55 protein-coding genes, 1 other RNA gene and 1 pseudogene (2 of these 57 only partly in view) are annotated in these 57,671 nt (G+C 45.4%); 43 read left to right on the top strand and 14 right to left on the bottom strand.

Annotated elements, in window-relative coordinates:
* The 3 genes from FD973_RS03620 to trxA all read right to left on the bottom strand — a co-directional run.
* Nucleotides 1-118, bottom strand: partial view of a type B 50S ribosomal protein L31 gene (locus FD973_RS03620; protein WP_215324269.1) — the 5' portion only. The gene continues 230 nt to the left of window position 1, outside the view; 118 of the gene's 348 nt are visible here — the first part of the coding sequence; the start codon lies at nt 116-118; the stop codon falls past the left edge of the window.
* A 188-nt stretch (nt 119-306) separates the two neighbouring features.
* Nucleotides 307-1,569, bottom strand: a complete 1,263-nt coding sequence (gene rho, locus FD973_RS03625) for a transcription termination factor Rho (protein ID WP_215324270.1) — start codon at nt 1,567-1,569, stop codon at nt 307-309.
* A 278-nt stretch (nt 1,570-1,847) separates the two neighbouring features.
* Nucleotides 1,848-2,174 carry a thioredoxin TrxA gene (trxA, locus tag FD973_RS03630; RefSeq protein ID WP_215324271.1) on the bottom strand — a complete coding sequence of 109 codons (327 nt, stop codon included), beginning with the start codon at nt 2,172-2,174 and terminating at the stop codon, nt 1,848-1,850.
* A 129-nt stretch (nt 2,175-2,303) separates the two neighbouring features.
* Here trxA and FD973_RS03635 point away from each other — a divergent pair, with 129 nt between their 5' ends.
* The 4 genes from FD973_RS03635 to FD973_RS03650 all read left to right on the top strand — a co-directional run bounded on the left by FD973_RS03635 (nt 2,304) and on the right by FD973_RS03650 (nt 10,354).
* A complete protein-coding gene (locus tag FD973_RS03635) occupies nt 2,304-5,294 on the top strand; it encodes a PD-(D/E)XK nuclease family protein (RefSeq protein ID WP_215324272.1) in 2,991 nt (996 codons plus the stop codon).
* A complete protein-coding gene (locus FD973_RS03640) occupies nt 5,294-8,821 on the top strand; it encodes an exodeoxyribonuclease V subunit beta (RefSeq protein WP_215324273.1) in 3,528 nt (1,175 codons plus the stop codon). The genes FD973_RS03635 and FD973_RS03640 overlap by 1 nt, the downstream gene beginning before the upstream one ends.
* 138 nt (nt 8,822-8,959) lie before the next feature.
* Nucleotides 8,960-9,790: a tetratricopeptide repeat protein gene (locus FD973_RS03645; protein ID WP_251368830.1), complete on the top strand. Its 831-nt coding sequence runs from the start codon at nt 8,960-8,962 to the stop codon at nt 9,788-9,790.
* A 60-nt stretch (nt 9,791-9,850) separates the two neighbouring features.
* Nucleotides 9,851-10,354 carry a DUF1993 family protein gene (locus FD973_RS03650; RefSeq protein WP_215324274.1) on the top strand — a complete coding sequence of 168 codons (504 nt, stop codon included), beginning with the start codon at nt 9,851-9,853 and terminating at the stop codon, nt 10,352-10,354.
* 141 nt (nt 10,355-10,495) lie between these two features.
* Here FD973_RS03650 and FD973_RS03655 read toward each other — a convergent pair whose 3' ends face one another.
* Nucleotides 10,496-11,458, bottom strand: a complete 963-nt coding sequence (locus FD973_RS03655) for a tripartite tricarboxylate transporter substrate binding protein (protein WP_215324275.1) — start codon at nt 11,456-11,458, stop codon at nt 10,496-10,498.
* A complete protein-coding gene (locus FD973_RS03660; protein WP_215324276.1) occupies nt 11,455-12,522 on the bottom strand; it encodes a tartrate dehydrogenase in 1,068 nt (355 codons plus the stop codon). The genes FD973_RS03655 and FD973_RS03660 overlap by 4 nt, the downstream gene beginning before the upstream one ends.
* A 193-nt stretch (nt 12,523-12,715) precedes the next feature.
* Here FD973_RS03660 and FD973_RS03665 point away from each other — a divergent pair, with 193 nt between their 5' ends.
* The 5 genes from FD973_RS03665 to FD973_RS03685 all read left to right on the top strand — a co-directional run bounded on the left by FD973_RS03665 (nt 12,716) and on the right by FD973_RS03685 (nt 15,902).
* Nucleotides 12,716-13,198 carry a LexA family transcriptional regulator gene (locus FD973_RS03665; RefSeq protein ID WP_251368831.1) on the top strand — a complete coding sequence of 161 codons (483 nt, stop codon included), beginning with the start codon at nt 12,716-12,718 and terminating at the stop codon, nt 13,196-13,198.
* Between the two features lies 1 nt (nt 13,199).
* Nucleotides 13,200-14,534, top strand: a complete 1,335-nt coding sequence (locus FD973_RS03670) for a Y-family DNA polymerase (RefSeq protein ID WP_215324277.1) — start codon at nt 13,200-13,202, stop codon at nt 14,532-14,534.
* 124 nt (nt 14,535-14,658) lie between these two features.
* Nucleotides 14,659-14,802: a hypothetical protein gene (locus FD973_RS03675; protein ID WP_215324278.1), complete on the top strand. Its 144-nt coding sequence runs from the start codon at nt 14,659-14,661 to the stop codon at nt 14,800-14,802.
* A gap of 173 nt (nt 14,803-14,975) precedes the next feature.
* The gene (locus tag FD973_RS03680) at nt 14,976-15,518 is read left to right on the top strand and encodes a TIGR00645 family protein (protein ID WP_215324279.1); all 543 of its coding nucleotides are present in this window, start codon (nt 14,976-14,978) and stop codon (nt 15,516-15,518) included.
* 30 nt (nt 15,519-15,548) lie between these two features.
* Entirely contained in the window at nt 15,549-15,902 is a 354-nt protein-coding gene (locus FD973_RS03685) for a YkgJ family cysteine cluster protein (protein ID WP_215324280.1), read from the top strand.
* A 13-nt stretch (nt 15,903-15,915) separates the two neighbouring features.
* On the opposite strand, the gene FD973_RS03690 is transcribed toward FD973_RS03685, so the two are convergent.
* The 3 genes from FD973_RS03690 to FD973_RS03700 form a co-directional block, all read right to left on the bottom strand.
* Nucleotides 15,916-16,575, bottom strand: a complete 660-nt coding sequence (locus FD973_RS03690; protein ID WP_215324281.1) for a 3'-5' exonuclease — start codon at nt 16,573-16,575, stop codon at nt 15,916-15,918.
* Nucleotides 16,576-16,675: 100 nt separating this feature from the next.
* Nucleotides 16,676-17,026, bottom strand: coding sequence for a hypothetical protein (locus FD973_RS03695; RefSeq protein WP_215324282.1), 351 nt, complete (start codon nt 17,024-17,026; stop codon nt 16,676-16,678).
* Between the two features lie 3 nt (nt 17,027-17,029).
* Nucleotides 17,030-17,227: a hypothetical protein gene (locus tag FD973_RS03700; RefSeq protein WP_215324283.1), complete on the bottom strand. Its 198-nt coding sequence runs from the start codon at nt 17,225-17,227 to the stop codon at nt 17,030-17,032.
* 65 nt (nt 17,228-17,292) lie between these two features.
* Between FD973_RS03700 and FD973_RS11095 the strand changes: the two genes are divergently transcribed.
* A complete protein-coding gene (locus FD973_RS11095; protein WP_256442838.1) occupies nt 17,293-17,415 on the top strand; it encodes a hypothetical protein in 123 nt (40 codons plus the stop codon).
* A 434-nt stretch (nt 17,416-17,849) separates the two neighbouring features.
* The gene (locus FD973_RS03705) at nt 17,850-18,257 is read left to right on the top strand and encodes a surface-adhesin E family protein (protein WP_215324284.1); all 408 of its coding nucleotides are present in this window, start codon (nt 17,850-17,852) and stop codon (nt 18,255-18,257) included.
* A gap of 44 nt (nt 18,258-18,301) precedes the next feature.
* On the opposite strand, the gene ffs is transcribed toward FD973_RS03705, so the two are convergent.
* Nucleotides 18,302-18,400: signal recognition particle sRNA small type (ffs, locus tag FD973_RS03710), an RNA gene on the bottom strand.
* A gap of 32 nt (nt 18,401-18,432) precedes the next feature.
* Here ffs and dnaX point away from each other — a divergent pair.
* From dnaX to FD973_RS03730, 4 genes are all read left to right on the top strand, one after another.
* Nucleotides 18,433-20,157 carry a DNA polymerase III subunit gamma/tau gene (gene dnaX / locus FD973_RS03715; RefSeq protein ID WP_215324698.1) on the top strand — a complete coding sequence of 575 codons (1,725 nt, stop codon included), beginning with the start codon at nt 18,433-18,435 and terminating at the stop codon, nt 20,155-20,157.
* Between the two features lie 132 nt (nt 20,158-20,289).
* The gene (locus FD973_RS03720; RefSeq protein WP_215324285.1) at nt 20,290-20,613 is read left to right on the top strand and encodes a YbaB/EbfC family nucleoid-associated protein; all 324 of its coding nucleotides are present in this window, start codon (nt 20,290-20,292) and stop codon (nt 20,611-20,613) included.
* A 30-nt stretch (nt 20,614-20,643) separates the two neighbouring features.
* Nucleotides 20,644-21,258, top strand: coding sequence for a recombination mediator RecR (gene recR / locus FD973_RS03725; RefSeq protein ID WP_215324286.1), 615 nt, complete (start codon nt 20,644-20,646; stop codon nt 21,256-21,258).
* 1 nt (nt 21,259) lies between these two features.
* Nucleotides 21,260-21,481, top strand: coding sequence for a ParD-like family protein (locus FD973_RS03730; RefSeq protein WP_215324287.1), 222 nt, complete (start codon nt 21,260-21,262; stop codon nt 21,479-21,481).
* A 54-nt stretch (nt 21,482-21,535) separates the two neighbouring features.
* Here the strand turns inward: FD973_RS03730 and FD973_RS03735 are convergent, their stop codons facing one another.
* Both FD973_RS03735 and FD973_RS03740 read right to left on the bottom strand, forming a co-directional pair.
* Nucleotides 21,536-21,817, bottom strand: a complete 282-nt coding sequence (locus FD973_RS03735; RefSeq protein ID WP_215324288.1) for a type II toxin-antitoxin system YafQ family toxin — start codon at nt 21,815-21,817, stop codon at nt 21,536-21,538.
* Nucleotides 21,804-22,067 carry a type II toxin-antitoxin system RelB/DinJ family antitoxin gene (locus tag FD973_RS03740; RefSeq protein WP_215324289.1) on the bottom strand — a complete coding sequence of 88 codons (264 nt, stop codon included), beginning with the start codon at nt 22,065-22,067 and terminating at the stop codon, nt 21,804-21,806. The genes FD973_RS03735 and FD973_RS03740 overlap by 14 nt, the downstream gene beginning before the upstream one ends.
* Nucleotides 22,068-22,411: 344 nt before the next feature.
* Here FD973_RS03740 and FD973_RS03745 point away from each other — a divergent pair, with 344 nt between their 5' ends.
* The 9 genes and pseudogenes from FD973_RS03745 (at nt 22,412) to rlmD (ending at nt 34,456) form a co-directional block, all read left to right on the top strand.
* Nucleotides 22,412-23,827: a carbohydrate porin gene (locus FD973_RS03745; protein WP_215324290.1), complete on the top strand. Its 1,416-nt coding sequence runs from the start codon at nt 22,412-22,414 to the stop codon at nt 23,825-23,827.
* 235 nt (nt 23,828-24,062) lie between these two features.
* Complete coding sequence (locus tag FD973_RS03750; RefSeq protein ID WP_251368832.1) at nt 24,063-25,556, top strand: TolC family protein; 1,494 nt, start codon at nt 24,063-24,065, stop codon at nt 25,554-25,556.
* Nucleotides 25,557-25,565: 9 nt separating this feature from the next.
* On the top strand, nt 25,566-26,837 hold the full coding sequence (locus tag FD973_RS03755) for an efflux RND transporter periplasmic adaptor subunit (protein ID WP_251368833.1): 1,272 nt from the start codon (nt 25,566-25,568) through the stop codon (nt 26,835-26,837).
* Nucleotides 26,838-29,915 carry an efflux RND transporter permease subunit gene (locus FD973_RS03760; protein WP_371816870.1) on the top strand — a complete coding sequence of 1,026 codons (3,078 nt, stop codon included), beginning with the start codon at nt 26,838-26,840 and terminating at the stop codon, nt 29,913-29,915.
* A 29-nt stretch (nt 29,916-29,944) separates the two neighbouring features.
* On the top strand, nt 29,945-30,733 hold the full coding sequence (gene surE / locus FD973_RS03765) for a 5'/3'-nucleotidase SurE (protein WP_215324292.1): 789 nt from the start codon (nt 29,945-29,947) through the stop codon (nt 30,731-30,733).
* A gap of 29 nt (nt 30,734-30,762) precedes the next feature.
* Nucleotides 30,763-31,386, top strand: a pseudogene (locus FD973_RS03770) (protein-L-isoaspartate(D-aspartate) O-methyltransferase); the annotation flags it as partial.
* Nucleotides 31,387-31,423: 37 nt separating this feature from the next.
* A complete protein-coding gene (locus tag FD973_RS03775) occupies nt 31,424-32,188 on the top strand; it encodes a peptidoglycan DD-metalloendopeptidase family protein (protein ID WP_215324294.1) in 765 nt (254 codons plus the stop codon).
* Between the two features lie 17 nt (nt 32,189-32,205).
* A complete protein-coding gene (locus FD973_RS03780; RefSeq protein ID WP_215324295.1) occupies nt 32,206-33,027 on the top strand; it encodes a 3'-5' exonuclease in 822 nt (273 codons plus the stop codon).
* Complete coding sequence (gene rlmD, locus FD973_RS03785) at nt 33,020-34,456, top strand: 23S rRNA (uracil(1939)-C(5))-methyltransferase RlmD (RefSeq protein WP_215324701.1); 1,437 nt, start codon at nt 33,020-33,022, stop codon at nt 34,454-34,456. Before FD973_RS03780 ends, rlmD begins: the two co-directional genes overlap by 8 nt.
* A gap of 351 nt (nt 34,457-34,807) precedes the next feature.
* On the opposite strand, the gene FD973_RS03790 is transcribed toward rlmD, so the two are convergent.
* Complete coding sequence (locus FD973_RS03790; RefSeq protein ID WP_215324296.1) at nt 34,808-35,509, bottom strand: Bax inhibitor-1 family protein; 702 nt, start codon at nt 35,507-35,509, stop codon at nt 34,808-34,810.
* 272 nt (nt 35,510-35,781) lie between these two features.
* Here FD973_RS03790 and ndk point away from each other — a divergent pair, with 272 nt between their 5' ends.
* The 15 genes from ndk (at nt 35,782) to FD973_RS03865 (ending at nt 52,879) form a co-directional block, all read left to right on the top strand.
* The gene (gene ndk / locus FD973_RS03795) at nt 35,782-36,207 is read left to right on the top strand and encodes a nucleoside-diphosphate kinase (protein ID WP_215324297.1); all 426 of its coding nucleotides are present in this window, start codon (nt 35,782-35,784) and stop codon (nt 36,205-36,207) included.
* Nucleotides 36,208-36,293: 86 nt separating this feature from the next.
* Entirely contained in the window at nt 36,294-37,457 is a 1,164-nt protein-coding gene (rlmN, locus tag FD973_RS03800; protein ID WP_251368864.1) for a 23S rRNA (adenine(2503)-C(2))-methyltransferase RlmN, read from the top strand.
* Nucleotides 37,458-37,484: 27 nt separating this feature from the next.
* Nucleotides 37,485-38,753, top strand: coding sequence for a flavodoxin-dependent (E)-4-hydroxy-3-methylbut-2-enyl-diphosphate synthase (ispG, locus tag FD973_RS03805; protein ID WP_215324299.1), 1,269 nt, complete (start codon nt 37,485-37,487; stop codon nt 38,751-38,753).
* Between the two features lie 32 nt (nt 38,754-38,785).
* The gene (gene hisS / locus FD973_RS03810) at nt 38,786-40,132 is read left to right on the top strand and encodes a histidine--tRNA ligase (protein ID WP_371816878.1); all 1,347 of its coding nucleotides are present in this window, start codon (nt 38,786-38,788) and stop codon (nt 40,130-40,132) included.
* Between the two features lie 48 nt (nt 40,133-40,180).
* Nucleotides 40,181-40,840, top strand: a complete 660-nt coding sequence (locus FD973_RS03815; RefSeq protein WP_215324301.1) for a tetratricopeptide repeat protein — start codon at nt 40,181-40,183, stop codon at nt 40,838-40,840.
* Entirely contained in the window at nt 40,840-41,985 is a 1,146-nt protein-coding gene (gene bamB, locus FD973_RS03820; protein ID WP_215324302.1) for an outer membrane protein assembly factor BamB, read from the top strand. The genes FD973_RS03815 and bamB overlap by 1 nt, the downstream gene beginning before the upstream one ends.
* Nucleotides 41,982-43,346, top strand: a complete 1,365-nt coding sequence (der, locus tag FD973_RS03825; protein ID WP_215324303.1) for a ribosome biogenesis GTPase Der — start codon at nt 41,982-41,984, stop codon at nt 43,344-43,346. Before bamB ends, der begins: the two co-directional genes overlap by 4 nt.
* A 202-nt stretch (nt 43,347-43,548) precedes the next feature.
* The gene (hfq, locus tag FD973_RS03830) at nt 43,549-43,791 is read left to right on the top strand and encodes an RNA chaperone Hfq (protein ID WP_215324304.1); all 243 of its coding nucleotides are present in this window, start codon (nt 43,549-43,551) and stop codon (nt 43,789-43,791) included.
* A complete protein-coding gene (gene hflX / locus FD973_RS03835; RefSeq protein WP_256442849.1) occupies nt 43,778-45,025 on the top strand; it encodes a GTPase HflX in 1,248 nt (415 codons plus the stop codon). Before hfq ends, hflX begins: the two co-directional genes overlap by 14 nt.
* A complete protein-coding gene (gene hflK / locus FD973_RS03840; protein ID WP_215324305.1) occupies nt 45,015-46,547 on the top strand; it encodes an FtsH protease activity modulator HflK in 1,533 nt (510 codons plus the stop codon). Before hflX ends, hflK begins: the two co-directional genes overlap by 11 nt.
* On the top strand, nt 46,547-47,416 hold the full coding sequence (gene hflC / locus FD973_RS03845) for a protease modulator HflC (protein WP_215324306.1): 870 nt from the start codon (nt 46,547-46,549) through the stop codon (nt 47,414-47,416). Before hflK ends, hflC begins: the two co-directional genes overlap by 1 nt.
* 20 nt (nt 47,417-47,436) lie before the next feature.
* Nucleotides 47,437-48,600 carry an ATP phosphoribosyltransferase regulatory subunit gene (locus tag FD973_RS03850; protein ID WP_215324307.1) on the top strand — a complete coding sequence of 388 codons (1,164 nt, stop codon included), beginning with the start codon at nt 47,437-47,439 and terminating at the stop codon, nt 48,598-48,600.
* 60 nt (nt 48,601-48,660) lie between these two features.
* Nucleotides 48,661-50,001: an adenylosuccinate synthase gene (locus tag FD973_RS03855; RefSeq protein WP_215324308.1), complete on the top strand. Its 1,341-nt coding sequence runs from the start codon at nt 48,661-48,663 to the stop codon at nt 49,999-50,001.
* A 68-nt stretch (nt 50,002-50,069) separates the two neighbouring features.
* Nucleotides 50,070-52,283 (top strand): malate synthase G, encoded by a 2,214-nt coding sequence (locus tag FD973_RS03860; protein ID WP_215324309.1) that lies wholly within the window; start codon nt 50,070-50,072, stop codon nt 52,281-52,283.
* Between the two features lie 98 nt (nt 52,284-52,381).
* A complete protein-coding gene (locus tag FD973_RS03865) occupies nt 52,382-52,879 on the top strand; it encodes a hypothetical protein (protein WP_215324310.1) in 498 nt (165 codons plus the stop codon).
* Here FD973_RS03865 and FD973_RS03870 read toward each other — a convergent pair.
* Complete coding sequence (locus FD973_RS03870; protein ID WP_215324311.1) at nt 52,863-53,381, bottom strand: hypothetical protein; 519 nt, start codon at nt 53,379-53,381, stop codon at nt 52,863-52,865. The two genes, FD973_RS03865 and FD973_RS03870, sit on opposite strands and share 17 nt — an antisense overlap.
* Nucleotides 53,382-53,483: 102 nt before the next feature.
* Here FD973_RS03870 and FD973_RS03875 point away from each other — a divergent pair, with 102 nt between their 5' ends.
* From FD973_RS03875 to FD973_RS03890, 4 genes are read left to right on the top strand one after another with little or no spacing between them, the layout of a single operon-like run.
* Nucleotides 53,484-54,704, top strand: coding sequence for an MFS transporter (locus FD973_RS03875; RefSeq protein ID WP_251368835.1), 1,221 nt, complete (start codon nt 53,484-53,486; stop codon nt 54,702-54,704).
* Nucleotides 54,705-54,713: 9 nt separating this feature from the next.
* Complete coding sequence (locus FD973_RS03880) at nt 54,714-55,400, top strand: dienelactone hydrolase family protein (RefSeq protein ID WP_215324312.1); 687 nt, start codon at nt 54,714-54,716, stop codon at nt 55,398-55,400.
* A 16-nt stretch (nt 55,401-55,416) separates the two neighbouring features.
* On the top strand, nt 55,417-56,226 hold the full coding sequence (locus FD973_RS03885) for a DUF4239 domain-containing protein (protein ID WP_215324313.1): 810 nt from the start codon (nt 55,417-55,419) through the stop codon (nt 56,224-56,226).
* 17 nt (nt 56,227-56,243) lie between these two features.
* The gene (locus FD973_RS03890) at nt 56,244-56,744 is read left to right on the top strand and encodes a hypothetical protein (RefSeq protein WP_215324314.1); all 501 of its coding nucleotides are present in this window, start codon (nt 56,244-56,246) and stop codon (nt 56,742-56,744) included.
* Here the strand turns inward: FD973_RS03890 and FD973_RS03895 are convergent.
* On the bottom strand, nt 56,741-57,671 hold the 3' portion of the coding sequence (locus FD973_RS03895; RefSeq protein ID WP_215324315.1) for an APC family permease. 380 nt of this gene lie beyond the right edge of the window; the window shows 931 of its 1,311 coding nt (coding positions 381-1,311); its start codon lies beyond the right edge, outside the window; its stop codon occupies nt 56,741-56,743. The genes FD973_RS03890 and FD973_RS03895 overlap by 4 nt on opposite strands.

Here is a 57,671-nt window from a genome sequence, read left to right on the forward strand (position 1 = left end):
CATCTTCCCACTTAATGGTCTCTTTAGTGGGCATAGTTGAGCGAGTTTTGAAGCTGAAGTTATTGGAAACGTCTAAAAAAACGATTTCACGATATTCGGGGTGAATGCCAGGTTTCATGTTGAGTCCTATTAGCGGGTAGCCGTTTAAGTTAATTAACCTAAATACTTTCCCAGGTTTTAAAAGCAGCTACAGAAGTAGCAAAAGCGAAATTATGCCATGAAATCAATAACAAAGCGCTGTTTTGGTGGGCAAAAGGGGCTAAAAAGCCCCTTTTATGTCCTAGATTGGCCCATGTCGGTCCAAAATTAGCCTCCGCGACGCATTAAGTCGAAGAATTCACTGTTGTTTTTGGTGGATTTGAGCTTGTCGACAATGAAGTTCATCGCCTCGATATCGTCCATATCTGCCAACAATTTACGCAATACCCAGATCTTCTGTAGGTTCTCAGCTTTCACTAGGAGTTCCTCGCGACGGGTGCCTGACTTGTTCAGATTAATCGATGGGTACACACGACGTTCAGCCAAGCGACGCTCAAGATGGACTTCCATATTGCCAGTACCTTTAAATTCCTCATAAATGAGGTCATCCATACGGCTACCGGTCTCAATCAGGGCAGTAGCGATGATGGTTAATGAGCCACCTTCTTCAATATTACGTGCCGCACCAAAGAAACGTTTTGGACGTTGTAGTGCATTCGCATCCACACCGCCAGAGAGTACTTTTCCTGATGAAGGAACTACAGTGTTGTATGCGCGCGCAAGACGAGTAATCGAGTCGAGCAAGATGATCACATCTTTACCCATCTCCACCAAACGTTTTGCTTTTTCAATCACCATCTCAGCGACTTGAACGTGACGAACTGCTGGCTCATCAAAAGTAGAAGCGACCACTTCACCGCGAACAGAGCGTTGCATCTCTGTAACCTCTTCAGGGCGCTCATCAACGAGTAGCACGATCAAAATGGCATCGGGATTGTTTGCGGAGATCGCATGTGCGATGTGCTGCATCATGACGGTCTTACCGGATTTGGGTGATGCCACGATCAAGCCACGCTGGCCATAACCAATCGGGGAGATCATGTCGATGATTCGGCCGGTTAAATTTTCTTCAGCCTTGATATCGCGCTCTAAGCCAATCACACGATTTGGGTGCAAAGGCGTTAAGTTTTCAAACATGATGCGGTTTTTCAAGGCTTCTGGGGCCAAACCGTTGATCTTGTCTACCTTAACTAATGCAAAGTAACGTTCACCATCTTTAGGGGTGCGCACTTCTCCTTCAACGCTATCGCCTGTGTGTAAATTAAAGCGGCGGATCTGCGCAGGAGAAATATAAATATCATCTGGTGAAGCCATGTAAGAGGCTTCAGGTGAACGTAAGAAGCCAAAGCCATCTGGCAGTACTTCTAAAGTGCCATCACCATAAACCGTTTCACCAGCCTTCGCGCGTTTTTTCAGAATGGCAAACATCAATTCTTGTTTGCGCATCCGTTGAGTATTTTCAATCTCCAGGCTTGCTGCCATTTCAAGCAAAGCAGATACGTGAAGGCCTTTGAGTTCAGTTAATTGCATGTGGTTCTCGGGTGTAAATGAAAGAAAAAATCAGAATGGTTTGAATTGGTTTGAGGTGTCGCTGTCTAGTAATCAGACGAACCGATGTGAAAAACAGAAATTTGGAAGTTTGCTAAAAGAAGGGGGAGATAAATTGCTGGAAAGGGCGCATTTCTTAAACAACCTGAAAGCGCTGAACTGCTGTTGGGTGTAATACTACACTAAAAATGGGGTCTGACAAGCGGGATGTATCAGTAAAAACCACAGGCTCACCCAGTGAACCCATGGTCTGAGACTATTTACAGATGACTATCAATAAATGCAGTCAACTGAGATTTGGCCAATGCGCCTACTTTTTGAGCAGCAACGGTGCCGTTCTTGAATAGGATCAGGGTAGGAATGCCACGAATGTTGAACTGGGCAGGAATGCCTTGGTTCTCATCCACATTCATTTTTGCAATTTGCAATTTGTCGCCGTATTCACCAGAGAGTTCTTCTAGGATTGGGCCAATCATTTTGCAAGGACCGCACCATTCTGCCCAGAAGTCGAGCAGAACAGGTTTATCAGACTTGAGGACGTCTTGTTCAAAAGAGGCGTCAGTTACATATTTAATGCCGGCACTCATGAAAATTCCTTATTTAGGCTTATTTAGTTTATTTAGTTATAGCGTTACAGCGCTTATATTAGCAATAAGCGGAATGTTCTGCTCAAAATTGATAATTCGCCATAAAAACCAAACAAAAGACTTTGCTTAATGCAGCACCCATTTCCTAATAATTCTGATCAAAAACAAGTGCAGTCATGGGCTATTACGCCTGATGCCACAGCCTTGGAGCAATTGGCAAAGGGGATTTGGAATTGTGCACTGCAAACCCAGCAACGCCCCTTAGTGGTGCTCAGTACAGCAGGGCCATTAATCGGGGTCAGAGCAGTGCTTGAGAAACATCGCCCCCCAAATCTTGATCCCAAGATTGCCTTCTTGCCGCAAGTGATCAGTTTTGCCGATTGGTTGGAGGCTGCTCCTGGGGCATGGAAGTTCCCAAAAAAGCAAAGTGACTTAGAGCGTTGGATTTCTGTATACGTTAATTTGCGTAAGCATCCCAAATTAAAAGCATGGTTTAAGGCGGAGAGTGAATTAGGCGCGTGGGGCCTGGCTAAATCTGTAATCGCAGCGTGCGACATTCTGTCTGAGGCCATCATTCCACAACTGCACGATCAGTTAGATCATGTAATGAAGTGCGGCTCGATGGATATTGAGGTGTGGGGTAAAAAATTAGAAGAAGTTCTGGAGCAAACGATTGCGCATGCTTATCCAGAGCTATCAAGAAAAGTCGTCGATCAAGAATCAGAAGTCTTGCTGGCCTTCTGGCGTTATTTGAGTAGTGCAGGCGATGCTGTTTTTCGTAAGCAATTTGCCATGGCATCACATTTAGAAGCGGCTAAGGCCAATCAGCAAAACGCAAGACCGTTGATATGGGTGCAGACTGCCGACCCCAAGCCAATCGATCGTGAAGTGATGGCTAAGTATTTTGCTGACTACGTCCAATATGCTCGCGTAGTCGAAGTCACCCTTGATTGGCAATCGGTTGCGCTTTGGTCAGAAGCACTCGCTGGGGAGAATGATGCAGGTGAGTTAGTTGAGTTAAACGAACAACAAGCACAACAACTGATTGCTAATATTAAAGTGGCGCCTTATCAAAATTGGCACTTGATTGCGGCAAGACGATTTGAAGAGTTGGCTTGGGCTGCTACAAAAGCCATTGAAAAGCATTTAATCGATGGCAAGAAAAATATCGCACTCGTGGCACAAGATCGCCTTGCTGCAAGAAGAGCTCGAGCCTTATTGGCACGCTTAGGCCCTGCACTAAAGATCCGTGATGAAACTGGCTGGAAGCTGGATACCACGCGTGCAGCGGCGGCACTCAATAGTTGGTTAGAACTGATTCGTGCGCCAAAAGAAGGGCCGAGCGCCAGTGTTTTGCTGGAGTTTTTGCAAAACCCGTTCTTAGATATCTCGCGTTGTATACAGAAGCCACCTGAAGTTTGTATCGGGCTGGTAGCTCAGCTCGAAGATATCTTGATTGCTAGTCAAGCAAAGTCTGGTTGGGAAACGTTTTATATGGCGATTGAACGCGCTAATGCGTATGCCGCTAATCGCGATACTGTGCCAAATGAGGCTTTATTGAGCTTGCTGCAATTTGTGAGAGCGCGTCATCATGCTTGGCAAGAGCTGAACTTAGATTGTTCTAATGCATATGCACTCTTGCAAAAGAATTTACAAGACACTGGTATGGCCCAAGCTTTGGAGGGAGATGCGGCGGGCAAACAACTATTAGAGGTTATTGATACTTTTGATCTTGGGGCAACGCAGTATCAGAAAGTAGCGATGCATCTCCCAGAGTGGCTAAGCCTAATTAAATCCGTTATGGAAGAGGCTTCATATGAAGAAGCGGGCAAAGAGGCTCAAGCTACCTTAAGCATCTTGCCTTTGAGCTCAACACGATTGAGAACGTTTGATGCGGTTGTCGTGGTGGGTTGCGATGAACAGCAATTACCAGCATTTTCTGAGCCACCTTTATTTTTTTCAGACACGCTTAATCGTTTGCTCAAAGCCTCTACGATGACAGCGCAGTATGTACAGCAAGCGCGTGATTTTTCACAGCTCTTGATTTCATGTGCAAGCGTAGATTTACTCTGGCAGAGCAAAAGTAAGAGCGGTGAACCATTGCGACCATCGGCATGGATTCAGCGATTACAGGCGGATTTACCAGCGTGGAAGGTGGATGTTGCACAGCCAGATGTCAGTCATGGTTTAGCACAACCTCTACAAAAAGCAGTGACTACCTTGGATCGGGATTTGCCACTGCCGCTTTCAATGAGTCCGAGTGCTTATAAAGCTTTGAGAGATTGTCCCTATAAATACTATGTGCGTAGTTTGTTAGGACTGCGCGAAGCCAAAGAATTTGAGGATGGCTTTGATGCTTCATTGGCTGGTCAGTCATTGCACGCATTATTGGGTAAGTTTTATCAGGCACTAAAGACTGAAGAGCTAAAGGCCGATAGTCAAATTAATCACAGTACAGAGGCTCGCCGCGTTTGGATGGAAGAGCAACTTTTCATCATCTCTGAAAAAGAATTCAAGCGCCTCATCGAGGGGGATGGCAGAGTCTTAGGCACATTACGAGACTGGCAAAAACAAATCCCGAGTTTTGTTGATTGGCAACTGCAAAGAGAGGCGCAGGGATGGCGTTATCACAATGCCGAACACAAGGTTGGATTTGATCTGCGATTTACAGGCCCTCATGGTGAGGGCAAGATTATTCGTATTGAGGGGCGCGCCGATCGCTTTGATATCAATATTCAATCTCAACATCAAGCCGAAGTGATCGATTACAAAAATCAGTCGATGACGAAGATGAAAAAGCGTGCCGAGCACTTATTGGATGACCCGCAATTACTGATTTATGCGCGCGCTGCCAATGACGACCCGGCCGCCGCTCATCTACAAGGCTATCAAGTAGAGCGCGCGCAATGGGTGTCTTTAAAGCTGGATATAAAACGAGACAAAAAGCTGCAACGATCTTTAGAAGTTGAGGATATAGCCGAGTTGATGCCAGTATTTTCAGAGCAATTAACTGAAGACATTCAAAAGCTATGGTCAGGCAAGGAGCTCACTGCTTTTGCGCCAGATGGAGTTTGTAAATACTGCGAGGCAAGAGGCATTTGCAGAAAGGGGATGTGGTGATGAAGAAGTTTGACAATGCCATCGCTTGCGATCCCCAAAAATCCATCATCGTTTCCGCTTGCGCAGGCAGTGGCAAGACTTGGCTATTAGTTGCTCGCATGATTAGGCTCTTGTTAGCGGGCGCTAAGCCTCATGAAATCCTTGCTTTGACCTTTACCCGCAAGGCTGCGCAAGAGATGCGCGATCGTCTTTACGGCTTATTGCAAGAATTTTCTACCGCAGATGATCCAACACTAATCCAAGAATTAGAAAAACGCGGTTTGACGAATGCACAAGCCCTTCAGTTACTCCCGCAAGCGCGAGCGCTGTATCTCAAAGTTTTAGCAAGCCCACAGGGCATAGTGATAGACACCTTTCATGGTTGGTTTGGAAGATTGCTAAATGCAGCGCCAATTTCTGCAGAAGTGCAGCCTGGTTTTAGCCTGCGAGAGGACAGCAAAAGACTCTTGGACGAATGCCTTGATGATTGGTGGGGTGATCTACCGGCAGATTTGAGAGGCCACTACGATGTGCTCTTAAAACAATTGGGTGCAAGCAATACGCAACAGTTTTTGATGGGCAATTATGGCTTGATGAAACAACGTGGTGCATGGACTTTTTTTGCGCAAGCTTGTAATGAAATGGGAATTACGCCCATTGAACACCTCAAGCAGTTCTTGCCAAGACTCAATATTGAGAATCCTTTGCTACGCATGTGGACCGCTCCTAAGGCACGCGCCGATTTAGAGTTTCTGATTCGTTGTTTTGCGCATAGCAGTACTCAAGAAAAAGATCTATTACCGCGATTAGTATCTGCATTGGGGTGTATGCAGCGCGGTGGCGATGTGCTGGAGATTGCGCCTATTTTGCAGCTTGTTTTCTTAAATGGGGATGGTGAACCGCGCTCTAATAACAATAGAGCGCTTGGCGCGGTAAAAACGTATTTGAAAAACGAGGGCTTGGCTCACTTAGAGCCAGAGCATATTGCCTATAAGCAAGACTGGGCTCAAGCATTCGTTGAGTATTTAGATTGGCAGTCTGAAAGAATGGTGCTCGAACTCAATCAGGCTTGGTTTGCCATGAGCGAGCGCATGATGAATCACGTTGCCGCCACAAAAGAGGCGATGCGTGTTCGAGATTTTGATGATTTAGAAATTGGTGTGAGTAAGTTGATGGCTGACTCAGCGAACGCCGCTTATTTGCAAGCGCGCTTAGATGCCAAGTACAAACATATTCTCATTGATGAGTTTCAGGATACCAATCCTTTGCAATGGCAAATTCTGCGTTCATGGTTTGAGGGTTATGGCGAAGATCAAAGTAAACCAAGTGTGTTTATTGTGGGTGACCCCAAGCAATCGATTTATCGTTTTCGCAGAGCTGATCCTCGTTTATTTGACAGCGCCAAAGATTTTTTAGAAAAGCAGATGGGGGCAGTTGCACTTGATCAAGACACAACTCGTCGTAATGCGCCCAACATTAACAAAGCCGTCAATCAGACATTTGCACACTCGCAATTGCCACCGACGTATAAATTTAATCAGCAAGAAACTCTTTGGGAGCCTTTGCAAGAAGGCTTGCCAGAGCATCCTTATGCCAAAGAAGGTGAGGCAGCACTTTTGCCTCTCATTCCTTATATCAAGGAAGAATTAGCTCCACGTGTTGGCAATGCATTTGATCAGCCGATTACCGATGTCAATCAAACGATTGGTGACACCCAGCGCTATATTGAAGGTCAGCAAATCAGTAAGCTGATTCATGAAGTGATGGCCACCCATCAAGTGATGGATGAGCAAGATGGGCGAATGGTTTGGCGACCTGCCAGAGAGAGTGATTTCTTATTACTAGTCAAGCGCCGTAAATATTTGCCTCAGTTCGAAAGAGCTTTACGTGAGGCTGACTTAGCTTATGACAGCACTAGGTTGGGGGGTTTACTCAATACTCTTGAGATCGATGACATGGTGGCATTACTCACTGTATTGCTATCACCACGCCATGACCTGCCCTTAGCGCAAGTGTTGAGAAGCCCCATTTTTGGCTTTACCGATCAGCAAATGCAAAGTCTAGCGATTGCCAAGGCAAATGGTCCTTATCGTTCATGGTGGGATACCTTACAAGATAGTGACGATGCCGCAATTCAAAAGGTAGCGCGCTATTTAGAGCATTGGCGCGTATTAGCTGAACGACTGCCAGTCCATGACTTGCTCGATCAAATCTATCAAGAGAGTCATTTGCGTTTTCGGTATGCAAGCAGTGCTCAGCCTTTAGCACGCGCACAGGTTGTTGCTAATTTAGATGCTTTTTTGGAGCTATCGCTTAATCAAGATGGCGGTCGTTACCCAAGCTTGAGCCGCTTTATTGAAAAAATTAATGCCATGCGCAAAGGCGATGATGATGAAACGCCAGATGAGGGTGATGTAGAGCTCGAAACTGAAGTGGAATTGGCCGAGATTGATGAAGATAGCGAGATGTCAGAGGAAGATAAACACAAACGTGTACGCCTGATGACCATTCATGGGGCTAAAGGTTTGGAGTCACCTTTTGTGATTATTTTGGATGCTAACCATACAGTTGGCGCCTCCGATCATTCTGGGGTGCTCTTAGATTGGTCGCCTAATGATCGCAGTCCTTCTCATCTGTCGATGTATACCAAGGCTAGTCTTACTTCTCCTCGCAGCAAGATTCGTGAAGAGGAGGAGCTAATTAGTCAAAATGAAAACTGGAACTTGCTCTATGTTGCCATGACTAGGGCTAAGCAGGGTCTTTGGATTAGCGGTGTAGCAAAAGAGCCTACAACTAATAATCCAACAGGCATTGATCAAAAATCTTGGTATGCACGTGCTCAGTTTGGCCAACTACCTACTGTAGAGATTGCAGATGAAACCACAAGCGAACCAAGCAACACAATTAGCGCTAAACGAGCAGGTGCAAAAACAAGTCTAGAGGTTGATGAGACTTTTAGCATTGATGATTTTCAGATTCGTTGGGATCAAGCCATACAAGATCACCAGCAACAACTACGCAATATCGAAAGTGGCGAAACAACAAAGGTAGCCGCTCCTGAAAACGAGTCATCGCCTGACCCAGAAATTTTGGAAGAGGGTACACATTTTCATAAACTGCTTGAGTTCCTTACTCCAGATTCGAGTCAGGCAATCAAACCTGCTATGCCCAGTGAGCAAGAGGTAATGGCTTGGCTTGGCATAGATCAAGCCCATGCCAAAAAAGTCATTGAGCGTACGAAGACAGTATTGGCATCACCAGCGCTTGGTCAATACCTCACTGCGGGTCAATGGATTGCCGCCTGGAACGAACTCGATATTGTTAGCAAAGAGGGTAAGAGTTTCCGAATGGACCGCTTGGTGGAATTAGATGATCACCTAGCTATCATCGATTACAAACTAACCATTCCGGAAGTGGGTAGCGAAAAGTATGAAAAATACCGTGAGCAACTCCAAAATTACCAAGCTGAGTTAAGTCGTATTCGTAGCGATAAGCCTAATAAGGCCTATTTGATCTCTTCTGAGGGCCAGATTCACGAGCTTAAGTAGTTTTAACCCTTCCAATGCCCTTGAATTTGCCGTTTAAACCCCAACATATCTAGGAAATGGCAAACCTATTTAACAAACATGCCCAAACTAGCGATAATCAATCGCAATGAAACATCCTTACAAGGAGTCATGATGAAAATGCATTCATTACAAAAATTATTGCTTGGCATATTTGCCAGCGCACTATTGCTCACTAGCAATTTGGCTTTGGCTGAAGCCACTTTGCCAGAGGTTTCTCAAGCCATTCAATCTGGGCAGTTGGCAAAGGCCGATGCCATGATGAAAGAGGTATTGCAAAACCATCCTAACAGCGCCAAGGCGCATTACATTGCATCTGAGTTGTACCTCAGAGAAGGTAAGTTAGATGCTGCGCGCCAAGCGTTTGTGCAAGCAGAAAATCTAGCTCCTGGTTTGCCATTTGCACAACCTGAGTCAGTGCAAAAATTACAAGCAGAGTTACGTGCAGGTACGGTACCAGCGCAAGTGGGCACGAGCGCGGGCGCTGGCTCTATCTTTGGCAGCCCCGTGTTTTGGATTCTGATCGCTATTTTGGTTGCTGGAGTTATGTTCTTTATGAGAAAGCGTCAGCAACCAGTACAGGTATACAACGCACCTACTGCAAATGGTCCTTATTCTGGTATGCCAGGGGCTCCTGGCAACTATCCTCCTGGTTACCCAGGTGCTCCTGCAACTGGTATGGGCGGTGGGTTGATGGGTAGCTTGGCTACTGGTGCAGCGCTCGGTGCTGGCATGGTGGCAGGTGAAGCATTGGCTAGTCATTTGATGGGCGGTGGTCAACACCCTAATCCCGGTAATGCGGGTAATGTAAATAACGACTTTAATCAGGTGGGTGGCTTTGCACCAGATGCGCCAAACTTTGGCGTGAACGACACTAGTTCTTGGGATGATGGTGGCTCGTCTAGTTCTTGGGACGATAACGGTGGCGGTGATTTCATGAGCGATGTCTAATTGCATCAATTAATCAACTGATCACTTTATCCTGAACCTATTTATAAAGTCGGAGTACTTATGGCATTAACTATGTATCAAGCATCCATTCCGCAACTCACGAGGATGCTCAATAATCTTGCGAACATTTTGCAAAAGGCGGAGGCATTTGCTAAGGCTAAAAATATCGATGAGGGTATATTGGTTAATGCCCGCCTAGCACCTGACATGTTTCCGCTTACTAAACAGGTGCAAATTGCTTGTGATCAAGTAAAAAATGGGATGGCCCGTTTAGCTGGTATTGAGCTGCCTAAATTTGACGATAACGAGACAACGTTTGCACAGTTGCAAGAGCGGATCACTAAAACGATTGCTTTTGCCAATAGCATTACGCCAGCTCAATTGGATGGTGCTGAAGCGAAAGAGATTAAGTTTTCGATTAAAGAATGGAATTTTGAGTTTGTGGGCGAGCAGTATTTACTGACTTGGATCATTCCAAACTTTTATTTTCATGTGACTACGGCCTATGACATCTTGCGTCACAATGGGCTAGAGATTGGTAAGTCCGATTTTCTAGGGGGTTAAAATACCCGCATGGACTATTTTGCGGAAATCATAGAGACAGTAAACCCTTGGATTTTTCGAGCAAGTGTTTACTTGTCTGATGTATTTCTAGACGACCCTGCCATTTTGGCTTTTGTATTTTGCTAAGAAATTAGCAAACCCTTATTTAATCATTCCCGCATTCTTCGCATCATCCATGGCTTGAGCGGTTTTCTCTTTCATAAAGGCAGGCATTTTTGCCAAGGGAATATCCACCAAAATAAATCCAGCGTCTTCTAATTTTTTCTTGGTTTCTGGATCTGCGTTCAGCTGCGCAAAATAATCTGACATTTTTTGTTGCAACACGAGTGGGGTGCTCTTCGGTACAGCTACACCACGATATGCGCCATCGACCCAGTTCAGGCCGAGCTCTTTAAAGGTGGGCACATCGGGCAGGGCGGGATTGCGTTTCTCGGTGGCGATCGCTAGCGTGCGCACCTTGCCTTTTTGTTGAATCGCTAGTGGCAGATAACCCATTGCGCCATCCACGTGCATCCCAATTAAAGCCGTAATTAAATCGCCTGTGCCTTTAAAGGGAACGTAATTGATTTTGACGCCCGCTAATTTATTGAGGCGCTCCACTGCCATGTGATTAGCGGAGAACTGCGCTGAACCCGCTAAAGACATCTTGCCTGGTTCCTTTTTGGCGGCGGCAATAAATTCTTGGTAGGTCTTATAGGGACTATCAGCAGAGACCATCAAGGCATCAGGGGTGAAGTGATAGTAGTAGATAGCATTAATGTCATCCGTCTTGTATTGAATGCCTTCTTGTAAGGGTTGCAAGATTGTGTGCGGAATATTCACGCCAACTACAGTCGTGCCATCAGCGGGGTAGGTATTGAGTGCACTCCACACTAAAGCGCCACCTGCGCCAGCGCGATTGATGACAACCATCGGTTGCTTAAATTTCTTTGCAGAAATATCCGCTTGGTAGCGCGCCACTAAATCTGATTCACCAGCAGCAGGAAAGGGGATGATGTACTGAATGGTTTTATCAGGAAAAGGTTGAGCATGTGCTGTGCAGAGCGCACCTAAGCAAATCAAACCAGCACTTAGCCAGATCTTCAATAATGTGTATCGGTTCATTTGGAGATCTCCTCGATTACTGCATTGGTGACATCACTCATCATGGCTGTTCCGCCTAAATCACGGGTGTGCAACTGAGGATTAGCAGTCACTGTTTCAATGGCTGCCATTAACTTGGCTCCTAGGGTTTTTTCACCTAAGAAGTCGAGCATCATCACGGCCGACCAAAAGGTGCCAATCGGATTGGCAAGACCTTTACCCATAATGTCAAAGGCAGAACCATGGATGGGTTCAAACATCGAGGGGTAGCGACGCTCTGGATCAAGATTGGCTGTAGGCGCGATACCTAAGCTACCAGCAAGAGCTGCTGCTAAGTCGCTCAGTACATCCGCATGCAAGTTGGTAGCCACAATGGTGTCTAAGGATTCTGGGCGATTGACCATCCGTGCGGTAGCAGCATCTACTAATTCTTTGTCCCAAGTGACATCCGGAAAGTCTTTGGCAACGATGTTGGCAATTTCATCCCACATCACCATGCCGTGACGCTGTGCATTCGACTTGGTAATGACGGTAAGGTGCTTGCGAGGGCGCGACTGCGCTAACTGAAAAGCAAAGCGTTGCACTCGTTCTACACCAACGCGAGTCATAATGCTCATATCAGATGCCACTTCAATCGGGTGACCTTGATGCGCTCTACCACCTACGCCAGAGTATTCGCCTTCAGAGTTTTCGCGCACAATGACCCAATCGAGTTGATCGGGTTTGCAATTGCGTAGTGGCGTTTCAATGCCGGGAAGAATGCGCGTAGGGCGCACGTTTGCGTACTGATCAAAACCTTGGCAGATTTTGAGACGCAAGCCCCACAGAGTAATGTGATCCGGAATATTGGGGTCGCCAGCAGAACCAAACAAGATAGCGTCTTTGGAGCGCAAAGAGTCCAGGCCATTCTCGGGCATCATGATGCCGTGTTTGCGGTAGTAGTCACCACCCCAATCAAAGTGCTCAAACTCAAAAGCGACTTCAGGATATTTTTTGCTCAAGGCATTTAAGACCTTTTCGCATTCTGGAATCACTTCTTTGCCAATGCCGTCCCCTGGAACGGACGCAATCTGATACGTCTTCATATGTCTCCTACTGTTCTTGTTATCTGAGTTACTGCATAGGTAACTTCTAGAGCCATTATGCAATTGCTTGGGATGTAATGCGAGTAGAGGGGGTTCGGGTTTATAGCCCCAAAACAACAAAAAGATCCTCATTTTTGCGGTTTTTATATATACTGTATAAACATACAGTATATTAATCACTATGACACAGGTAATGAACTCCGCAAAAACCACCTTAAGCCAAGCGCCACAAGCCTTAGCAGGCCATTTTGCTAGCTATGAGCTCAAGCTACTCAGTCACCGGATTTCAGCTGGATTTCCCAGTCCAGCGGCAGATTACGCTGAAGACGGGCTCGATCTAAACCACTACTTAGTCCAGAACAAGCCAGCCACTTTCATGTTTACCGTCAAAGGGGATTCGATGTTAGGTGCCGGAATTTGTGACGGAGATAAGGTGGTGGTCGACAAGGCGCTCAAACCCAAACATAAAGACATCGTAGTAGCTGTTGTCAATGACGAGTACACCATTAAGCGTCTGTATCAATCGCGCGGCCGCATTGAGCTCCAACCAGAAAACCCGAACTACCAACCGATTACTTTTAACGAAGGTAGCGAGCTACAAATCTGGGGTGTGGTGGTTGGAGTGGTGCGTAAGTACAGCACAGCTAGCACCCGCTATAGCAAGGAAGGGAAGTGAGATGAGTGCGTCGATTGCAAAACTCGCCAACCCTGAAAACTCTACAAACTCGCTTTTTGCATTAGTAGATGTCAACAACTTCTATGTCTCTTGTGAGCGTGTCTTTCAGCCGAAGCTAGAAGATGTGCCGATGGTGGTGTTATCGAATAATGACGGTTGCGCCGTAGCGCGTAGTGCTGAAGTCAAAGCCCTAGGTGTGAAGATGGGAACACCTTGGTTTCAGATGCAAGACTTGGCTAAAAAGCACGGTATTGAGGCGTATTCATCGAACTACACCTTGTATGGCGATATGAGTAGTCGCGTAGTGCAGGTGCTCAGAACTTTTACCCCCAATTTAGAGGTCTACAGTATTGATGAGAGCTTTTTGCAAATCGAAACCGTCTTAAAGCAATATCAAAACACGATTGAACTGGGGCAACAGATCAAGCAGCAAGTCAAAGACACGACTGGTCTGCCAGTGTGCGTTGGTATTGGTGCGAGTAAGACCTTAGCCAAGCTAGCCAATCATTTGGCCAAGAAGCACAAGCAGTTTGGGGGCGTGTGTGATGTTAATGCCATGGCAAAAGCAGAGCTATATCAGTGGATGAGTGAAACAGATGTGGGTGAGGTGTGGGGTGTTGGTAAGCAAATTGCCAAAAAGCTCAAAGCCCAGAACATCCATAGTGTGTTTGATCTATTGCAGGCCTCGCCACAAGCAATGCGTCAGCAATTTGGCGTGGTGATGGAGCGCCTTTGCTATGAGTTACGCGGCACCTCTTGTTTGCAGTTAGAAGAAGTAGCGCCAGCTAAGCAACAAATCATTGCCTCTCGTAGTTTTGGCAAGCTCGTGACTAATCAAGTGGAGCTTGCCCAGTCTGTCGCAACGCATGTGGCTAGAGCCGCAGAGAAGCTAAGAAGCCAGAACAGTACTACGGGCGCGCTCACCGTATTTATTCAAACTAATCCGTTTAAGCAAAACGAGCCACAGCATCATCAAAGCGTCACGATTCCGTTGGCAGATCCCACTGATAACACGTTGACGTTGACTAACGCAGCGCTCGCAGGTCTCAAGCAAATTTATCAGGCCAACTTTCGTTATAAAAAAGCGGGCGTCATTCTAAACTTAATTAGCGATAAACCAACAGCGCAGCAATCCTTGTTTGAGGACATGGAGACCAAGGGCAAGTCAGCGCACCTTATGAAGGCGGTAGACGAGATTAATACGCGCTTTGGTAACGCAGTGATTCGGTCGGCAGCTGCTGGTACCAACAGCACCAAACAAGAGTGGCAGATGAGATCAAGTAATCGCTCGCCAAACTACACCACCCAATGGGATGAGCTGCCAGTAGCAAGATAAAACACATGAAATGAATCAATCAAAAACAACATTTTTTACTAGCTCATTTCGTGAGCTTTTGACCCCGTAATCTGAATACATCGCAGCAAATAAATAGTGAAATTAGTCAAAGAGGAGAAGACAAATGAACACATTAAATAACTTGATGAACAACTTCAACGGCATCTCATTGGCAGCCATCATGATCCTGTCCTACTGCGCCGTGCTGAAAAACACTAAGCGTCATGAAAGCGAAACAAAGCGTGTGTTTAATCGCAAGTATCGGTAATAACAAGCTTTGGCAAATCATCGCAGCAAAAGATTAGCAATACCAAAAAACGTAGTAAACCTTGAAAGGGAATAAAGAAATCACGGATTCTTTATTCCCGAGTAAAGGGCAGTCTCAATTCCCCTAAGCTTGTTAAGTCTTTTCCGAGTTGGAAAAGTGGTTAATATTGCCCTATGACTGAAGACAAGCAAACCTACTTAGATAAAAAATTACGCCCCTTACCGCGTTGGATATTTATGTCCCGCTGGTTGCAGGCACCGCTCTATCTTGGCTTGATCGTAGCCCAGGGTGTGTATGTTTGGCAGTTTTGGGTAGAGCTCGTTCATCTGATTGAGATGATGGCCAATAAGAGCATGACCGAAACGGCTTTGATGTTGATCGTTTTGGGTTTGATTGACGTGGTCATGATCTCTAATTTATTGGTCATGGTGATTGTGGGTGGGTGGGAGACATTTGTTTCTAGATTAGAGTTAGAAAATCATCCCGATCAACCTGAGTGGTTATCCCATGTCAATGCGGGCGTGCTGAAGGTGAAATTGGCTACCGCCATTATTGGTATTTCATCAATTCATTTGCTTAAGACTTTTATTAATGCCGCATCCTATGATGAAAAAACCTTAATGTGGCAAACCTTGATCCACATTACATTTGTTCTATCTGCGCTGGCGATTGCCTTTACAGAAAAAATCGTTGCCGCTGCTCACAAGCAACATTAAGTCTAGGCTTTAGTAATCGAGTAGGCGGCAATGAGTGCGAATCCCTGTTTTGAATGCGGACAATGCTGCCAGCATTTTCGGGTTAGTTTTTATCATGGAGAAATCGCGGGTAATGGTGTGGGCACGGTACCGCCAGAGCTCACTACTAAGCTGACCGATCACATCGCTTGCATGAAGGGTACTGAAAAGGGTGGTGCGCCTTGTGTCGCTTTACGCTACACCGCAGAAGAAGGTTACCGCTGCTCCATCTATGAACAGCGCTCTAGCACTTGCAGAGACTTTAATGTGCTCAATGAAGATGGTACGCCAAATCCTAAGTGTCAAGAATTGCAACTAATTGCTAAGCAGAAAAAGCAGCAAGAATTGGCGATCAAATCCCAATAAGGAAAGCAAAAAACTACTTCGCCTCCAAAGCCTTGCGCAGATACCCCGAGACATTATCTTGTCGCAGCAACCATTGTTTGTAGTCGGTAGGCATTTGGCTAATGAGTTCACCCTTATGTTTGCCATAAGGCATGATTTTCGGAATCCTGGCTTTTTCTGACATTTCCCATAAGGCGTCTAAAGAAACCGGTTGTAGCTTTTGCAAAATTTGCCCAACGATCTTTGAACAAATCCACACATCAGCTAGTGCGCTGTGCGCATTACGTAGTTGATCTCTAGCAGTCTCACGTTCAAAGTAATAGAGTAAAGCGCTTTGAGTATGACTATCTAAATCAGGCCATAAGCTGCGCGCAAGTGCGAGAGTGCAAATTCGCTTTACTTCAGGGCTACCAATGGCAACCCAGTCAAAATCAATGTTGTGACCAATAAGGTATTTAGTGCCTGCTGGTAATCGAAAGGAACTGCTTGGTGGGCAATTGACAAGCTCCTCATCCATGATGTGGTGAGTCGCAAGTGCGCCTAAGCTAATCGGCTTGCCTGGGTTATAACGTTGCACCCAAGGATTGCCCACTTCAAAAGGGTGCAATGAGGTGACATCCAGGGAAGCCGCTTCAATGATGACAGCATCATTCTTATCGGTTGCTTCTATATCGAAAATAATTGCTTGGGGCATAAATAGCTTTTCAGTTGAATATAGCTATTGTGCCTTGTTACAAGGCCGAGATGTATAAACCCTGAACTGAGTAAATATTGTAGGTGTGGTATTGACTAGCTTAGGGGATGATCAGAGATTGGCTGATGATCTCTAGAGCTTCTGAAGCGGTATTGGCTTGCTTGCCACTGCCAGATTTGCCAATTACAAAGTAGTTATCTTTGTGAATATACACATGCACATATAGCTCATTTTTTTCATGGCCAATCGCAATCTGTAAGACTGGTTCATTGCTAGCGCGATCATAGGTTTCAGTAAAGCTGGTGAAATCAAATTCATCGGGATGTTGTTTGGCAAGCTCCCGAATCTGATTGCTAATTCCTTCGACTAATTGGCAATACTCTGCATGAAAGGATGGATTAGAGTGTCTGAGCTCCTCAATCGCAATCGCATGTAATGTACTGTTGGCCATAAATTATTTGAGTATTTCTAAATGAACCAGTGCATCTAGCTCTTCAATCGGTCCGTGATCATCAATACCAGCCAGAATAAGCGCCTCTTCTTTAAAGTCCGCTAGGCTCGGATGAGAGCCATCTCCACCTAAGTCGACAATATAGGTCCACAGCACCCGATCACGCCGGTCTTTGCGGTAGATGTCCACTTGTCGTTTCATAGTAATTCCTATGAAAACTTACTATACGCCTAGATCATTACATTCGTTCTAATTTTTATAATGCAGTGCGTCAATATGCAGTATGCAAGCTTAGCGGGGTAGAGGCGTTACCAGTAGGAATTAAACCGCTCATGGATAGCGATGATCCCGAAGATCCTGTTTTAGGGTCCGATCAATTGGATGGGTAATAGCGGGATTTGGTAAGTAAAAGATTTGGCTGGTTGCATCTTTTCCTACATCCAATTCATCTCCCATCCCTACCCCTTGCTCTTTAATAACTCTACGCTGAAACCTTCTATATAGAGGAGGGTTTGCTTTGCGAGTATCGATTGAGTGTTGTCATAAGCAACTACAGTTATTCAAGATCCAGTTAGACGCAAGAACCGTCCTCGTATTGATCATTATTTGGTTCATTTGGGGAATATTGAGAATTCTTAAAGTCTTCTGAGTTTTGCCTTGTTGGCTTTCAGGGCTTTTGCCCCTGAAAACCGAATACTCCTCACTATTTAATAGTGGTTTGCCTGATTTTTGATGCAATCACTTGAATTTGCAGTAATGTATTTAATATCGACTTGAATACAAACAGCATTACGACACATTTTCAATTGGGCGAGATGGTTTTATGAAAAAGTTTTTGGCAGCAATCTCTATTTTGGCGGTTCAATTTACAGGCATGCAAAGTGCTTATGCTTTTTTGCAATCTGTGCCAGGGTATGTTGGTGATGGTGCTTTATTTGTCGAAACTGATTCCATTGTCAAAAATGGTCCGATAGTCAATCTGATCTATGTAGAAAACTTTAATCAGCCACAAGCCTATAGCTCACAGACCTATTTATCCAAGGCTACCGATGTGCGCATTGATTGCACGGACAAACGCATCTATGCTCGTGCCGAAGCATTCTTTAGCGACATTAATCTGCAAGGCGATTTCTTGGGTAAATATTACTTGCGGGATGAATTCGGTCAAACCCCAGCATCTGGAAGCTGGAATTTCAATCTCATCAAAATTGGCTGTGGATTTGCGCTCTAAAGATGTAAGGGAAGTGAAGAGGGCTCAAGAGCAGGGTAAGTAGGGTGGATGAGCCAAACCCCCGGCACTGGCAGAAATTGGGTTTGGCTGCTTCGTTCCCGACCTGACCAGGTTATCCAACCCACCATGCGGGGAGGCCCATCCAATTCCATTTTAGCTTGTTAGAATGGAAGGCATGACAGCTTTGGCATTAGCCCGTTCGTGGCGCCCTAAAACATTCTCCGAATTAGTCGGTCAAGACCATGTGGTTAAAGCCTTAACCCATGCTTTGGATCAAGGCCGATTGCACCATGCTTGGCTATTTACTGGCACTCGTGGTGTGGGCAAGACCACCATTGCCCGCATTATGGCTAAAGCCCTCAATTGCACAGGGGCTGATGGCTCAGGCAAGATGACTTCAGAGCCTTGCGGTAAATGCCCAGCCTGTATGGAAATCGATGCAGGGCGCTTTGTTGACTATATAGAGATGGACGCTGCGAGTAATCGTGGTGTTGACGATATTGCTGCTCTATTAGAAAAAGCCGCTTACGCACCAAGCAATGGTCGCTATAAGGTCTACATGATTGACGAGGTGCACATGCTCACCAATCATGCCTTTAATGCCATGCTCAAAACCTTGGAAGAGCCACCTGAGCACGTCAAATTTATTCTGGCAACTACTGATCCACAAAAGATTCCAGTAACCATTCTGTCGCGTTGCTTGCAGTTCAATCTCAAGCAAATGCCTGTGCCGCTCATTGTGGAGCATTTGGAAAAAGTGCTCGCCGCTGAAAAAGTCGAATATGAAGTCAATGCACTGCGTGTGCTCGCTAAAGCAGCGCAGGGCTCCATGCGTGATGCACTCTCACTAACAGATCAAGCAATTGCCTATGCTGCAGGCAAAGTCACCGAAGAAACTGTGCGCGGTATGCTCGGCACTTTAGATGATGCCTATCTCATTCGAATCTTGGATTGTTTAATTGCTAAAGATGGCGCTAGCTTACTTGCTGTAGCAAATGAAATGGGTGAGCGCAGTATGTCTTTCTCATTGGCATTGCAAGACTTATCAAGCTTGATCCAAAAGATTGCTGCTGCCCAAGTCGTACCCGAATCGGTTTTAGAAGATTGGCCAGAAGCAGGGGAGATTCGTCGTTTGGCTGGTCAACTTTCTAAAGAAGAAGCGCAACTCTTTTATCAAATCGCCATTACCAGCCGTCCTGATTTATCGCTTGCTCCTGATGAGCAAACAGGCTTTGCCATGACGCTCTTGCGTATGTTGGCGTTTCGTCCGGGACTAGGGATTGTTGGTGGTAATAGTAGTAATGCGGGCAATGGCGGAGGTTCTACACCTTCACCCTCAGCACCACCAGTAAATACTGCTCGCCCAGCTTCTGCGCCAACACCTGCAGCTAGAGCTTCTGCGCCATCTGCCCCTGCAGCCAAAACAACGCCAGCAGCAACAGCAGCACAGCAGGTTGCAACTCCAGCAGTTTCCACAGCTGCTCCAGTTTCCCAAGCTGCGGTTGGAAATTCTGCAGAACGCCCAGATTGGCATGCCTTGATGCGCCAGTTGCCAGTTAAAGGTTTAGTGCAACAGTTGGCGTTTCAGACAGAATTACAAGATTGGAATGATTCGGCAACGGGTGTGCGTGCTACGGTCGTGACGCCTATGCCGCAATTGGCTTCTGATGCCTCTGTTGCCCGATTAGCTGATGCTCTGACTGCGCACTTTGGTAAACCTGTGAAGGTCTTGATCGAAAAAGGTCAAGTAGAGGGCAAAACAGTGGCAAAAGTAGATGCCCAGATTCATCAAGAAAAAAGAATGAACGCAGAGCAAATGATCGCTGCTGATCCATTTATTCAGCAATTAGAAAAAGAGTTTGGTGCCAAAGTCGTGGGTGGATCAGTCAAACCACTATAAAAACGGTTAGCCTTTGCATTGAGATAGTTTTAAAAGATTGAATTCAGAAATAATTCAGCGATACGTTAGAAGTAATTCAGCGATAAATTAGAAACAATTTAGAAATAAACCAGAAACAAAGGAAATAAAGCGATGATGAAAGGTGGACTTGCTGGCCTCATGAAACAGGCTCAGCAGATGCAAGAGAAGATGAAAGTAGCGCAGGAGCAATTGACTGCGTTAGAAGTAACTGGCCAAGCGGCTGGTGGCTTAGTCAAAGTAACCGTTTCTGGTAAGTACGAACTTAAGCGCGTGCAGATTGATCCAGGCGCTATGGATGATCGCGAAATGCTAGAAGATTTGATTGTGACTGCCTATACAGAAGCCTTTAAGCAGGTAGAAGCGGCTAGTGCGCAATTGATGTCAGGTGCAACTGCTGGCATGCCTATGCCACCAGGCTTTAAGTTGCCTTTCTAATTGAAGCGCTTTACTTTGTATTGCAATTAAATGGCACGTCATGAAGCCCCACAAGATGCACTCGGTCGATTGATCGAGGCTTTGCGCGTTTTGCCAGGAGTTGGCCCAAAGTCTGCGCAGCGGATGGCGTTTTATTTATTGCAACATGATCGCAATGGCGCAGCAGTACTCGCGCAGTCTCTTGGTGAAGCGGTAGAGACAGTAGGGCACTGCGCACGTTGCAATACGTTCTCCGAAACGCAGATTTGCAGCACTTGTTCTGACGAGCGTCGTGATCCATCTTTGCTATGCATTGTGGAAACGCCTGCTGACCAAGTGATGGTAGAGCAGACTTTGAGCTTTAAAGGTAATTACTTTGTTCTGATGGGTCGCTTGTCACCACTCGATGGCATGGGGCCGAATGAAATTCATTTTGATCGTTTACTCGCCCGAATTGAAAATCCCGATACAGGCGTGCCGATTCGGGAGGTTGTATTGGCAACTAACTTTACTAGTGAAGGTGAGGCGACGGCCCATTACATCGGTGAAGTACTTAAAGCCAAGGGTATTAAGGTTACCCGTATTGCTAGAGGGATTCCGGTTGGCGGGGAACTTGAGTATGTGGATGCTGGAACATTAGCCCGAGCTTTAATGGATCGGCGTTGAAATGCCTAAAATTATCAAACTATCAAAGTCACTGCTTAGTAGCGCTCAATCTGCTTCAGAGCAATCAAACAGAACTCTCTCCGAGCAAATTGAGTATTGGGCGCGCTTAGGGAGGGCTGCAGAGGAGAATCCAGAGTTGCCTGTTCAAATGCTTCAGGATATCTTGGTTAGCATTGAGGAGGTGAGGATGGACACCCTGAATTCATATGCATTTAGACCCTGATTTATTTGCCCCAAACGAATTCTTTGATTTTAAAGAAATTGCTGGCAATAAGAATTACAGACCTAGTTGGCTATGAGAGCCTAAGCGCACTAATTGCAATGTAGTTTCATTGGGTCTTCTATAAATCAAGATGAGATCTGGTTTGATGTGACAGTCCCTGTGATCGTGCCAATCACCTTTTAATGCATGGTCGTAGTAATTTTGGGGTAATGACGCATCTCTTTCAAGCAGTTGAATAACTGACTTGATATCAAGCGCTAATGTTTGTTTGTATATCCCTTTTGATTCTCTTTTATAGTCACGTCTAAATTTTTTTGTGTATTCAATCGTCCGCATTCAAATCAGCCATTAGGTCATCAACCGAAGTAAAGGATTTGAGCTTTCCTTTTCTTGCTTCTTTCATGGCCTCAATAGTTTCTTTGTTGGGAATCAGTGGCTCAAAAGGCAAAGCTTTTTCTTTGGCCACTCTAGTCATCAAAATACGAAAGGCATCAGACGGAGTTAGTCCCATTGCAGCCAATACTGCAGTGGCTTCTTCTTTGATGCTCTCATTAATCCTTGCACGCACAACAGCATTGGCAGCCATGACTTTTCCTTTTGACTCTAGTGAGCTACATTGTAGCTCAATATTGCCAATTCATCCCATTCAAAAAATTACCAACCATGAGCTGATAGGGTACTCAAGTGCTTGCTAGGACATTTATAGAACTGCTTCATCTATTACGTATTTTTAAGTCGTCAAGTTCTTCTCGCATACCAGGTTTGCTTGCAACTTGTCATTTACACGACATAAAGACTAGGTAAATTGCTCCTTTTTGGGGATAATTCGGTCTGCACCACCCTTGGGCTTCAATCTCAAGCTGTGAATGCCCCGTTTTCCCTTCGGCATGTTGCTATTGCATTGCACTGGCATCCCATTAGAAATTGTGAATGACCCGCAAGATTATTCTCCTCCTCCTGTTGAGCATTCTTTGCACATTATTCGGAGCAACTGCGTTCGCGCAGAAGGCGGGGTCAGGCTCTGACCAAATTGCTAGTTTTGCTGAAGCCATTCAGGGTTTGCCAACCGAGGGAGAGATTCTAGGTTTGCCTGTGAATATCCATGGACAGACCACCTATATCAATCAAAGATATAACAACTTCACCTCTAGCTATTCTGGAATGAATAGCATGTCATCGCTCAAATCGATGAGCTATACCTGGTCGGGCACATTATTTTTTGGGGCACGCTTAGCGCCAAATACTGATATCTATTTCAATCCAGAAGTTATTTCTGGTGTGCCATTTTCTGGCTTAACAGGTCTTGGAGGATTTACTAACGGTGAGGCAACTAAAGCCAATGGCGCGCAAGCGAAGTTTTATTCTGCTCGTGCTTTCTTGCGTCAGACCTTTAATCAAGAGGGCGACAAAGTTGTTCTAGAAAACGAAGCCAATCAAATTACCCAAACGGTTAGTAGTAACCGCGTGGTAATTACTGCTGGACAGTTTTCTACTTTGGATATTTTTGACGATAGTCGTTATGCAAAAGACCCTCGTGTGCAGTTCATGAACTGGGGCAATATGACCTATCTAGCATATGACTATGCCGCTGATGCACGCGGCTACAGTACTGGCTTGGCAGGTGAGTGGTATCTCGATAATTGGGTGTTGCGCGCCTCCCGCATGCTGACCCCTAAAAATCCCAATGGTCGGGATTTGAATTGGCAAATCTTTAATGCCTATGGCGATCAAATTGAGGTGGAGCGGCAGCACAGCATCGGCGATTTACCAGGAAAAGTTTCGGTATTGGCTTACCGCAATAAAATGATCTTGGCACGCTTTGATGATGCAACTAATTACGTCATTGCCAATAATACGCAAGGCACTCAAGCCATTAATAATGTGCGCACCAATTACCAATATAAGACTGGTATTGGTATTAATGGTGAGCAAGCCATTACCAAAGACCTTGGAATTTATGGAAGGGCATTCACATCCGATGGTCATACTGAAACCATGTCTTTTACTGAAGCGGATAACTCTATATCTGTGGGTCTTGGTATGAATGGCACAAGCTGGAGTCGGCCAAAAGATTCGATTGGTATCTCGATGATGCAAAATGGCTTATCGAGTTATCGCAAAAATTACTTGCAGTCAGGTGGAGTGTCTTACTTTATTGGCGATTACGCAGGTCCCACTCAGACGATTTCTTATCGTCCTGAGCGCATTGCCGAACTCTATTACAACGCGACCGTCATTAAGAATGTTCTAGCGGGTTTGAACTTTCAGCACATTAACAATCCAGCATATAACTCGGCTCGCGGCCCTGTAAATATTCTGTCTTTTAGGATTCATGCTGAGTTTTAAGGGATTTGGAGACAATAGTCATAATTATTATCTTTAATATCAATAAGTTAGAGATTGTCAATAATTCGACTTTTGGCTTTTGTCCCCTATAATCCATAAAACCCCCTGAAATGGGTCTAGAGAGTATCTAAATCCGCATTAGGGGCTAAAAAAATAGCATTTTTTGATTTTGAGGCAGCCGCATTTGTTGATTCTCGGCAGACATAAAATTAGCGCAGCTAAACCACCCAAAAGCGTGACGCCATTTGCATTGGCCGCTTTTGTTGTTTGTGCCTCCGCTTTTTCTGTTTTATCGTTTGCACAATCTACTGCTAACAGTGCTTCGGTAAGTGTGCAAGCTGGTGAAAATTCTTTAGCAGTACCGCCATCGATTGGTGCGCAGTTGGGTGCGCAAGATGCCAAAGCGGCCCCCGACTCTAAAACGGCTGAATTATTTTCACCAGTCACTAAGGCCAACACTCCAAAGATTTTTACTAAGCCCGTTTCATCGGGCCCTGCGGAGATGGATCTGCGTCAGCTCTGGAATGAGCTTAAGATTAACAATCCGCAACTGTCTTCTTTGCGTGAGTCCTATCTATCTGCCAAGGCAACAGTTCCACAAATTAATGCGCCATCTAATCCCCAAGTGGGATTAGTGTGGTCAGGTATGCCAGTGAATTCTCCCTTTGCTTTGGGTGGTGCAAATGCGCCTACCCCGCAATACCCTGGTGGCATTAGCAGTAACAACTCGATTTCGGTTACGCAAGCGTTTCAGTTTCCTGGCAAGAAGAGTCTAGCTGCCGATATTGCTGACACTAATGCAGAAGCTTTATTGGCAACCTCGGAGTCAACCTATTTGCAATTGGGTGCTCAGCTATCTACCTTGTACTACAACGCATTGGCTGCGCAAAAGCAATTACAAGTTCTTAAAGAATCTGTTGTGCGTTTGGAGATGATTAAGAACGTAGCAAAAGCGCGTTATGCCAATAACGCTGCTGCTTATGTAGAGTTTTTAAATGCGCAGGTAGCGCAAAGTGCGGCCCAAGCTGATCAATTTAATTTAGAGCGCCAGCTTAATGTCGCTTTGAATAACATCAACACCTTAGTTGGTCGTCACTCAAGAGAAAAATTAGTACTACGTGGTGATGTGCGGCGCGCTATGAGTAGCGTCCCAACGCTAATTGAGTTGGAAGACTATGCTGAGACTAGTCATCCATCACTCAAGAGTTCGGCATTGCAATTAGATGCTGCTCGTAAAGGGGTTGACCTGGCCAAGAAAGCCTATCTGCCAGACTTTCAGGTGATTGGTTCGTCTTATACGCCACGTGGGCCATTTTCAGCGAATAATGGTGCGCTGTTTTATCAGTTTGAGCTCGATCTTATTATTCCTTTGTACTTCTTTACTAAAGAAAAGTATGGAGTAGAGCAGGCGCAGCGTAATCAAGCGGCTGCGGAAGCTGGCAATATTTCTAATCGCCAGCAAATCGTGTTAGCAGTCAACACAGCTTATGCCGCTTACGAGCAAGCTAAAAATCAGACTCAGTTTTTAAAAGAGCGTCAGGTGCCACAGGCAGATGCCGCCTATAAGGTGGGTTTGACTCAGTACTCCAATAATGGGCAAGGTTTCAATGATTTATTGACTGCGCAAACGCAATTGCGTAACTTAGAGATTGCTCTAGCCCAAGCTGAGAGTAATTTGCTGCAGGCACAAGCGGTATTAATGGTTTCAGCGGGCAAAGAACCCTTTTAAGGAGCAGTTTTGATCAACAAAATTCTTTCGTTTCTGAAGAGCCTCACTGAAAAGGCAAAACCCATTTTGCATAAAGGTGCCGAGCATGGCGCTCATCATGCCAAGGTTGCCGCTGTTGGTTTAGCTGGCTTGTATTGGAACTTAACTCCACAAAATCGTTATCGCGTGCGTCTAGCCGCATTTGCATTTGCCATTCTCTCCTTGGGTATCGTCGTGGGGCGCGTTACGAATGTAAACCGTAATGTGAAGATCGAAGCATCCGATAAAGTATTAAAAATACAAAAAAGTGGTGTGCTGGAGTTAAGTCTTCCTGGCGTAAAACTCAATCCTGAGATTTATGTATTTCAGACAGCTGAAAAAGTTCAAGTTCCAGTCAACATCAAAGTGCCTGGACGTCTAGCATTTAATGCCGAGAAGTCCAAAGTACTTTCAGCACGCGCTCCTGGTCGCGTGGAACGTATTTATGCTTTCGACGGGGCGCAAGTAGAGATTGGTTCTCCAGTGGTAGAGCTCTATAGCCCCGAGTTTCTTTCTGCCCAACAAGAGTATTTGCTCTCTTCTAAGACAGCTCAGGTTCTTGAATCAAGTAAAACCATGAGTGACCTTTTGGGTGATGCTCGCATTACTCAACAAGCTGCTGCCAATCGAATGAGAAATTTGGGCGCGGGTGAAGGCGATATCAAGAGTATTGAAACGTCTGGCAAAACCACCAGTAATTTAATTATGCGTTCGCCTTTAAAGGGTGTTGTGGTTAAGCGTAATGTGGAGCCCGGTTCTGCAGTCAATGCAGGTGATGTAATTACGACTTTGGCTGATCCAAAGCATCTCTGGTTCTTGGGTAATGTGTTTGAACAAGATTTTCGAATGATCAAGCAAGGGCAAAAAATGATTCTGACTCTTGAGGCTTATCCCGAGAAAGAATTCATTGCGTATGCAAACTATATTGCGCCAACAATTGATCCGCAGACACGAGCCTTATTGATTCGTGCAGATGTAGAAAATACCGATGATCTATTGCGCCCAGACATGTTCGCCTCTGGTTTATTGACGACAGGTGAAGCGGATGCTGTAGTCGTTCCGCAAACTGCTATTGTGCGGGTGCGCGAGGCGCGCTATGCCATCATCAAGGTTGGTCCAGAATCTTATCGTCGCGTGCCAGTGAAAGGTTATGACCTCAATAGTAAGAGCTTTGCCATTACCGAAGGTGTAGAGCAGGGTTGGCAAATTTTGGCTCAAGGCGCTGTTTTGTTGAACGATCGCTTTGCCAAGCAGGAGAATTAATTGAGTATCTTTACCTCCTTTATTCGAGGAGTAGTCGAGAAGCGCGTGCTTGTCATCTTTGCTTCGATCGTGTTGCTCGGTCTTGGCGTATTAAGTCTTAGTAAGTTGCCGATTCAGCCATATCCAGGTGTGGCGCCATTAACTATCCAAGCGATTTCTCAATGGCCTGGTCGAAGTACTGCTGAGGTAGAGCAACAAGTCACCATTCCTGTTGAAAATGCATTGGCGGGTATTCCAGGTTTGCAAGCCTTTCGTTCCGTCTCTTTATTTGGTCTTTCTGTTGTTACTCTGAAATTCACAGAAACAACTGATCCATTTAAGGCGCGTCAAATTTTTATTAGCAGCTTAAATGGCGTGAATTTTCCGCCTGGTGTGAACTCCAGCATTAGTCCTGACTCTGATGCTATCGGCGAAATCATGCGCTATGAAGTGCGTTCTGACTTTGCATCTTCTACGCAATTAAAAACTTTACAGAACTATGAAATTTATAAAGAGCTTAAGCAAACTCCTGGCGTAGCGGACGTCTCTTCCTTTGGCGGTAAGGTTCGTCAATATCAGGTGATTGTGAGTCCGGAGAGTTTGCAGGCAAAGGGCGTTTCAGTTAGTCAGTTAATTGACGCGCTAACCAATGCCAATAGCAACGCTGGTGGTGGCTTGCTTCCAACAGGCGAGCAGCAATTTGTTGTGCGCGGAGTTGGCCTGCTTAAAAACATTGAAGATATCAAGCAGGTGGTGATCACTATCAATAATGGGGTGCCTATTCGCATTGGCGATGTGGCTAGAGTAGAGATTGGTAATGCGCCACGTTTGGGTATGTTTCAGTTCAATGACAACCCAGATTCTGTTGAGGGAATTATTTATCTACGACGCGGTGAGAATGCTACCGAAGTATTGGCGCGAGTTCGTAATACGATTGAGAACATCAATAAGCATGTCTTGCCACCTGGCATTGAAGTAAAGCCTTTCTATGATCGTCAGGCTTTATTGGATATTACGATTGGTACGGTCAAGCACACCTTATTTATTGGTATTTTGCTGGTGTTGGTTGTGCTGTATCTCTTCTTGGGGAATCTGCGAGCAGCTGCGGTGGTGGCCGCTATTATTCCGCTTTCCTTGTGCGTCTCATTTATTCAGATGCACTTATGGAGCGTGCCCGCCAACTTAATTTCATTGGGTGCAATTGACTTTGGCGTGATCGTAGATGCTGCGGTGATTCTTTGTGAAAACGTTATGCGCCATTTAGAAGAGGGCGGTAAGCGCTTGAACCAAAGTATTATTTTGGCGACCAGTGAAGTGCAACGCGCCATGATTTATTCCACTGGCATCATCATTGTTGCTTATTCACCCTTATTCTTCATGGGTGGCGTTGAGGGCATTATTTTTAGACCAATGGCGTTCACGATGGGCTTCGCATTGCTTGCCGCCATGATCTTGAGTCTGACTTTCCTGCCGGCAATGGTTTCTTTGGTCTTTGGTGAAAACTTGCACCATAAACCACCAGCATTTATCACTAAGTTGATTTCTGGCTATAAACCTTTACTCAGAAAGTTGATGGATCGCCCATTAACAGTTTTCTCCGTGACTGTTTTTGTATTGGCCATCACTTTATTGAGCATGACTCGTTTGGGTACGGCATTCTTGCCGACTCTTGAGGAAAATAATATTTGGCTGCGTGTGACTTTGCCAAACACAGTGGATTTGGATTACTCCATAAAGATCGCTAATCAGTTGCGTCAAAACTTTATGACTAAACCTGAAATCGATCGCGTAGCGGTTCAGATTGGTCGTCCTGATGATGGCACCGACTCTACTGGAGTGTTCAATCAAGAATATGGTCTGTATCTCAAGAGCCCAGAAAAAATGCCATCAGGGTCGTCTAAGAAGTTGCTGATTGCGCAATTAGAAGAAGAGCTCAATAGCATTCCAGGGATTACCTATAGTTTCTCTCAATACATTGAAGATAACGTTAACGAGGCTCTTTCTGGCGTAAAGGGTGAGAACTCAGTCAAAATTTATGGCTCTGATTTGGATGTCTTAGATCAGAAGGCGCATGAAGTTGTTGAGCAGCTTAAAAAAGTTCGCGGCGTAGCGGATGAGGGCGTTCTAAAAGAACTTGGACAACCCACATTGAATGTGCAAATTGATCGTGAACGCGCTTCTCGTTACGGAATTAATGTGAATGACATTCAGACGGTTGTTGCCAATGCGATTGGTGGTGCGGCCGTTACCAACTTGCTTGAAGACGAAAAAACCTTTGGAATTGCAATTCGTTTAAATGAAGGTAGCCGAAATGATGTGGCGGATATTGGTCATTTATTGGTTGATGGTCCAAATGACACCAAGATTCCATTATCGATGGTTGCTACCGTGAAACTAACAGACGGACCTTTCTTTATTTATCGCGAAGCAGGTAAGCGCTATATTGCAATTAAGTTCAGCGTGCGTAATCGCGACTTGGGTAGTGCGGTTGAAGATGCCCAGTATTTGGTAGAAAAAAATATTACCTTGCCTCCTAATTACTCTATTAGCTGGGATGGCCAATTTAATCAAATGAAGCAGGCTCATAAAAAGTTGATGGTCATTGTTCCATTGGCTTTAACTGGAATCTTCTTATTGCTAGTAAGTGCGTTTGGTAATTTCCGTGATGCATTCATTGTGATGATTAATGTGCCGTTTGCCGCAATTGGAGGCGTGATTGCTTTGCATCTTGCGGGCGAGACCTTGAGTATCTCGGCATTCTTTGGCTTCCTCTCTCTTTTCGGTATCGCGATTCAGGATGGCGTGATTTTGATTTCCTTCATTAATAAGACGACCGCCACCGAACACGGAGCCATGAAAGACACCATGGTAGATGGTGCAGCACTACGTGTGCGTCCAGTATTAATGACGGCAATTTTGGCTGGTTTAGGCCTTTTGCCTGCGGCCTTATCTCATTCGATTGGTTCTGAGGCGCAGCGACCTCTAGCTTTGGTCATTGTGGGCGGCATGGTTTCTACTATTATTTTGACCTTATTAGTTTTGCCAGTGATTTACAGTTGGTTTAGAGGTCGAGCTTTAACTGCAGCCAGTAATATTTAATCGATAGTTCAAGGAAAGAATTCTTACGCATGAGTGATCGTCAACCCCACATCTTGGTATCCAATGACGATGGCTATTTGGCTCCTGGTTTATTGGCGCTAGTCAATGCGGTCCGCCCATTGGGGCGGATTACAGTGATTGCTCCAGAGCAAAATCACAGTGGTGCCTCAAATTCCCTTACGCTCTCAAGACCCTTGTCGATTCATCGAGTAGCAGGTGGTGAGCGTGATGGTTTTTTCTTTATCAATGGCACCCCAACAGATTGTGTGCACGTTGCGATGACAGGATTTCTGGATGAGAAACCCGATTTAGTGATTTCAGGAATTAATCAAGGCGAGAACATGGGTGAAGATACCCTGTACTCGGGTACTGTTGCTGCAGCTATTGAAGGTGTGATGTTTGGTGTGCCTGGGATCGCATTCTCACAAATCGATCGAGGCTGGAATCGTATAGAAGATGCCGCTAAAGCAGCGCATGATGTTGTTGCGCAAATGTTAGTTTCGGCATTGGCCCGTACTGAAGGTACTGCTACATTGCTCAATGTCAATATTCCAAATCGTCCTTATGCTGACCTTTATCGTTGGCGCGTTACACGACTTGGTAATCGTCATCACTCCCAGCCAGTAGTAGTGCAAGATAGCCCGCGTGGCGAGAAGATCTACTGGATTGGTGCTGCTGGCGATGTTAAAGAGGGCTCTGAGGGTACTGACTTTCATGCGATTGCAGAAGGATGTATTTCGATTACCCCAATGCAATTGGACTTAACACACCATGCGCGTTTGGCTGCCATGCGCGCGAATGGTTGGGATCGCGGTTGAAGGCGCCTACAGAACGTTTTGCTGCCTATAGGCAGGCGCTAGCAGCAAAGGTCCATGCTGGTGGTGTGAAGCACGGTAAAACTTTGGAGGCAATCGCCACCGTACCGCGACATGCATTTATGGATGCGGGATTGCATGCGCAAGCTTATGAAGATACAGCTTTACCAATTGGTCATGAGCAAACGATTTCTAAACCTTCAGTGGTAGCGCGCATGATTGAATTGCTCCATAAGCCTAAGCACAAATTAGGTAAGGTCTTGGAGATTGGCACTGGATGTGGATATCAAGCGGCGGTACTCAGTTTATTGGCGGAAGAGGTTTACTCCATTGAACGGATTCGTCCATTACATGACATGGCTAGAGCCAAGTTGCGTCCTTTTCGGATTAATAATCTGCGCCTGATATATGGTGATGGCATTTTGGGTTTGCCACAAGCGGCTCCATTTGATGGAATCATCTTAGCTGCAGCTGGTTTGGGTATTCCGGATGCTTTGCTGGATCAATTGGCAATTGGTGGGCGTTTGGTTGCTCCAGTTGCCAAAAATGACAAAGAGCAACAGCTTGTTATGGTGGAAAGAATGAGTTCTCAGCGCTATCAAAGGACAGTGCTGGACGGGGTCTTTTTTGTCCCCTTACAATCAGGGGTAGTATGAACTTTATGATGTATATATCTATTCAGAACCCAATTTGATGTCACACACTTTAGCTAAGCATTTCCTGATTGCATTCTTATCCGCATCTGTGATGTTGATTGTGGGATGCTCTGTGCCACGCACTAAGCCTGCTGGCGTAACTGATCGTACGGCTAGCTCTGTTGAGCCAACACCTGCCGGTTACTATCGGGTGAAAAAAGGCGATACCTTGGCTCGTATTGCTTTAGATAATGGACAAGCGCCAAGAGATGTCATTGCTTGGAATAAAGCCTCCAATCCAAACTTCAACCCAAATATTATTGAAGTAGGCGACTTAATTTTGATTAAGCCACCTGCAGGAAGCAAACCTGCAAAAGCGGCTGATAAGACACCAGTTGATAAGCCAACTACATCATCCACGCCATCAACTCCTGAGCCCGCTAAGACTGAGGTGGTGGCTGAGCCTGGCATTCGCTTGTCTTGGCCTGCCAAAGGCAAGGTTACCAGTGAATTTAGTGAAAGCAATAAAGGGATCGATATTGCCGGCAAGGTGGGTGAACCTGTTCTGGCAGCTTCTGATGGCAAGGTGGTATACGCCGGTAATAGTCTGCGTGGTTATGGCAATCTGGTGATTGTGAAGCATGACAACACTTACCTTACTGCTTATGCACACAACAGCAAACTCTTGGTGAAAGAGGGTGATAGTGTTCGCAAAGGACAAAGAATCGCTGAGATGGGTGATACGGATACAACATCACCTAAGTTACATTTTGAACTACGTGTAAACGGTAAACCAGTCAATCCAACACCGTATTTACAGTAGTGTTGCAGTAAGCGCGTATGGCCACTGTTCTCGTATTTGATATTGAAACAATTCCAGATGTCGCGGGCTTACGTCGTTTAGAAGATTTTCCGAATTCAATGAGCGATGCTGAGGTGGCAACTAAAGCCATGGCAGAGCGTGCGGAAAAGACGGGTAGTGAGTTTCTGCCCTTATTTCTGCAAAAGATTGTTGCCATCTCTTGTGTCATACGCAGAACCACAAAAGAAGGCTTGCCACAAATCAAAGTAGGTACATTAGGCTCCCCACAAGATGATGAGAAAGTGCTCATTCAGACCTTCTTTGATTTGATTGAAAAATACACACCACAACTGGTTTCTTGGAACGGTAGTGGTTTTGATTTACCAGTACTCCACTACCGTGCTCTAGCGAATCATGTGCAAGCACCACGTTACTGGGAGATGGGTGAGAGCCAAGATTCTGATAGTCGTGAATTTAAGTGGAACAACTACATTAGTCGATATCACATGCGACATTTGGACATGATGGATCTGCTGGCTAAATTTAATGGGCGAGCCAATGCACCATTAGATGGTCTAGCTAAGCTCTGTGGTTTTCCGGGCAAGATGGGGATGGATGGCAGTCAAGTATGGCCTGCATACCAAGATGGCAAGATTAATGACATTCGTCGGTACTGTGAAACCGATGTGGTGAATACTTATCTGATGTACTGCCGTTTTCAATTACTGCGTGGTGGCTTTTCTTATGAAGAGTATCAGGAAGAAATCGAATTTGTTAAAGCGTATCTAGAAAAAGAAGCCAAAGAGCCTAACGGTGCTCAGTGGCAAGAATATCTGCAAGGTTTTGCACCAGATGCGTAGAGGGGATAAGCCAGTCAATATTGAGGTGGCTGAGCCAATCAAAGTTGAAGCTTTAGATTTGGACGCCCAAGGAATTGCTCGCTTAACTTCAAATGCAGAAGAGTTAGAGCAAGGCCAAAGCGGTAAAGTCATTTTCATCAAAGGTGCGCTTCCAACTGAGACGGTGACCTATACCATTACTAGTGATAAAGCTCGCTTTAGTAAAGCCAAGGTACGCGAGATATTGAAGCCCGCAGTCTTTAGGGCGGATCCAAAATGCAAAGCCTTTGGTGTCTGCGGTGGTTGCACGATGCAGCACCTAGATATACGTGCGCAAGTGGCTATGAAGCAGCGCGTACTGGAAGACGACTTGCAGCATATTGCTAAAGTAAAGCCAGAAGAAATTCTGCGACCGATGGGCGGCCCAACCTGGGAATATCGACATCGTGCGCGTTTAAGCGCAGTAAATCGCTCTATTAAAAAAGGTACTGTATTAATTGGTTTTCATGAGGGTAAAAGTGGTTATGTAGCTGACATGCTCGCCTGCGAGATTTTGCCCAAGCATGTATCTGATTTGTTACCAGAGATGCGCTCATTGGTGATGGGTTTATCGATCATCGATCGCATGCCGCAAATTGAAATCGCTGTCGGTGAGCCAGAGGATGCGCAATCCGAAGATCCTCGAAAATCAAAACCCGTTACGGCTTTGGTATTTCGCAATCTTCAACCCTTAAGCAAAGAAGATGAGAGGCTCATGCGTGATTTTGCGGATCGTCATCATGTTTGGATTTGGCTCCAGCCTAAAGGTATAGAGACAGTAGCGCCTTTTTATCCTGAGACAGGCAAGCTTTGTTATCGCTTGCCTGAGTTTGAGATTGAGATGCCCTTTAAACCAGCTGATTTCACGCAGGTAAATCACATGATGAATCGCGCGTTAGTGAGTAGGGCGATTCGCTTGCTAGAAGTTAAGCCGACTGATCGTGTGCTTGATCTATTTTGTGGCATCGGTAATTTCACATTACCGCTTGCACGAAAAGCAAAACAAGTTTTAGGTATTGAAGGTTTGGAGAGTCTGACAACTAGAGCAAAAGCAAATGCTATTCACAATGGTTTGGTTGATAAAGCAAGCTTTATGCAAAGTGATTTGTTTGAAGTAACAACAGAGACGATTGCATCCTGGGGAAAAGCAGAGCGTTGGTTAATGGATCCGCCGCGTGAAGGCGCTATGGAGATTTGTAAATCACTTGCGCAATTGCATTTACAGCAAAGCAATGTACTTCCAGAACGCATCGTTTATGTCTCTTGTAATCCCAAAACTTTAGCTCGCGATGTCGAAATCTTGTGTCATCAGGCAGGCTACATATTGAGTAGCGCAGGAATTATCAATATGTTTCCGCATACCTCCCATGTTGAGTCGATTGCGGTCTTTAATCGCCTCCCAAATCCCTGATTTACATCAACTTTTGGTGAATTTTGCCCTCAATTTGGGCATTTAGCCTATTTGCGGTGCAAAAGCCATTATTAGCAGTCTTATATAAGAGTAGATTGGAATCGTGCAGTGAAGTAATGCTGTTAACGATGTGAATTACTGGAGAGCATCATGAGAGCCTCGGATAGCTTTGCGATCTTATTAATCTTGATTGCACTGTCTTATGCGGTAAGCATGTTTGTAGCGAACTAATTTTTAAAAGTTCAGTTTTACAAACAGGCGATTGGTAAGCGGTAAATAAAAAGGCGCCCGCAGGCGCCTGATGAGAACAACACACTCAAATTCTCAAAGTGTTGAAGTTAAGGTTAACGCTTAATCTCTGTCGCCACCGAAAATGCCCAAAAGAGCAAGTAAGTTGGTGAAGACGTTATAAACGTCTAAGTAGATAGCTAGTGTAGCCATGATGTAGTTGGTTTCGCCACCGTTAATCACACGCTGGACATCAACCAAGATAAAGGCTGAGAAGATAGCAATCGCTAGAACCATCACAGTCAACATCAAAGCGGGTAACTGCAACCAGATATTTGCAAGAGAGGCAACGATCAAGAGCAATACGCCGACCATTAACCATTTACCCATGCCAGCAAAATCGCTCTTGCTTACAGTGGCAATAGTAGCCATGGTTGCAAAGATCGCAGCTGTTCCACCAAAGGACAACATGATGAGGGTAGCGCCGTTGCTGTAGCTGTTGAGCGTGAAGCCAATTAGGCGGGACATCATGATGCCCATGAAGAAGGTAAAGCCTAGGAGTAGGAGAACACCTACGCCAGAGTCTTTATTCTTTTCGATGGCCCAGAAGAAGCCAAAGGCAACTGCCATGAATACTAAAAAGCCAATAAATGGGCTACCTGCGAACAGGTTGAGACCCATAGCAACTCCTAGCCAAGCTCCAATGACTGTTGGAACCATAGATAGTGCTAATAGGGCATAGGTATTCCTGAGTACGCGGTTACGTACCTGGATATTGCTAATTGAGCCGGTTTGGCCAAAGCCGTAAGAGTTCAGATCACTCATATTGACTCCTTCTTTTTCATAGTTGTTACAAGAGCCCATGAAGGGCTGTTGACATTAAGTATAGACAAAAGGCTCAAATTTCAAGTCCCCACAGAAAAGACCTACAAATTAAGGGCTTATGCCCTGTAAATTCAATGGCTTAGCCCTACTTATATAGGGGTAAATACGGTCGGGCAATGTATAATTCGGGGGTCGTTGAGCTAGGTGGGGCTAATTAGCCTGATTTAGAGTCTAGTCAACAAATACCTTTGAAATCACTATTGGAGTCTTGCATGGCAATTGAACGCACCCTTTCTATTATCAAACCTGATGCTGTCGCAAAAAACGTCATCGGCAAAATCTATGACCGTTTTGAATCAGCTGGTTTGAAGATTGTTGCTTCCAAAATGGCGCATTTGTCACAGAATGAAGCTGAGCAGTTTTATGGCGTTCACAAAGATCGTCCTTTCTTCAAAGACTTGGTGAGCTTCATGATCTCTGGTCCTGTCATGATTCAAGTGCTAGAAGGCGAAGGCGCTATTGCTAAGAACCGTGATTTGATGGGCGCTACCGATCCTAAGAAAGCAGACAAAGGCACAATCCGCGCAGACTTTGCTGAGAGCATCGATGCAAACGCTGTTCATGGTTCTGACGCACCTGAAACAGCAGCTGTGGAAGTTGCTTTCTTCTTCCCTGGTATGAATGTTTTCAATCGTTAATCACTGATTAATTGATTAGCTAACTTTTATAAGTAGGCGCATTGACCTCCCCGCGCGTAAATCTCTTAGATTTTGACGCTGACCAAATGGCGGCGTATGTCGCGGGGTTGAATGAAAAGCCCTTTAGGGCAAAGCAACTCATGCAGTGGATACATCAACGCGGTGTATCAAACATTAATGACATGAGTGATTTAGCAAAAAGCTTTAGAGCTACCTTGCTAGACAAAGCAGAAGTACTTTCTCTTCCTATTATTAAAGATGAGCACGCCGCAGACGGAACCCGTAAGTGGTTGCTGGATGTAGGCGCTGGTAATGCGGTTGAATCCGTATTTATTCCTGAGGATGATCGAGGCACCTTGTGCATCTCCTCTCAGGCAGGTTGCGCAGTCAATTGCCGTTTTTGCTCCACCGGGCATCAAGGGTTCTCGCGCAATCTCACTTCTGGTGAAATCATCGGACAACTCTGGTTTGCTGAACATCTTTTACGCAACGATCCTGAAGCAGTTCGCAGAATCGAAAAATACCCAACGCCTGGTTGGGAACATACTGGTCGCGTCATTTCTAATGTAGTGATGATGGGGATGGGCGAGCCACTGCTCAACTATGACAATGTGGTTTCGGCATTACGCTTGATGTTAGACGATAGGGCATACGGTTTATCGCGTCGTCGCGTCACAGTTTCGACATCGGGTGTTGTGCCCATGATTGATCGTTTAGCTCAAGACTGCCCAGTTGCACTAGCAGTTTCATTGCATGCTCCTAATGACGCATTACGTGATCAATTAGTACCCCTCAATCAAAAGTATCCCCTCCGTGAATTGCTGGACGCTTGTGAGCGTTACTTGCCATTTGCCCCAAGAGATTTTTTAACTTTTGAATATTGCATGCTTGATGGCGTCAATGATTCTGATATTCAAGCTAAAGAATTGGTGCGCTTATTGAAAAACATCAAGTGCAAAATTAATCTAATTCCGTTTAATCCCTTCCCAGAGTCTGGTCTGAAAAGATCCTCTGCTCAGCGCGTGAATACTTTCGCTGGCATTTTGTTAGATGCAGGAATGGTAGCAACTGTACGTAAGACCCGTGGCGATGATATTGCGGCTGCTTGTGGTCAGTTGGCAGGAGATGTAGTAGATCGCACCCGAGTTCGTGAGCGCGCTGTCCACAGCGCTGAGATTGAAATCACTGAAGTGGAATCAGATACGCATTCCAATGAGCAGCCAATCGAATGGCTCAAAAAATTAAATTAATCATTCGATCCAAATTATCAGATCACAATGAGTTCACCTAATTCTTTACCTCCATTACCATTGGGTCCATCACCCAAGAGAAAGACGCGTCAAGCATCAGTTGTCTGGAAAACGAACATCATTACTGTTGGTGGTGATGCGCCAGTGCGCGTTCAGTCTATGACCAATACCGATACTGCTGATGCAGTTGGTACCGCCATTCAGGTAAAAGAGTTGGCCCGCGCTGGTTCGGAGATGGTACGCATTACGGTGAACACTCCTGAAGCAGCAGCAGCGGTTCCTTATATTCGTGAACAGTTAGACAAGATGGATGTCTTAGTACCTCTGATTGGCGACTTTCATTACAACGGTCACACTTTATTAAATGATTTTCCGGAGTGCGCTAAAGCACTCTCGAAGTACCGGATCAATCCAGGTAATGTGGGTAAAGGCGCTAAGCGTGATCCTCAATTTGCCCAAATGATTGAGGCGGCTTGCAAATACGATAAGCCTATTCGCATTGGTGTGAACTGGGGAAGTCTAGATCAGGACTTGTTAGCCTCCATCATGGATAGCAATGCCGCCCTAGCGGTTCCAAAAACTGCACAAGAAGTGATGATTGAGGCGTTAATTCAGTCGGCATTACAGTCTGCGGAAAAAGCTGTAGAGCTGGGTATGAATCCCAATCAAATTTTGCTCTCTTGCAAAGTTAGCAATGTTCAGGATTTAGTTGCCGTATACCGCGATCTTTCACGCCGTTCAGATTATCCATTGCATCTTGGCTTAACCGAAGCGGGCATGGGCAGTAAAGGCATCGTGTCCTCAACGGCTGCTATGAGTATTTTGTTGCAAGAGGGTATTGGCGATACGATTCGTGTTTCATTGACGCCAGATCCAGGCGCTCCACGCGAAAACGAAGTGATAGTCGCTCAAGAGATATTGCAAACCATGGGTTTACGCAACTTCACGCCGATGGTGATTGCTTGCCCTGGCTGCGGCAGAACAACGAGTACGACATTCCAAGAGTTGGCTGCCAATATTCAGTCTTACTTACGTCAACAAATGCCAGTTTGGAAGAAAACCCACCCTGGGGTCGAGAATATGAATGTTGCTGTGATGGGATGTATCGTGAATGGCCCAGGTGAGAGCAAGCATGCCAATATTGGTATTTCTTTGCCAGGAACAGGTGAAACTCCTGCGGCGCCAGTATTTGTAGATGGAGTGAAGGTAAAAACCTTGCGTGGTGAGAGAATTGCTGAAGAGTTTCAGGTGATTGTTGATGAGTACGTTAAACAAAATTACGCAGCTAAGGTATAGATAGATTTAAGTAAAGCAATTGCAAAACAATAATAAAAATGACTGAACAAAGTAAAGACTCGAAAGCGCCAACAGCGCAAGCTAAGATTCAAAAAATCAATGGCGTGCGTGGCATGAATGATTTATTGCCAGCTGATGCTGCGCAGTGGGCTCATCTTGAGCATGTATTGCGTGATCTCACCCGCGCTTATGGTTACGAGTTTTTGAGAACACCGATTGTTGAGGCAACTGCTGTTTTTCAGCGTGGTATTGGCGAAGTGACGGATATCGTTGAAAAAGAGATGTATTCATTTGAAGATCGCCTAAATGGCGAGCAGCTCACTTTACGTCCTGAAGGTACAGCTGCACTGGTGCGTTCTGTCATCGAAAATAATTTGCTTTACGAAGGGCCTAAACGTCTTTGGTACACGGGGCCTATGTTCCGTCACGAACGTCCACAACGTGGCCGTTATCGTCAATTTCATCAGTTTGGTATCGAGGCTCTCGGATTTGCGGGACCCGATATCGATGCGGAAATTATTCTGATGGGTCAACGCTTGTGGGACGAGTTGGGTCTAAAGGGCGTGCGTTTAGAAATTAATTCTTTAGGTCAGGCCCCAGAACGTGCCCAGCATCGTGCTGCTCTCGTTACTTATTTTGAACAACATCAAGATCAGTTGGACGAAGATTCAAAACGTCGCCTGATTAGTAATCCATTGCGGATCCTAGATTCTAAAAATCCAGAGATGCAAGCCCTGATTGAAGGCGCGCCAAAGTTATTGGATTTCTTGGGCGAAGAATCACTCAAGCACTTCAATGCTGTACAAGCGATTCTCAAAGCCAATAACATTCCCTGCAAAATTAATCCCCGTTTAGTACGCGGCTTGGATTATTACAACCTTACGGTATTTGAATGGGTGACGGAAGAATTGGGTGCACAGGGCACTATTGCTGGTGGTGGACGTTATGATCCTTTAATCGAGCGCATGGGTGGTAAGGCGGCTCCAGCCTGTGGTTGGGCTATGGGTATGGAGCGTGTTCTCGAGTTGATGAAAGTATCCGGGTCTCTTCCAGAAGCACAATCCCTCTGCGATATCTTTGTATTACATCAAGGTGGCGAGACTTTGACAACCGCGATGATTGTTGCAGAGCGCTTACGCAGTGCTGGAATCGATACCATACTGTTTTGCCCTCCAGATGGCCAGTCTGCCAGCTTTAAGTCTCAAATGAAGAAGGCGGATGCGAGTGGGGCGGCCTTTGCAGTCATTATTGGTCCTGATGAATTGGCTAAGAATGAGGCGCAACTCAAGGACTTACGTGGCACAGGTGAGCAAAAGGCCGTTCCTTTAGATGGCGTTTTGGAGGCTGCAATTGATGCTCTAGTGGGCTCCTCCGAATAGAATTAGATTAATACCTTAAAAATTACCGATAAATCAGTTTGGATTGATATGCCTTTAGATCTAGAAGAACAAGAACAATTAGACCAACTCAAAGCGTTTTGGCAGAAGTATCGCAATCTCATTACTGGGGTAGTCACTGCGGTTTTATTTACTTATGCGGCCTACAGTGGTTATCAGTGGTGGCGGAATAGCCAAGCCCTTGAAGCCTCTAAGCTGTATGAAACTATGGTGGGCGCTATTGCCAAGGGTGACAAAGATCAAACTTTGCAGGCAGCAAACGATTTGCAAAAAGACTTTAAGCGCACTCCTTATTCTGCGATGGCTAGTCTAATCGCTGCGCGCATTGCTGCAGATGCGGGCGATAGCGCAAAAGCATTGGATTATTTACGTTGGGCTGCAAATAATGCTTCTAATGACGGTTACCTCGCATTAGCGAAACTACGTTTAGTTTCTTTATTGATTGAGCAGGGTGGCGAAAAAGAATTTGCTGAAGCGGATCAAATTCTGAATGAGAAACCGATTGTTGGCTTTGAAGCCCTGTGGCTTGAGCGTCGTGGTGATTGGTATTTGGCACAAAAGAAAAACGAACAGGCTAAGCAAAGTTATCAAGATGCTTGGAAAAAATTAGACCAAGCAAAAGAATTTCCTGAAGAGGCGCGTCGTCTCTTGAAGGTTAAATTGGATGCTGTAGGGGGAGTTACTCAGTGATGAGAAAACAGATGAAGCGTTTAGGCGTTGCTTTGGCATTGGGTTCCATCGTCATTGTTTTAACCGCATGCGGTGGGGGTTCAAGGGTTAAAAAGCCAGCTGAATTGGCGCCAGTGACTAATCAGTTTGATTTGCAGCCTGTTTGGTCCACTAGTGTGGGCTCATCGGAGTCTTTTAATTTTCATCCCATCGTTGCTGGCGACGCAGTCTATGCTGCTTCGCATAGCGGCAATCTTGTAAAAATTGATTTAGCAACTGGCAATAAAGTCTGGTCTGTTTCGGTTCCTGAGCGTTTAGCAATTGGACCAGGATCTGATGGCAGAACCACTGTTGCTGTGAGTACCAAAGGTATGGTGTATGCCTATGACGATACTGGCAAGAAAATTTGGAATGTCAGTGTGGGTAGTGAAGTATTGAGTGAACCAGTAGTTGCTGCTGGTGTGGTAATTGTGCGCGCCCTCGACAATCGCTTTATTGGTCTTGATGCCGCTACTGGCGCACGTAAGTGGACTTATCAGCGTCAGCAGTCTGCTTTGTCGTTGCGCGTGGGTTACGGCATGTTGCCAATTAATAATGAAGTAATCGTTACTGGATTTACTGGCGGACGTTTTGGCATGATCGCGATTGCTAACGGTGGTTTAATTTGGGAAACCCCAGTATCTTTTCCAAAGGGTTTCTCAGAGATTGAACGTTTGAATGATGTCACTGCCAGACCAAGTATCGAAGGTGAAATTATCTGCGCAGTTTCTTATCAAGGGCGCATTGGTTGCGGTCAAGCACGTACCGGCAACCTATTGTGGTTTAAGGATTACTCAAGCTACACCGGCACAGCACAAAGCTCTGATATGGTTTTCTCCGCGAACGAAAAATCTTATGTGACCGCCTTTGCTACTAAAGACGGAACGCAGGTTTGGGAAAATACTCAGCTGACTTATCGCGATGTCGGGGAGCCTCTCGCAGTAGGTCGAGTATTGTTGCTCGGTGATGCTCAAGGTTATATTCATGCATTCTCACAGGCGAACGGCGATTTGGTTGCACGTATTCGTCATGACAGTAGTCCAATCTCGGCTGCTCCCATTGCGGTAGGCGGCCTCATCTTGGTTCAGTCCCAAGGTGGAAAACTAGCGGCGTACAGTCCAAAATGAATCCAGTCATCACCATTGTCGGCCGTCCCAATGTTGGAAAGTCGACATTATTTAACCGCTTAACGCGTTCACGCGATGCATTAGTGGCTGATTTCTCTGGTCTGACTAGAGATCGCCACTATGGCAAGGGCCGCATTGGCGATCGCGCATTTATTTGTGTAGATACCGGTGGCTTTGAGCCTGTTGCCAAGACTGGCATTGTTGCTGAAATGGCCAAGCAAACGAAACAGGCTGTCGCTGAATCCGATATTGTGATTTTCTTGGTCGATGGTCGCCTTGGTATGGCGCCGCAAGATCGTGTCATTGCTGATTTCTTGCGTAAGACTGGCAGACCAGTCATTTTGGCTGTAAATAAAACAGAAGGCATGCAAGCTGGTGTTGTTACTGCCGACTTTCATGAGCTAGGTTTGGGCGAGCCTTTCCCGATTTCATCAGCTCATGGCGATGGCGTACGTGGCTTGATTGATGATGCTTTAGATTCATTGGGCGTCGCTGAGCCAGATGAAGAAGAGTTGGCGAACGATCCAAATCGTCCGATGAAAATCGCTGTGGTAGGGCGACCAAATGTAGGTAAATCGACGTTAATCAATAAGTTAATTGGTGAAGAACGCGTCATTGCTTTTGATATGCCAGGCACTACGCGGGACGCAATTGAAGTGCCCTTTGAGCGCAATGGCAAACCTTATATCTTGGTAGACACGGCAGGTTTGCGTCGTCGTGGAAAAGTATTTGAAGCAATCGAGAAATTCTCGGTCGTGAAAACATTGCAAGCAATTGCAGATTGCAATGTAGTGATCTTGATGCTTGATGCTCAACAAGATATCTCTGAGCAAGACGCTCACATTGCTGGATTTATTGTTGAAGCTGGGCGCGCATTAGTGGTGGCAGTGAACAAGTGGGATGGAATTGACTCATACGTTAAAGAGCGTGCTCGTTTAGAAATTGCTCAAAAGCTTCGCTTCTTAGATTTTGCAAATGTTCATCCTATTTCCGCAAAAAAGGGTACTGGCCTCAAAGAGCTCTTTAAGGATGTGGATGCTGCCTATGCTGCAGCTATGGCAAAGCTTCCAACCCCGCGCTTAACTCGTATCTTGCAAGAGGCAATCGAGCACCAGCAACCAAAACGGGTGGGTATGGGTCGTCCAAAATTGCGCTATGCACACCAAGGGGGCATGAACCCTCCAATTGTGGTTATTCATGGCACATCATTGAGTGGTGTGACTGATAGCTACAAACGATACTTGGAAGGTCGCTTCAGGGATGTCTTTAAATTGCGTGGCACGCCTCTGCGGATTCAGATGAATACTGCCAAGAATCCCTATGTTGATGCGGATAAGGGCAAAAAAGGCAAAAAACGTTAATTTCGACTAAGCTTTCATTCTCAGGCTTGAAAGGGCTTGATTTTTCTAAAAATCAGCCCAATATAACGAGTTCGAGAAATAGTTTTAGTTCGGTGGTTTGCAAGAAAGATTTATCGGTAAGTAATCAGTAGTAAAAATTGGAATTAAATAAAAAAGCAAGACTCCCAAAATAGTAGTTAACAAAAGATAAATAAGGGGCAGTATGAATAACAACAAAATTCAATTACTTCAGGATCCATTCCTCAATGCTTTACGCAAAGAGCATGTTCCTGTTTCGATCTATCTTGTGAATGGCATTAAGCTACAAGGCAATATTGAATCCTTTGATCAATATGTTGTCCTGTTGCGTAACACTGTCACGCAGATGGTTTACAAACATGCAATCTCCACGATAGTTCCTGCTCGTGCGATTGATTTCCGTTTAGAAGAAGCTGGCTCTGTATAAAACTGGAGTAGATGCTGCTCGCGCTGTTCTAGTTGGAGTAGACACAGGGCGCGAGGATTTCGCGGATAGCATGGCTGAACTCAGCCTCTTGGCTGATAGTGCTGGTTCTATACCTGCAGCTAGCGTTATTGCTCGCAAAGGCAGAACTGATCCCGCTTTGTTTATCGGCTCAGGTAAAGCGAATGAACTTAAGCGAGTGATGGAGGAGCAAGGCGCAGAACTGGCTATCTTCAATCATCCGCTTTCTCCGACCCAACAAAGAAACCTAGAGCGTCATATTGGCTTTCATGTCATGGATCGTACGGGATTGATATTGGATATTTTCAGTCAGAGAGCGCAAAGTCATATTGGTAAGACACAAGTGGAGCTTGCTCAGGTGCGTTATCGCATGTCTCGTTTGGTGAGGGCATGGAGTCACTTAGAGCGTCAACGTGGTGGTATTGGTGTGCGCGGCGGCCCTGGTGAAACGCAAATGGAGTTGGATCGCCGGATGCTGGCGACCAAAGCAAAACGCTTAGAAAATGAGCTAGAAAAGCTTCAGCGTCAGCAAAGAACCCAGAGAAGAGCGCGTAACCGAAAAGATGTGTTTTCAGTCTCTTTGGTCGGATATACCAATGCTGGTAAATCGACTTTGTTTAATGCCCTAACTAAAGCAGGGACTTATGCGGCAGATCAGCTATTTGCGACCCTAGATACCACCTCTAGAAAGGTCCATTTGGATGGGGTTGGCTCAATAGTGGTGTCAGATACCGTTGGATTTATACGGGATTTGCCGCACCAGTTGGTGGAGGCGTTTAGGGCCACTTTGGATGAAACCATCCATGCGGACCTCATATTGCATGTAATAGACGCATGTAGCCCAGTCGCAAAAGAGCAAAAGGCTGAAGTTGAGGCGGTTTTAGAGGAAATTGGGGCTGATGACATCCCCAGAATCGAGGTGATGAACAAGATCGATCAAATGCCTCAAACCTTTACTCGTGGTGCGGTTTTAGAGCGGGATAACCAGGGTTTTCCAAGCCAGGTTTTCCTGTCAGCCAAGACGGGCTTGGGCCTTGATTTACTTCGCTCAGCCCTAGCTGAATGCTCCCAAATGACTGATAGAATAAGGGTCGAGCAAAACCGTGCCAAGAAGTTATTGGCCCCGGATGAGTTTTTAGAGCCTTTACCCGAACGACCAGATACTTCTGAATTTAATCCGATTTCCAACCGAAGCTATTTTTCTAATGATGCGTAAATTTCTCGACCTATTTTCGGTCAATGATCCAGGTTGGGGCAATAGTCACAATTCTGGAGGATCTAAAGATGCCAAAGACGGGCAGGGAAATGATCAAGCTCCAAAAAAGGATCCAGAAACCAATAATCCGGTAGAAACCCAGCCAGGCAATCGTCCGCCCATTCAGCCAACCAAACCTGATGGTCCTCCTGACTTGGATGAGTTGTGGCGTGATTTCAACGACAGAATTTCTGGCATCTTTGGTGGCAATAAAAAGCCAGGCGCAACTGGGTCGTCTTCAAGCAATCCTAGCAACAAACCAAATAGCACAGATATTCCTCCGCCATCGCAACGCGGGGGTGGAGGCGGAGGTGGTAACGGTGGCTTTAGTGCCCCTAACTTCAATTTCAGCAATCCATTTGGGTCAAAGGCAGGCATCCTGATTGCAGGCGCCGTGGTGTTTTTCATGTGGATATGTAGCGGCTTCTTCATCATTCAAGAAGGACAAGCTGGCGTCATTCTGACCTTTGGCAAATACGACTACACCGCTAAACCGGGCATCAACTGGCACATGCCTTGGCCAATTCAGTCTGAAGAGACAGTGAACTTATCTGGTGTACGTTCGGTGGAAGTGGGGCGTCCCGTACTCATCAAGGCAACAAATCAAAAAGATTCCTCCATGCTGACTGAGGATGAAAACATTATTGATGTGCGCTTTGCTGTGCAATACCGCTTAAAAGATCCAACGGATTATTTATTTAATAATCGCGATCCCGATATGGCTGTTGTGCAAGCGGCAGAAACCGCTGTTCGGGAAATTGTTGCCCGCAGCAAAATGGATACCGTGCTGTATGAAGGTCGAGAAAAGATTGGTATTGATTTAGCGAATTCCATTCAGAAGATTTTGGATAGCTATAAAACTGGTATTTATGTGACCAGTGTGACGGTGCAGAATGTCCAGCCACCTGAGCAGGTACAAGCAGCATTTGATGATGCAGTTAAAGCAGGTCAAGACCAGGAACGTTTAAAGAGTGAAGGTCAGGCTTATGCGAATGACATTATTCCGCGTGCTAAGGGAACGGCAGCTCGTTTGATTCAGGAAGCCGAAGGCTATAAAGCGCGTGTAGTCGCCACTGCTGAGGGTGACGCAACACGCTTTAAGCAAATTTTGGCCGAGTACTCCAAGGCTCCGCAAGTAACACGCGATCGCATGTACATCGATAGCATGCGTGAGATGTATAACAATGTCACCAAGATCTTGGTGGACACCACGAAGAGTAATAGTCTTTTATACCTTCCTTTGGATAAGATCGTTGCGCAGGTTAGTGCTGAAAGTGCTCAAGCTGCTAGTGCGCAATCTAACTCATCTGGAGCCGCTACCCCAACAGGTAGTGTGACTGTCGGCGGTGCTACTGGTACAAATACCTCAAGCTCTTCTTCGGGCAGTTCATCTAGCCCAGCGCCTGCACCCCAAACGCCAGCAACAAATAGTTCATTGGATAAGCGAGATGGTTTCCGCAGTCGTGATCGGGAGGCCAGATAATGAATGCCAACCGTTTAATTGCTGCGATCATTGGATTTGTCGCGCTCATTTATATTTTGTCATCTAGTATTTTTGTTGTAGACCAGCGTAAGTTTGCTGTGGTGTTTTCTTTTGGGCAGATAGTGCGCGTGATTGAGAACCCTGGTATTCAATTGAAGTTCCCTGCGCCGTTTGAAAGTGTGCGTTTTTTTGATCGTCGTATTCTGACGATTGATAATCCAGAGGCAGAGCGCTTTATTACCGCTGAGAAGAAAAATCTCTTAGTGGATTCTTATGTGAAATGGCGTATTGTCGATCCACGTAAATTCTTTATTAGCTTTAAAGGCGATGAGCGCCTCGCGCAAGATCGTTTAACCCAACTAGTTCGCTCCGCTTTAAACGAAGAGTTCACCAAACGCACTGTTCGTGAGCTGATTTCGGATCAGCGTGAAGAAGTGATGCAAGGTATTCGAAAAAAGGTGGCTGATGACGCATCCGATATCGGTGTTGAAATCGTCGATGTTCGCTTGAAGCGCGTTGACCTCTTAGCGGAGATCAGTGATTCGGTTTATCGCCGCATGGAAGCAGAGCGTAAGCGTGTGGCAAATGAACTCCGCTCCACTGGAGCTGCTGAGTCCGACAAGATTCGTGCCAATGCTGAACGCCAACGCGACACGATTCTGGCTGAAGCTTATCGTGATGCGCAAAAAATCAAAGGCGCTGGTGATGCCAAGGCAACAGCGCTCTATGCCGAGGCGTTTGGACGAGATCCTCAATTTGCCCAGTTCTACCAAAGCCTGGAGGCCTATAGAAATTCGTTTAAGGATAAGAAGGATGTCATGGTCGTTGAGCCTAATGGCGAGTTCTTTAAGTTCCTGCACAAAAAATAAGAAAGCGAATAGTTCAAATCATGAATCGTTGGTTACTTCCTGAAGATATTGCAGATGTATTGCCTGCTGAGGCTCGCAAGGTAGAGTCTTTGCGCCGTGCTATTTTGGATTTATACCAATCGTATGGTTATGAACTGGTCACACCACCCATTCTAGAATTCCTAGACTCTTTACTGACTGGTACTGGTTCAGATCTCAATCTGCAAACCTTTAAGTTGGTTGATCAACTCTCTGGTCGGACATTGGGCTTGCGCGCTGACATCACACCGCAAGTAGCCCGTATTGATGCTCATCTCTTAAATCGCGCTGGTGTGACACGACTTTGTTATGCCGGTTCTGTTGCTCACGCTCGCACACCTGTTGGAAGTTCGGCACGCGAAGAGTTGCAACTGGGCGCTGAAATTTATGGATGCGCTACTTGGGAAGCGGATTTAGAGGCCATTACTTTATTGTTGAAGACCTTATCTTTGGCTGGGATGGAAAAAGTCTATCTAGACATCTCACATGCTGGTATTTTGGCGGGGATCTTGGATGGCCAAGATCTTGATAAGGAAACCATTGAAGCTTTGTATGGCTTACTCCAAAGCAAAGATCGTCCTCGCTTAAGTCAATGGGCAAAATGCTTGCCAACAACAGTTGCCAGTGCGCTGGTGGCGCTAACTGAGCTCAATGGCCCATGCACAGAAGTATTGGCAAAAGCCAAAAACGATTTGCCTAAGCACGCCATGATCGATCAAGCGATTACGGATCTTGAGCGTTTAGTGGCATCGGCTCAAAAGTTGTCGGTTAACTTGGAATTGAGTATTGATCTAGCGGATTTACGTGGTTATCAGTATCACAGTGGCGTCATGTTTGCTGCTTATGTCGATCAGTTACCTCAGCCCATTGCTAGGGGTGGTCGCTATGATCATGTTGGCCAGGCTTTCGGTCGCCCACGTCCTGCGACAGGTTTCTCCTTGGATCTGCTAACTCTTGCAAATCTATCGCCCATCAAGGTGCGCCAGCTAGCTATTTTGGCGCCTTGGATTGAGGATGCCGCGTTAAACCAGGCAATTGCAAAGTTGCGCGATGCGGGAGAGGTAGTAATACAAGTTCCAGCCGGCGAAGACTTAGAGTCTGCCGTATACGAATGTGATCGAGAGTTGGTTAAACAGGGTAGTTCTTGGGAAGTAAAGAAGAAGTAGCTGAGTACATTAAAGCAGTAGATATTTAAATTATTTTGTCATTATTTTTTGGATTTCATTATGTCTTCAAAGCAGCAAGCTAAAGGTCGTAACGTAGTTGTCATTGGCACCCAGTGGGGTGATGAAGGCAAAGGTAAGGTGGTTGATTGGTTAACTGATCATGCGCAAGCAGTAGTTCGTTTCCAAGGTGGTCATAATGCTGGCCATACCCTCATCATCGGCGACAAGAAGACAATTTTGCGTTTGATTCCCTCTGGAATCATGCATAAAAATGTGATCTGCTATATCGGTAATGGTGTTGTGCTTTCACCGGAAGCGCTTTTTAAAGAGATTGGCGAGTTAGAGGGTGCAGGCTTAGATGTTCAATCTAGACTCAAGATCTCTGAAGCAACTACATTGATCCTGCCTTATCACGTTGCGATTGATCATGCGCGTGAGAAAAAGCGCGGCGAAGCCAAGATTGGTACGACTGGTCGTGGAATTGGCCCTGCATACGAAGATAAAGTCGCTCGTCGTGCTTTGCGCGTGCAAGATTTGTTCTACCCTGAAAAATTTGCAGAGCAATTACGCGAAAACTTGGAGTATCACAATTTCATGCTCACCAATTACTATGGTGCTGAGCCTGTGAACTATGAAAAGACGCTAGCTGAAGCAATGTCTTATGCAGAGCGACTCAAACCGATGGTGGTGGATGTATCGAGTGCTCTATATGCTGCTGAGCAAGCGGGTCAGAATCTGTTGTTTGAAGGTGCGCAAGGAACCTTGCTTGATATTGATCATGGTACCTATCCTTACGTTACTTCTAGCAACTGCGTAGCTGGTAACGCTGCCGCAGGTTCTGGTGTAGGCCCCGAGTCTTTGCAATACATCTTGGGTATTACTAAAGCGTATTGCACGCGTGTTGGCGCTGGTCCATTCCCAAGTGAGCTATATGACCATGACAATCCTGCAAAGCAAGATCCAATTGGTGTACGTTTAGCTGAAGTGGGTAAAGAATTTGGTTCTGTAACAGGGCGTCCACGCCGTACTGGTTGGTTAGACGCTGCCGCATTAAAGCGCTCGATTCAGATCAACGGTTTGTCTGGTTTGTGTATCACTAAATTGGACGTATTGGATGGTTTAGAAACCATTCGCTTATGTGTGGGTTACACATTAGACGGCAAAAAATTAGACGTACTTCCACGTGGCGCAGAATCTGTTGCCCGTTGCCAGCCTATCTATGAGGATTTTCCGGGCTGGAAGGGGACTACTTTCGGAATTCGGGAGTGGAGTAAGTTGCCAATTGAGGCTCAGAAATTCTTACGTCGCATTGAAGAGGTTGCTGGTAAACCGATTGCGATGGTATCCACGGGCCCAGAGCGTGATGAAACCATCCTGCTTCAGCATCCTTTTCAGGATTGATGGAAAATATCTAGATTAATCAATTATTAAAGCCTTTTTATTAACTTTTTGTTCAAGAAAATATCAACATGACCGCGCGCACAACCTGCAATAGCCTTCAAGTGGCCACCCCTTTATATCGCTTTATCGAAGATAAAGTTCTTCCAGGTACTGGCATTAAGAGTGCTGACTTTTGGAAAGGTTTTGATGAGATAGTCAAAGACTTAACTCCAAAAAATGAAGCATTGCTTGCTAAGCGTGATCGTATTCAGTTGGATTTAGATAAATGGCATCAAGCCAATCCTGGTCCGATCAAAGATATGCCAGCGTATCGTAAGTTCTTAAAAGAAATTGGTTACTTGGATGAAGTGCCAGGAAAAGTTACCGCTACTACCAAGAACGTAGATGACGAATTAGCACTTCAGGCGGGCCCTCAGTTAGTGGTTCCAGTTCTCAATGCACGTTATGCATTAAATGCTGCTAATGCACGTTGGGGTTCTTTGTATGACGCTCTTTATGGCACAGATGTTCTATCTGAGGAAGATGGCGCTACCAAGACTGGAGCCTATAACCCAATTCGTGGTGCAAAAGTAGTTGCCTATGCTCGCAATTTCTTGGATCAATCAGCGCCATTAGCAAAAGGATCTCATCGTGATTCAGTTGCTTACACTGTTGATGGAAATAAGTTAGTAGTTCAGCTAAAAGATGGCAGTAGCACGGGTTTGGCAGATGAGAAGCAATTTGTAGGCTATCAAGGTGAGGCAGCTGCGCCAAGCTCTGTCTTGTTGCGTAACAATGGTATTCATATTGATATTGAAATCAATAAAAACAAAACTATTGGTGCGAGCGATCCTGCCGGCATCAACGACGTTGTATTAGAGGCTGCTTTGTCTACTATTTTGGACTTAGAAGATTCCATTGCAGCGGTGGATGCCGATGACAAAGTGCTTGCCTATGAAAATTGGCTTGGTATTTTGAAGGGCACTTTAGTTGAGGAAGTGAAGAAGGGCGACAAGACTATTACTCGCGCTCTCAACCCAGATCGCAAATACAAAGCTGGTATTGGCGCTGTTGATGCTAAAGACGGCATCGTTACTTTGCATGGCCGCTCATTATTGTTCCTGCGTAATGTTGGACACCTAATGACTAATCCAGCCATCATTACTGGCGAAGGCAAGGAAATCTACGAAGGTATTTTGGATGCGGTTGTCACAGTATTAATTGCTTTGTATGACATCAATCGTCCAGCAAGCCAGGCAATTGGCAATACTCGCAAAGGTTCTGTTTATATCGTTAAGCCAAAAATGCATAGCCCTGAAGAAGTTGCTTTTGCTGGCGAACTCTTTGGTCGTGTAGAGAAATTGCTCGGTTTACCAGCTGATACCGTGAAGTTAGGCATCATGGATGAAGAGCGTCGCATGAGCGCCAATATCAAAGCCGCTATCGCAGCTGCTGGTGCTCGCGTTGCCTTTATTAATACAGGCTTCTTAGATCGTACTGGTGATGAAATGCATACCGCGATGTACGCTGGTCCAATGATGCGCAAAGGTGATATGAAAACCAGCAAATGGTTATCAGCCTATGAGCGTCGTAACGTATTTGCAGGTTTGGATTGTGGTTTGCGTGGCCGCGCTCAAATCGGTAAGGGTATGTGGGCAATGCCTGACATGATGAAAGCCATGGTTGAGCAAAAGATTGTTCATCCGAAAGCAGGCGCCAATACTGCTTGGGTTCCATCTCCTACTGCAGCTACATTGCACGCCCTGCATTACCACCAAGTCAATGTTGCTGAACTCCAAAAAGAAATGGAGAAGCTAGATACTGCCGCTGAGGCAGAGGCATTGATCAATGATTTGCTAACTATCCCAGTGGTAGAAAAGGCAAACTGGTCAAAAGAAGAGATTCAACAAGAGCTAGACAATAATTGCCAAGGTATTTTGGGTTATGTAGTGCGTTGGATTGATCAGGGCGTAGGTTGCTCTAAGGTGCCAGATATTCATAACGTGGGCTTGATGGAAGACCGCGCAACTTTGCGCATTTCAAGTCAGCATATTGCAAACTGGTTACTCAATGGCATTGTGACTGCTGATCAAGTCAATGAGACCTTGCAACGTATGGCTAAAGTTGTGGATGGGCAGAACGCTGGCGATCCTTTGTACAAGCCAATGATGCCAAATTATCAAGACTCTTATGCTTATAAAGCAGCCAGCGACTTGATTTTTAAAGGCCTTGAGCAGCCAAATGGCTATACCGAACCACTATTGCATGCATGGCGCTTAGAGGTGAAGAAGGCACATGCCTAATGATTGTTTGCAGTATGCATTCATAATCATTTAGCCTGGATAGTAAATAAAATGGATTTGCCTTTAAAGCAAATCCATTTTTTATTGAGCATCGCCGAATGTTTAGTTTTCTAAACCCTCTTTCTAAACCACAAGTTCACTTTCCATTTCAGTTCAATGATGGGGGTAGGGCAGACGCTGGCTTTAAGGGTGGTGCTGGAGATTGCGTTGTCAGGTCTATTGCGATAGCTGCAAACTTACCTTATATGCAAGTCTACGAAGATCTGCGGCTTGCCAATGAAAGTTATGCGCTACTTAGAAATGATCGACTTGCTAAAAAATTAAATGCAAAGGGATCATCTCCTCGAAATGGCAATCATCGCAATGTGTTTCATGACTATATTCTGGGTCTAGGATTTGAGTGGGTGCCAACCATGAAGGTTGGTGCGGGTTGTCAGGTACATTTGCGCCCAAATGAGCTTCCCTCTGGAATACTCATTGCTAAAGTTTCAAAGCATGTATGTGCCATTATTGATGGTGTGATTCATGATACGCATGACCCATCGAGGGGAGGAAACCGCTGTGTCTATGGCTATTACATCAAGAGGAAGCGCTAAGATCCTTCTGATGATGCTTTAAATTCCAAGCGGACTTATAGGCATTTGTCATGCCGATCATGACGGAGGTCGTCCACGCCATGCAGAATAAGCCCGAAAATGAAATAAAGAATGCTAGGCTTTTCCACCCAATAGGCAGAATGTCATCAACAAATCCTATCGTGGTGTAGCAACTTCCTGCGAAGATGAGTGACTTTACAGCATCCTCTACCAAATTTAGTTTGAGTAGATAGATGGTCCACAGCACAATTTCGATAATGTGGATAACAGCGATAAAGAAAAATGCCGCATAAAAGTGAAAGAACACTCGGTTGTACTGTTTCAGTTTTAAATTTTGGTTGGTGATTCTTTCGAAACGAAGGATGATGTAATTGATCCAGCCGCCATGGAAAAAAAGTACCGCGATTAGTCCTAGCGCTCCAAATAAAACATCTTTTAAGAGCGGGATTAATGGGATTCCTAACAAAGATGTCTGTACAGCAGCGTCAGGGGTCAATGGCATATATAAGGGGCGTCTAGTGGATTGGCGGGTAAGCAATTATTTTCATCAAGCACGATAATGTCACAGTGAATGTCCCAAGTAAAGAGCCCATTGAGTACCTCTATGCATATTATTGAATCCCAGAAACAAGAGCGCTTCTTCTTGTTTTCCTTGGCAGGCATTCAATTTACCCATATCTTGGATTTCATGATCATGATGCCATTGGGGCCGCAATTCATTAGCGTGCTCAATATCAACACGCATCAGTTCGGTTTATTGCTTTCTTCTTACACTTTTGCGGCGGCTGCAGCTGGAATATTGGCGACCTATTATGTTGACCGATTTGAGCGCAGGCAGCTCCTGTTAAGTCTCTATGCTTTCTTTATTGTCGCGACTCTTGCTTGTGGACTTGCGCCCAATTACGAAACGCTCTTTATTGCTAGGGCTTTTGCAGGAGCCTTTGGCGGTATCTTGGGATCTTTAGTGCAGACCATTGTGGCTGACTCGATTCCATTTGAGCGCAGGGGGAAAGCGTTGGGTACTGTGATGGCCGCATTTTCAGTTTCAACGGTTGCCGGCGTGCCATTGGGCTTATTTTTAGCCAATCACATTCCTTCTTTAGGATGGCGTGCACCATTCTTTTTTATAGCTCTCGTCTCAGGTTTCATACTGTATTTGGGCTATCTCAATATTCCAAAAATTGCGGGTCATTTAGATCATGTTCATGAAGGCAGTCGTTTAAGTCAAATTGCTAGGATTCTGACTGCCCGACAAAACATCAAGGCTTTTGTATTTATGGCCTTCATTATGATTACTGGCTTTTCGGTAATTCCGTATATTGCTTTGTATCTCACTTCCAATGTGGGTATTAGTAATTCGTATATATCGTTGATCTACCTGTGTGGTGGAATCGCTACGCTGATGAGCTCCCGGTTAATTGGCCATATGTCAGATAAGCATGGCAAGGTCAAAGTATTTCGGGTTTTAGCTATTGCGAGTTTGGTGCCGCTATTAGTAACAACCAATTTGCTAGTTACTCCTCTATGGTTGGTTTTGATTAATTCAACCGCATTCTTCATCCTTGTTTCGGGGCGGATGATCCCAGCCATGGCTATGGTTAGCCAGGTAGTAGAGAGCAAAATTCGGGGAACATTTATGAGCCTCATTGGTTCAGTGCAAATGCTCTCCTCCGGAATTGCCTCGGTCTTAGCTGGGTGGGTAGTGACCATTGGTCCGGATGGCATGATGCAGCATTACAACTTAGTGGGCTATGGGGCTGCAGCCTGTGGGTTGGTAACATTTTGGCTAGTAGGATATATTCACTCTGACACAAAGCATAAATAAGGAACCCTCATGATTGAATTTAAAAGACCTGATGGACAGATCGTCAACGGATACCTAGCGGAGCCAGTAGACAAGCTAAATGCCCCTGGGGTGGTGGTAATCCAAGAATGGTGGGGTCTTGATGATGAGGTAAAGGCAGTCGCTGATCGTCTCGCAAAAGCAGGCTATCGCGCATTGGTACCTGATTTGTATCGTGGAAAGTTGGCGCTTGCAGCCAATGAGGCCGAGCACCTCATGAATGACCTTAATTTTGGTGATGCGGCAAGTCAAGATATTCGTGGGGCAGTTCAATACTTAAAGTCCACTGGCAGTGCAAAAGTGGCAGTCACTGGTTTTTGCATGGGTGGGGCTTTAACCATACTTGCCGCATGCAACGTGCCAGAGTTGGATGGAACCATCGTTTGGTATGGCAACCCTCCTTTAGAGTATGTCAATGCCGGCGCGATTACCAAGCCGATGTTGGGGCACTGGGCCATTCATGATGAATTCTTCCCGATCGCAGGAGTGGATCAGTTGGAAGAGAAGTTGAAGCAGGCGGGAGTCAATTTTGAATTTCATCGTTACGACACTAAGCATGCATTTGCCAATCCAAAATCCGATACACGCGGTCTACCGCCTTTAAAGTACAACGCTGAAGCAGCCCAGTTGGCCTGGGAGCGCACACTGAGCTTTTTGCAAAAACATATTACTAACTAAGTAATAACTAAGCACCATGAATAACCATAGACGAGAAGACGTTTTTTTCAACTGGATTTATAAGAGAAGCAATATTCAAATTCTGATATTGCTGATTTTGTTTTTTGTTGCAATGTTAGATATTTTGCCCAGACTAATACAATCCATTCCATTCTTTGCGCCAACGCAAGATAGTACGCGTTTAGGTTTAGGTCTTTTTGGATCGATTATTACCTTAAGCGGGCTGCTAATCGGTTTTTTACTAAATCAAGCCCAGTCTAATTTTCGTGAAGTCCAAACCCTAGTTTCTCAGGAGGCTGGTCGCATAAATAATCTGGATCGTTTGTTAACTCGATTTGGCGATCCATCTATAGCACCTATCAGAGTTGAATTGTTCGAATATATGAACTCAATCGTCTATGACGAGTGGCCGTTATTACAAAAAGGCGAAGGCAGTAGTAAGACGCATATGCTTTGGCGTGGTATTTCTCGAAAGCTGATGTCTATTGAGCCTACCAGCAATAGACAAACGGCGATGTATACAGACATTATTAAAAAATCCGAAGAGGTTGCCGAGAGTAGAGAGGCTCGTATTGAGCGTTCAAATATTCGTTTGCCAGGTTTATTCTGGATAGTAATTTTGATATGTATGTTTGCTTTGATGGGAATTAACACACTGTTTTTACCATCAGACTCTTTTTTCTTAGGCTTAAAAATATTACCGATCACGATGGGGGCCTTGATTTCCTTATTAGTGATTACTGATCAGCCGTTTAAGGGTCAGAATTCAGTGCAGCCCGATGCCTTTTATAAGATTATTGAGTCTATTAAAACTCGCAAGGAATAAATTCCACATCAAATCTTATGCACTTATTTTCTGAAAACCTTGCCGTAGAAATTTCTACTTATTACCGTAATTTGGCCTTAGGCCATGGTGTGATCCCTAAAGTATTTACTTTGGTCAATGGCGAAGGTGATCAATACCTCTTTTTCATTGATGATCTTCCAATAGAAAGTGAAGAAGAAAGAAATCAGTTTCTTGCTTATATTGTTCAAGAGCATGAAGCTGTTTGCTATGCTCGGGGAACATTAGTCATCGTTGAAAAAAATCAGCAATATATTGAATTTGCTGTAATTGACCGTGAAGATGCAGACGCGATTGTTTGTTCGGCTGAGCTTACAAGGGATATGGACGATAAGCCTATTGGCTTAAGTGAATTTGATAAAACCCTAGTGAAGAAGGGCACCATTATTTTTGGCGGTTTATTCGAGCCAATTCCATTGGCTGATAGCAAGATCGAGGATTTTGATAGTCTCTGGCTGGAGATGAAATCTAAAATTCTCCACCGCACGATGGGAATTTAGTTCTTCTTCAAGTATTTACGGGCAGTCGCCTCAACTGCGAATGATCCGACGAGAGCGCCGACCAAAGCAATTGCACTTCCTGGCGCAGTCTCAATGACATTTATAAATAGGGTGGCAAACAGGCTAAGGTTAATGGTAATTGCAGCCCAGAGCGGCCAAAGTTTGGCCCCAGTTTGTTTGTGAACTTGAATATGTCCATAAGTAATTGCGGCATATACCAATAAAAAAGCAAGGCTAGCCATTTTCCCAACGACATTTAGAGGGAAAGCCAATACCAAAACAATTACGATGAATGCGGAAGCGGTCAGGGCTCTTAATTGCGTCTTGAGAACGGAATCACCGAGAGCTTCAGAGACAGTAATTTTTTTTGCCATATCAGCTGCGATATTAGATGCGGCAAAGATAGTTGCATTTAATGCGGCTGCACAGGCCAAGAGCGCGGATGCGCCAATGACGACAAAGCCTGTTTTGCCGGCGATAGCTTGGGCGGCATTGGCAAGAACATGGCCGCTGTAATTTTGCATCTGCGCCGGACTCATCAGAAGAATAACTGCAGTGCTTACAAGAATATAGGCAATAGTCACCAATATCAGGGCAGAGAACATTGCTAGAGGCAATTCTTTTTGGGGTTCTTTCATCGCATTGGATGAGTTGGTGACAACACCAAAACCTTGGTAGTTGATATACAAAATCCCAGTGGCTATGGCGATGCCATTGACGGACCAGCCTGACGGCTGAAAATCACGAATATCCGCTACATAAAGGCCCTCTACAGAGAAAAGTAAAAGCGCAATAGTTACAAAACCAATGGCTAGAGTTTCCGCTTTACCAACAATATCTGTTCCCAGCAAGTTAATACCTGCGCATAAGACCACAATTCCTGCTCCAACCAATTTGATTGCGAGTGGAGATAAATTACCCCCAAGC

The organism is Polynucleobacter sp. MWH-Braz-FAM2G (assembly GCF_018687635.1).
GTDB lineage: Bacteria > Pseudomonadota > Gammaproteobacteria > Burkholderiales > Burkholderiaceae > Polynucleobacter.

What these genes read in the sequence shown, in the direction of transcription:
- rho (WP_215324270.1), bottom strand. Translation starts at nt 1,569, where the DNA reads ATGCAATTAACTGAACTCAAAGGCCTTCACGTATCTGCTTTGCTTGAA.
- trxA (WP_215324271.1), bottom strand. Translation starts at nt 2,174, where the DNA reads ATGAGTGCCGGCATTAAATATGTAACTGACGCCTCTTTTGAACAAGAC.
- FD973_RS03635 (WP_215324272.1), top strand. Translation starts at nt 2,304, where the DNA reads ATGCAGCACCCATTTCCTAATAATTCTGATCAAAAACAAGTGCAGTCA.
- FD973_RS03640 (WP_215324273.1), top strand. Translation starts at nt 5,294, where the DNA reads ATGAAGAAGTTTGACAATGCCATCGCTTGCGATCCCCAAAAATCCATC.
- FD973_RS03645 (WP_251368830.1), top strand. Translation starts at nt 8,960, where the DNA reads ATGCATTCATTACAAAAATTATTGCTTGGCATATTTGCCAGCGCACTA.
- FD973_RS03650 (WP_215324274.1), top strand. Translation starts at nt 9,851, where the DNA reads ATGGCATTAACTATGTATCAAGCATCCATTCCGCAACTCACGAGGATG.
- FD973_RS03655 (WP_215324275.1), bottom strand. Translation starts at nt 11,458, where the DNA reads ATGAACCGATACACATTATTGAAGATCTGGCTAAGTGCTGGTTTGATT.
- FD973_RS03660 (WP_215324276.1), bottom strand. Translation starts at nt 12,522, where the DNA reads ATGAAGACGTATCAGATTGCGTCCGTTCCAGGGGACGGCATTGGCAAA.
- FD973_RS03665 (WP_251368831.1), top strand. Translation starts at nt 12,716, where the DNA reads ATGAACTCCGCAAAAACCACCTTAAGCCAAGCGCCACAAGCCTTAGCA.
- FD973_RS03670 (WP_215324277.1), top strand. Translation starts at nt 13,200, where the DNA reads ATGAGTGCGTCGATTGCAAAACTCGCCAACCCTGAAAACTCTACAAAC.
- FD973_RS03675 (WP_215324278.1), top strand. Translation starts at nt 14,659, where the DNA reads ATGAACACATTAAATAACTTGATGAACAACTTCAACGGCATCTCATTG.
- FD973_RS03680 (WP_215324279.1), top strand. Translation starts at nt 14,976, where the DNA reads ATGACTGAAGACAAGCAAACCTACTTAGATAAAAAATTACGCCCCTTA.
- FD973_RS03685 (WP_215324280.1), top strand. Translation starts at nt 15,549, where the DNA reads ATGAGTGCGAATCCCTGTTTTGAATGCGGACAATGCTGCCAGCATTTT.
- FD973_RS03690 (WP_215324281.1), bottom strand. Translation starts at nt 16,575, where the DNA reads ATGCCCCAAGCAATTATTTTCGATATAGAAGCAACCGATAAGAATGAT.
- FD973_RS03695 (WP_215324282.1), bottom strand. Translation starts at nt 17,026, where the DNA reads ATGGCCAACAGTACATTACATGCGATTGCGATTGAGGAGCTCAGACAC.
- FD973_RS03700 (WP_215324283.1), bottom strand. Translation starts at nt 17,227, where the DNA reads ATGAAACGACAAGTGGACATCTACCGCAAAGACCGGCGTGATCGGGTG.
- FD973_RS03705 (WP_215324284.1), top strand. Translation starts at nt 17,850, where the DNA reads ATGAAAAAGTTTTTGGCAGCAATCTCTATTTTGGCGGTTCAATTTACA.
- dnaX (WP_215324698.1), top strand. Translation starts at nt 18,433, where the DNA reads ATGACAGCTTTGGCATTAGCCCGTTCGTGGCGCCCTAAAACATTCTCC.
- FD973_RS03720 (WP_215324285.1), top strand. Translation starts at nt 20,290, where the DNA reads ATGATGAAAGGTGGACTTGCTGGCCTCATGAAACAGGCTCAGCAGATG.
- recR (WP_215324286.1), top strand. Translation starts at nt 20,644, where the DNA reads ATGGCACGTCATGAAGCCCCACAAGATGCACTCGGTCGATTGATCGAG.
- FD973_RS03730 (WP_215324287.1), top strand. Translation starts at nt 21,260, where the DNA reads ATGCCTAAAATTATCAAACTATCAAAGTCACTGCTTAGTAGCGCTCAA.
- FD973_RS03735 (WP_215324288.1), bottom strand. Translation starts at nt 21,817, where the DNA reads ATGCGGACGATTGAATACACAAAAAAATTTAGACGTGACTATAAAAGA.
- FD973_RS03740 (WP_215324289.1), bottom strand. Translation starts at nt 22,067, where the DNA reads ATGGCTGCCAATGCTGTTGTGCGTGCAAGGATTAATGAGAGCATCAAA.
- FD973_RS03745 (WP_215324290.1), top strand. Translation starts at nt 22,412, where the DNA reads ATGACCCGCAAGATTATTCTCCTCCTCCTGTTGAGCATTCTTTGCACA.
- surE (WP_215324292.1), top strand. Translation starts at nt 29,945, where the DNA reads ATGAGTGATCGTCAACCCCACATCTTGGTATCCAATGACGATGGCTAT.
- FD973_RS03775 (WP_215324294.1), top strand. Translation starts at nt 31,424, where the DNA reads ATGTCACACACTTTAGCTAAGCATTTCCTGATTGCATTCTTATCCGCA.
- FD973_RS03780 (WP_215324295.1), top strand. Translation starts at nt 32,206, where the DNA reads ATGGCCACTGTTCTCGTATTTGATATTGAAACAATTCCAGATGTCGCG.
- rlmD (WP_215324701.1), top strand. Translation starts at nt 33,020, where the DNA reads ATGCGTAGAGGGGATAAGCCAGTCAATATTGAGGTGGCTGAGCCAATC.
- FD973_RS03790 (WP_215324296.1), bottom strand. Translation starts at nt 35,509, where the DNA reads ATGAGTGATCTGAACTCTTACGGCTTTGGCCAAACCGGCTCAATTAGC.
- ndk (WP_215324297.1), top strand. Translation starts at nt 35,782, where the DNA reads ATGGCAATTGAACGCACCCTTTCTATTATCAAACCTGATGCTGTCGCA.
- rlmN (WP_251368864.1), top strand. Translation starts at nt 36,294, where the DNA reads ATGGCGGCGTATGTCGCGGGGTTGAATGAAAAGCCCTTTAGGGCAAAG.
- ispG (WP_215324299.1), top strand. Translation starts at nt 37,485, where the DNA reads ATGAGTTCACCTAATTCTTTACCTCCATTACCATTGGGTCCATCACCC.
- FD973_RS03815 (WP_215324301.1), top strand. Translation starts at nt 40,181, where the DNA reads ATGCCTTTAGATCTAGAAGAACAAGAACAATTAGACCAACTCAAAGCG.
- bamB (WP_215324302.1), top strand. Translation starts at nt 40,840, where the DNA reads ATGAGAAAACAGATGAAGCGTTTAGGCGTTGCTTTGGCATTGGGTTCC.
- der (WP_215324303.1), top strand. Translation starts at nt 41,982, where the DNA reads ATGAATCCAGTCATCACCATTGTCGGCCGTCCCAATGTTGGAAAGTCG.
- hfq (WP_215324304.1), top strand. Translation starts at nt 43,549, where the DNA reads ATGAATAACAACAAAATTCAATTACTTCAGGATCCATTCCTCAATGCT.
- hflK (WP_215324305.1), top strand. Translation starts at nt 45,015, where the DNA reads ATGATGCGTAAATTTCTCGACCTATTTTCGGTCAATGATCCAGGTTGG.
- hflC (WP_215324306.1), top strand. Translation starts at nt 46,547, where the DNA reads ATGAATGCCAACCGTTTAATTGCTGCGATCATTGGATTTGTCGCGCTC.
- FD973_RS03850 (WP_215324307.1), top strand. Translation starts at nt 47,437, where the DNA reads ATGAATCGTTGGTTACTTCCTGAAGATATTGCAGATGTATTGCCTGCT.
- FD973_RS03855 (WP_215324308.1), top strand. Translation starts at nt 48,661, where the DNA reads ATGTCTTCAAAGCAGCAAGCTAAAGGTCGTAACGTAGTTGTCATTGGC.
- FD973_RS03860 (WP_215324309.1), top strand. Translation starts at nt 50,070, where the DNA reads ATGACCGCGCGCACAACCTGCAATAGCCTTCAAGTGGCCACCCCTTTA.
- FD973_RS03865 (WP_215324310.1), top strand. Translation starts at nt 52,382, where the DNA reads ATGTTTAGTTTTCTAAACCCTCTTTCTAAACCACAAGTTCACTTTCCA.
- FD973_RS03870 (WP_215324311.1), bottom strand. Translation starts at nt 53,381, where the DNA reads ATGCCATTGACCCCTGACGCTGCTGTACAGACATCTTTGTTAGGAATC.
- FD973_RS03875 (WP_251368835.1), top strand. Translation starts at nt 53,484, where the DNA reads ATGCATATTATTGAATCCCAGAAACAAGAGCGCTTCTTCTTGTTTTCC.
- FD973_RS03880 (WP_215324312.1), top strand. Translation starts at nt 54,714, where the DNA reads ATGATTGAATTTAAAAGACCTGATGGACAGATCGTCAACGGATACCTA.
- FD973_RS03885 (WP_215324313.1), top strand. Translation starts at nt 55,417, where the DNA reads ATGAATAACCATAGACGAGAAGACGTTTTTTTCAACTGGATTTATAAG.
- FD973_RS03890 (WP_215324314.1), top strand. Translation starts at nt 56,244, where the DNA reads ATGCACTTATTTTCTGAAAACCTTGCCGTAGAAATTTCTACTTATTAC.